The organism is Desulfonispora thiosulfatigenes DSM 11270, from assembly GCF_900176035.1.
GTDB classification, from domain to species: Bacteria; Bacillota; Peptococcia; order Peptococcales; family Desulfonisporaceae; genus Desulfonispora; species Desulfonispora thiosulfatigenes.
Genome location: NZ_FWWT01000022.1, coordinates 57,672 through 115,342 on the forward strand (window position 1 = coordinate 57,672; position 57,671 = coordinate 115,342).

Here is a 57,671-nt window from a genome sequence, read left to right on the forward strand (position 1 = left end):
ATCCCAAAATTGCTCTTATTAATAATGGAACTGAAAAAACAAAGGGAAATGAATTGGTACAACAAACTTACATTGAACTTGAAAATATGCCAGGAATTAATTTTACTGGTAATATTGAAGGTAGAGATATTTTACTAGGTAGTGCTGATGTCATGGTCTGTGATGGGTTTGTTGGTAATATAGTTTTAAAGTTAATTGAAGGTATGGCTAAAGCTGTTACAAGTTTAGCAAAAGAAGAAATAGATAAAAGTATACGGGCTAAAATAGGCGCTGGTTTATTATTACCGGTGGTAAAAGAATTAAAATCTAAATTAGATTATTCAGAATATGGTGGAGCCCCACTATTAGGGATAGATGGAATTAGTATAATTTGTCATGGAAGTTCAAAAGCAAAAGCTATATGTAATTCAATTAATATCGCATATAATTGTCATAAAAGTGATTTAATTAAAATTATGACAAATAATTTAAAAATGGGTGACGTATAAATGGATATAAAACTTTTACCTGTTGGTGTAATTGGAACAGGTTCATATTTACCGGATATGGTAATAACAAACAAAGATTTAGAAAAAATGGTAGATACAAATGATGAATGGATCACTTCTAGAACTGGGATTAAAGAAAGAAGAAAAGCTGATTGTGAAAAATCAACTTCATACATGGCATCAATGGCTGCAAAAAAGGCCTTAGAAAATGCAAATGTAAAAGCTGAAGAAATAGACATGATTATTGTAGCAACAATAACTCCAGACATGTTTTTTCCATCAACGGCTTGTTTAGTACAAGAACAAATAGGAGCGGTAAATGCCGCAGCTGTTGATTTAGGAGCTGCTTGCACAGGCTTTATTTATAGTCTGGCTTTTGCAAGTAATTTAATTTCTACAGGAATGTATAAAAAGATTTTAGTTATAGGTTCAGAAACATTAACTCGTATTTTAGATCCAAAGGATCGTAATACTTTAGTTCTATTTGGGGATGGAGCAGGTGCATGTGTATTGTCCCAAGTAGAAGAAGGAAGTGGGTTTTTATCTTTTGACTTAGGTTCTGATGGTAAAGGAGCAAATCTTTTATACTCTAGTGCTACAATTAATAGTGAAAGCGTAGCAAAAGGTGATCATTATTTAAAAATGGCAGGTAATGAAGTCTTTAAATTTGCTATTCGGATATTAAATGAAACTGCCCAAAAGGCATTAGAAAAAGCTGGTTTAACAAAAGAAGAATTAGACTTTTTAGTACCTCATCAAGCTAATAAAAGAATTATCCAATCAGCGATGAAAAGATTAGATATTTCTGAAGATAAGGTGTACGTAAATTTAGATAAGTATGGTAATATGTCAGGAGCAAGTATTCCTGTAGCGTTAGATGAAGCAGTAAGAAATGGAAAAGTAAAAAAAGGCGACAATATAATTTTAGTAGGGTTTGGAGCAGGGTTAACCTGGGGATCATGTGTAATTAGGTGGGTTTAGTTAAGGAGGATTAAAAATGTTAAAAACAGACTTATGTGATTTATTAGGAGTACAATATCCAATTATTCAAGGTGGTATGGCATGGGTAGCAACAGGTGAATTAGCAGCAGCAGTATCAAATGCAGGTGGCCTGGGTATTATTGGAGCAGGTAGTGCGCCAAAGGAAATTGTGCGCGGACAGATAAAAAAGGCAAAAGAATTAACTAATAAACCTTTTGGTGTAAATATATATTTTATTTCTCCTTTTGTGGATGATATTATAGACCTTGTAATTGAAGAAAATATTAAAATTATAACAACTGGTGCTGGAAATCCAGGTAAATATATTAGTAGGTTTAAAGAAGCAGGAATAAAAGTTTTTCCTTTAGTATCCTCAGTAGCTCTTGCTAGAAGACTTGAGAAAATTGGTGTGGATGGTTTAATAGCAGAAGGCCTTGAATGTGGAGGTCATGTAGGGGAATTAACTACGATGGCTTTAGTTCCTCAAATTGTGGATGCAGTGAATATACCAGTAATCGCAGCTGGCGGAATTTTTGATGCTAGAGGCGTAGTAGCTGCACTCAGCTTTGGAGTACAAGGAGTACAAATGGGAACTAGATTTGTATGTGCTGAAGAATGTACTGTCCATGAAAATTATAAAGAAGCCTTAATTAAAGCAAAAGATCGTGATACAGTTTTAACTGGAACTTCTGGTCATAAAGTACGAGTTGTAAAAAATAAATTAACGAGAACATTTGATGAATTAGTAGAGAATAATGCAACAGAAGAAGAGTTTGAAAAACTAGGTGCAGGCAGATTAAGAATGGCTGTAGTAGATGGAGATATTCAAATGGGATCAATTATGGCAGGTCAAGTAGCATCAATGATTAAAAAAGTTCAACCTGCTAAAGAAATTATTGAAGAAATAGTAACTGAAACAAGCGAAATTATAAATAACTTAAAAAGGTTTTTGTAAGGAGGAAATTATGAGTAAAATAGCCTTTGTTTTTCCAGGGCAAGGTTCACAGTGTATAGGAATGGGAAGAGAAATGGTAAATAATTTTCCTTGTGCAAAAGAAACCTTTGAGTTAGCTGATAAGCGCCTGGGTTATAAACTTTCAGATTTATGTTTTAATGGTCCAGAAGAAAAACTTAAATTAACAGTACATACTCAACCTGCGTTATTAACTACAAGTATTGCATGCTTGAGAGTATTAGAGGAAAATGGGGTAAAGCCTGACTATGTTGCAGGACATAGTTTAGGAGAATACTCAGCTCTTGTAGCAGCTAAAGCAATCGAGTTTTCCGATGCTGTATGGCTAGTAGAACAACGTGGAAAGTATATGCAAGAGGCAGTTGTCCCAGGAGAAGGAAGTATGGCAGCTATCCTTGGTTTAGATGAAGAAAGCGTTTATAAATTATGTGAAAAGTGTCAGGACTTAGGTGTTATTGAGCCAGCTAATTTTAATTGTCCTGGCCAAATAGTGGTTGCTGGAGCTACCCCTGCAATAAATAAGGCTGTTGAAGTGGCTAAAGAACTGGGTGCTAAAAGGGCTATTCCACTTGCAGTAAGTGGCCCATTTCATTCTTCATTACTAGAAGCAGCTGGAAATAATCTTGGCTTAGCGATAGAAAAGATCACTATTAATAATCCGGAAGTTCCTGTTATTGCTAATGTAAGTGCCGGAGAGGTATCTACTAAAGAAGAAATTGAAGAATCTTTAATTAGGCAAGTTAGTAGTTCAGTAAAATGGGAACAGTCCGTTAGATATTTAATAAATAAAGGAGTAACAACATTTATTGAAATTGGTTCTGGTAAAGTTCTTACTGGATTAATTAAAAAAATAGATAAAAGTGTAAATGTACATAATGTTTCAGATCCTACTTCTTTGGAGCAGACCTTAGAAGGTTTAAAGGAGGCTTTATAAATGAGTGGAACAAAAAAGATAGCAGTTGTTACCGGTGCATCCAGAGGAATAGGCAGAGCCATAGCTTTAAAGCTAGCTAAGGAAGGTATTAAAGTCGCTGTAAACTATAATGGTAGTGAAGATAAAGCCAAAGAGGTCTTAAGTGAAATTATCGCAAGTGGTGGAGAAGGAATAATAGTGAAAGCTAATATTTCAAACGCTGAAGATGTAGCTAAAATGTTTGAAACCGTAGAAAATGAACTTGGTAAGGTAGATATTTTAGTTAATAATGCAGGTATAACAAAAGATAATCTCATTATGCGTATGAAAGAAGAAGAATGGGATAGTGTAATAGAAACTAATTTAAAAGGTGCTTTTAATTGTATTAAAGCAATTAGTAGAGGTATGATAAAACAAAAGGCTGGAAAAATAATCAACATAGCTTCTGTAGTAGCTTTAGCAGGTAATGTAGGCCAAAGTAATTACGTAGCAGCAAAGGCAGGTATTATTGGATTAACTAAATCGGTTGCTTTAGAATTTGCAAGTAGAGGAATCCAGGTTAATGCAGTAGCACCAGGGTTTATTTCAACTGACATGACTGATGCTCTTCCTGATAATATCAAAGAACAATTATTAGAGCGCATTCCAGTAAAAAAACTTGGTACCCCTGAAGATGTTGCAAATACAGTTGCTTTCTTAGCTTCACCTGAAAGTGACTATATAACAGGGCAAGTTATTAATGTCAATGGTGGAATGTATGTATAAAAAAGTTATAGATTTGGAAGGGGGTGAACTGGGTGGAGATTTTTGATAAAGTTAAAGATATAGTTATTGATCAACTTAATGTAGATGCTGAAGAAGTATCTTTAGAAACTAGCTTTGAGGAATTAAATGCAGACTCTTTAGATGTTGTTGAAATGGTAATGGCATTAGAGGAAGAGTTTGATATCGAAATACCTGATGAAGATGCTGAGAAAATTAGAAGCATTGGAGCAGCGGTTCAATACATCAAGGCTAAGATTTAATTATGATTAATATTAAAAGTCCCGTGGTTTACTACGGGACTTTATTCAAATAAATAGTTTGGAGGGTATTAACTTGAAACTGCCTAATTTAAAAATTGGAAATTTAATGCCCCGTTATCCCATAATACAAGGTGGAATGGCTGTTCGTATTTCCACTTCGCGCTTAGCTAGTGCTGTTGCTGAAGCTGGTGGTATCGGTCTAATTGCTGCAACTGGTATGGATAAAGATGAATTAAAAAAAGAAATAAGGTTAGCAAGAGAGAAAACTCAAGGTATAATAGGTATAAATATAATGTTTGCAGCTACCAAGTTTAAAGAATTAGTTTTTACAGCTTTAGATGAAGGTATTGATTTAATCGTTCAAGGTGCTGGTTTTTCGAGAGATATTTTCTCTTGGTGTAAAGATGCTGACACTCCTTTTATTCCAATAGTTTCAACTCCCAAATTGGCTGTAATTTCTGAGCGCCTTGGAGCAGCTGCTATAGTGGCTGAAGGAAAGGAAGCTGGAGGACACTTAGGTACAGAAGATTCAATGAGAGATATTTTGCCTAAAGTAAAAAAAGTTGTATCTATACCTGTTATAGCTGCTGGTGGTATAGTTGATGCAAGAGACATGCAAGAAGCATTTAGCTTAGGAGCAAATGGGGTGCAAATGGGAATTAGATTTGCAGCTAGCAAGGAAGCAAATGGATCAGATAATCTTAAAGAATTATATGTAAAATCCACAAAAGAAGATATTGTTTTAGTAGATAGTCCCGTTGGCTTAATGGGAAGAGCACTACGAAATGAATTTACAGATAAATTATTAGCGGGAAATATAAAAGAACCTCAAACTTGTAATGGATGCTTAAAAAAATGCAAACATAATTTTTGCATTATGGAAGCTTTAAATAATGCTCAAAAAGGAAACTTATCTGAAGGGTTAGCCTTTTCAGGTGAGTATATCGATAAAATTACAGAAATCTTATCTGCACAAGAAATTATAAATAGATTAGTACAAGAGTATGAGTCTTTTTAATTTTCTCCGACTTTAGAAATTTTTCAAAAAGAGGTGTTTTTGTTTGCTAAAAAAGAGAGTAGTAATAACCGGATTAGGAATAGTATCCCCAGTAGGAACAGGAAAAGAAAAGTTTTGGACTAATTTAATAAATGGACAATCAGGAATAGGTCCAATAACTAAATTTGATGCTTCAGAAGTGTCTAGTAAAATTGCTGGAGAAGTAGATGATTTTGAAGTTACTGATTTTATCGATAAAAAAGAAGCTCGGAGAATGGACTTATTTACCCAATATGCAGTTGGTGCATCGTTAATGGCTCTTGAGGATAGTAAATTAGATATGAATACTATGGATCCTCATAAGGTTGGTGTAGTTCTAGGTTCAGGTGTAGGTGGTATAGGTACCTTAGAAGAGCAGTGTAATGTTTTAGCTGAAAAAGGTTCAAGAAGAGTAAGCCCATTAATGGTTCCGATGATGATAATTAATATGGCTGCTGGTCAAGTAGGTATATCAATAGGGGCTAAAGGACCAAACCTTAGTGTAGTTAGTGCATGTGCTTCTGGAACTCATGCAGTTGGAGATGCTTTTAAGTTAATTCAAAGAGGCGATGCAGAAGTAGTATTTACAGGTGGGTCAGAAGCTTCAATAACCCCACTTGCAGTTTCAGGATTTTGTTCAATGAAAGCCTTATCAAAACGTAATGATGACCCAACTAAAGCTAGTAGACCTTTTGATAAAGATAGAGATGGGTTTGTAATTGCAGAAGGTTCTGTAGTTTTAGTTTTAGAAAGCTTAGAACATGCTTTAGAAAGAAAAGCAGAAATTTATGCTGAAGTTTTAGGATATGGATTAACCTGTGATGCTCACCATATTACTGCCCCATCCCCAGATGGTGAAGGCGCAGCAAGATCTATGGAAATGGCGATAAAAGATGCAGGATTAACACCAGAACAAATTGATTATATTAATGCTCATGGTACTTCTACAGATTTAAATGATAAATATGAAACTATGTCTATGAAAAAAGTATTTGGAGAAACAATCAAAAATGTAGCAGTTAGCTCAACTAAATCAATGACAGGACATTTACTAGGAGCAGCAGGAGCCCTAGAAGCTGCTGTATTAGCCCTTGCTATTACAAATGGAGAAATTCCACCAACAATTAATTATGAAAATCCTGACCCAGATTGTGATTTAAACTATGTACCTAATAAAGCAATTAAGAAAGATGTAAATTATGCACTTTCAAATTCTTTAGGTTTTGGTGGACATAATGCAACAATTTTATTTGGAAAGTATAATGGTTAAATAAATTGGGGTTAGCATGTGTTTGCTAACCCCAATTTATTTGCCTATATTAATAACTTTCGTGTAAAATAATTCTAACGGAGGTGACTCATGATTAATATAGAAAGAAAAAAACAACTAGATAAATTAATAGGAAAAATAGACTTAAATTTAAATAAATATTATTTATTAAATATAGCTTTAACTCATCCTTCTTATGTTTTTGAAAATGGACAAAAAAGAGATGAACATAATCAAAGGCTCGAATTTTTAGGTGATGCTGTAGTGGGGTTGATTGTAGGAGAATATCTTTATAAAGAATATCCTAATAAAACTGAAGGTGAATTAACAAAAATAAGGGCAGCAGTTGTATGTGAAGCTAGTTTAGCAAGGGCAGCAAATAGGTTAGGACTAGGCCCTTATTTATTAATGGGTAAAGGTGAAAAATTAGCAGGAGGTTCTAAAAGAAATTCAAATTTAGCTGATGCTTATGAATCAGTAGTAGGAGCCCTATATTTAGAACTTGGTTTAGATAAAATTAAGGATTTCACTTTAAAATACATTATGCCCGATATTGAAAAGGTGATTTCTGGAGACTATGGGGATTATAAAACCCAACTTCAAGAACATTTGCAAAAACAACAATCTGTAATGATTGAATATAAAATTATATCTGAAGAAGGACCTGACCATGATAAGGAATTTAAAAGTGGTGTTTTCATAAATGAAAAATTATATGCAACCGGAAAAGGAAAAACAAAAAAAGAAGCAGAACAAAAGGCAGCAGAAGCTTCCCTTAGAAAGATGGATATTTTAAAATGAAAACATTAGTAATACCTATTTTCATTCCACATCTTGGTTGTCCTCATACCTGTGTTTTTTGTAATCAAAGAAAAATAGCAGGTATTTCAGAAATTCCTACTAAAGAAATGATTAGTAAGATTACTACTGAATTTTTAAATACATTAAATAATGAAAAAAAATATTATCTCGAAATTGCCTTTTATGGAGGCAGTTTCACAGGGATAAAAGCTGAATTACAAGAAGAATATTTAAGTGAGGCTAATGCTTTATTAAAACAGGGAATAATAAATGGAATCAGGCTCTCAACTAGGCCTGATTATATTAATGAAAAGGTAATTGAAAGATTAACAAGATATCAGGTAACAACTGTTGAATTAGGAGTTCAATCACTTGATGAGGAAGTTTTATTAAAAAGTGAAAGAGGACATAAAGGACAGGTAGTAGAAAAAGCTGTTTCTCTATTAAAAAAGGCTAAGATAAAGGTAGGCATACAATTAATGCCAGGACTCCCGGGTGATACTCCTCAAAAAGTATTAGATACAACAAAAAGAGTATTAAACTTAAAGCCCGATATGGTGAGAATATATCCAACAGTAGTTATTAAGGATACAAAACTTGCCGAAATGTATCAAGAAAAAGAATATACACCTTGGTCTTTAGATGAAGTGATTGAAGTAGCTGCAGAAATGTTGATTTTATTTAGTCAAAAGAAAATCAATGTTATCCGTATAGGATTACAAGCAACAGAAAATTTGCATACTGATAAAGACTTAATAGCAGGTCCTTTTCATCCAGCTATGGGCGAACTTGTTAAAGCACGCGTATTTCGAAAACAAATTGAGAATATTTTTAGACAAATTGATAATATTTCTCAGGAAATTAATTTATACTGCTATCCTGGAGAGTTATCACAAGTAAAAGGACAAAAAAATCAAAATATTACTTTTTTACAGGAAAAATATATAACAAAGATCAATGTTTTACCCCAAAAGGAATTAGAAAAAGGATCTTTAATGTTAATTGATGAAAAAGAAAAAACTTATTTATCTTTACGAGAAGAATTTCTAGTAAAATATACAGAGGAAGTGCTTTACTAAAGGAGGTGGCCCTATGCATTTAAAACAACTAGAGATACAAGGCTTCAAATCGTTTGCAGAAAAGGTCACCTTAGAATTAACTAAGGGAATAACAGCAGTAGTAGGTCCTAATGGTAGTGGAAAAAGTAATGTTGTAGATGCTATTAGATGGGTATTAGGAGAACAAAGTGCAAAAAGCTTGCGTGGTATAAAAATGGACGACATTATTTTCGCTGGTAGTACTACTAAAAAGGCCATTGGGATGGCAGAGGTTTCGTTGACCTTTACTAATGTTGAAGGAACATTGCCCTTAGATTTTAATGAAATAAATATTACAAGGCGCTTGTTTAGATCAGGAGAAAGTGAATATTTAATTAATAAAGCTTCTTGTCGCTTAAAAGATATTTATGAATTATTTATGGATACGGGAATAGGTAAAGAAGGATTTTCCATTATTGGACAAGGAAAAATTGATGAAGTTTTATCTTTAAAACCTGAAGACAGAAGAAATTTAATAGAAGAATCGGCCGGAATTGTAAAATACAGATATCGTAAAACAGAGGCACAAAAAAAGTTAGAAGATACAGATCAAACTTTAATTAGGGTAAATGACATAATGTTAGAGCTAAAAGAACAATTAGAACCCTTGAATGAACAAGCAAAGGATGCCAAGCAGTATAATATCTGGAAAAACGAGTTAGACCAATTAAAAATAAATATCCTTCTCAAAGAAGTAGATAATAGGCAAAAAACAAAAGAGCATTATCAAAAACAGTTAACTGAAATAGAAAATAGTTTAACCGAGAATAATACTATCTATCATAGATTAGAAGCAAACACGAGCCAATTACGTTTAAAATTACAAGAGGAAAATAAACAGGTAGTTAGTTTACAACAAGATTATTATAATTTAAGTAGTGAGCTTGAAAAAAATGAACATCAAATAGAAATAACTAAGGAAAGAAAACAAAATTACAGCGAGAGAATAAACAGAATTGAAAAAGAAATAGAAACATTAAGTACAAAAGAGCAAGAATTAGGTAAAGTAATTTTGGAATCACAGGTAGAAGCAGACATATTAAAGCAAAAATATCTTGTCTCCCAGGAAAATTTGGAGAGATTAACCAGTGATTTAGCAGAAAAAACTAAAACCTTAGATGAAAGCACTTTAACATTAGAAAAATATCAGGCAAATATTTTAAGTAGTTTTCAAGATAGTGCTAATATTACAAATCAGCTAACTAACATTAGTAATGAACTAGAATATAAACATAGAGAACTAAGGCAAATAGCACATAATGAGGAAGAATCTAATAGCAAAATTACAGAACTTAAAGAAGATTATGCAAAAATCCAAAAAAATCATGAATTAGAAAGTAAAAATAAAGAAAATCTTGAAATTAAACTAACTTTGTTAGAAGAAAGATTAACTAAATTAGAGGCAAACACGAATCAAATTAAAAAGGAAATATTGGATAAACAAATAGAATTACAAAAAGATATTTCAAGTCTACAAGTAAATAAGGATATGGAAGAATCTAAAGAGGGGTATCTCTTTGGGGTTAAGTCTGTATTAGAAAGAAAATTACCAGGGATAATTGGTACAGTAGCAGATATTATAAAAGTTCCTCAAAAACTAGAACTTGCGATTGAAACTGTATTAGGATCATCTTTACAGCATTTAGTAGCAGAAAATAGTAAGGTGGCCGAAGAGGCAATTAATTATTTAAAAAAAGAGAAAAAGGGTAGAGCTACCTTTTTACCACTAGATACAGTTAAAGGTACAGCTAGTAAAGTTAATTTTACTGACCCTAATATATTAGGGCGCGCTATTGAATTAATTGAATTTAATCCAAAATATAAGGAAGTTTTAGAATTTATTCTAGGTAAAGTTTTAGTAGTAACTGATTTAGCAAATGCAGTTAGGCTAGGCAAACAAAAAAACAATTTCTTTAGAATGGTTACTTTAGAAGGAGACTTAATTGCTCCTAGTGGCGCCTTAACAGGGGGGAGCTATCGCACGCAAAAAACAGGTTTAATCAGCAGAAAAAGAATAATAGGTGATTTAACTACGAAAATAGCAAGAGCCAAAAATAGCCTTGAAATGCTTACGGATGAATTAAATAAAAGCGAAAAAGAGTATGAACATCACAGTAAAATAAGTGTAGAGCTTAAAATTGAGGTGCAAAATAAAAGCTTAAAGCTAGTAGAAATTAATAATTATAGAGATAATATAAGTAAAGAAATCGAGACCTTAAATATTCAAAATGCAAAAAACGAAACTAAAAAGGACGTTTTAAATACAGAAATAAAGGTGCTCGAAAATAGGCACAAACAACTCCTTACCCAAAGAGAAAACCTAAAATTAAATTCGGATAATGCGGATAAAAGTGCCCAAGATTTAAAAGAAAAGCTTAAAAAACTAACCTACCTTAAAAATGATTGTATGGAGAACTTAAATAAGGAAAAGGTAAATAATGCGACACTTTTACAAGAAAAAAGGTCTTTAGAATTAAGGTTAAGTGAATTAGAAAAAAATAAAGAGACATTTAATCAGGATAGTAAAGAATTAAAGCTAGAAAAAGTGAATATTAAAGATCAGATAATTAAAATCGAAGAAGAGATTACCAAACAACAGGAAAATAAGATTATGCTAATTAATAAATTAGAATCTGAGAATAATAAAATTATTAGTTTGAAAGATAAAACTCAAAAAATTAGCGGGGAAATAGATACCTTAGAAGAAAGTGCTAAAAAACAGAAAAAAATAAGTGAAAACTTAAATCAAGAAAAACATAAAAATGAAATAAAACTTAATAAAGTTGAAATTAACTTGAAAATCACTATAGATAAATTGTGGGAAGAATTTAATCTTACCCCTCTAGAAGCACAAGAAATAAAGGTAGAAGAATTTGATTATGAAGAAGCAAAACGCAAAATAAATGAGTTAACCAAACAAATAGAAAATTTAGGACTAGTCAATTTCACTGCTATAAATGAATATGAACGAGTTCAGGAAAGACTAAATTTTCTCTCTCAGCAGTATAATGATTTAACCGAAGCCAAAGAGTCACTGCGAAAAGTAATCTCTGAAATGGATGTCATAATGGTTAAAAGATTTAAAGAAGCCTTTGATTTAATTAATACAGCCTTTAATCAAGTTTTTAGTGAACTGTTTGGAGGGGGTACCGCATTTTTACAATTATCAGATGAAAAGGATTTATTAAACACGGGTATAGAAATTATTGCAAAGCCTCCAGGTAAAAAACCACAATCACTTTCTTTATTATCAGGAGGAGAACGAGCTATGACAGCTATTGCTTTATTACTAGGTATTTTAAAAATTAAGCCAAGTCCTTTTTGTGTTTTAGATGAAATAGACTCAGCATTAGATGAAGCAAATGTATATAGATTTGCTGAGTATATCAAAAAGTTTTCCCAAAATACACAATTTATCATTGTTTCTCATCGTAAAGGAACTATGGAAATTGGAGATGTGTTATATGGGGTTACTGTAGAAAATTCGGGAGTATCTAAACTTATTTCTGTAAAATTAAGTGATTATGATAAAGCTCAGTAAATAATTAGGAAGGTTACATGAATTTAAAGAAATTAAAAAAGAGGTGTAATAATATGGGTTTTTTCTCAAAAATAAAAAGTAAAGTTAAAGAAACATTTGGTGGTAATACAAAATTAGAAGATAGTTTAAGTAAAACCAGGAAAGGTTTTGTGGAAAAGGTATTTGAAGTATTTACTAAAAATAGAGCCATTACAGATGATCTTTATGATGAATTAGAAGAAGTTTTGATTCAAGGTGATGTAGGAGTTGAAACTTCTATACAACTAGTTGAGACAATTAGAGCAAGGGTTAAAAAAGAAAAATCAAAGATGTCGTACAATTAAAAGCTATCCTGGGTGAGGAAATAGTTAATATCCTTGGAACTGAGCCTGAAAAATTAAATATAGTTGATGGTAGATTAAATATTATTTTAGTTGTAGGGGTTAATGGTGTTGGTAAAACAACTAGTATCGGGAAAATATCCTATAAATTAAAGAATGAAGGTAAAAAGGTTGTCTTAGCAGCAGCGGATACCTTTAGAGCAGCAGCAACAGAACAATTGAAGATTTGGGGAGAACGAGTAGGAATTGATGTTATCGGTCATAATGAAGGTGCTGACCCAGGGGCGGTAGTATATGATGGTATCCAAGCTGCTAAGGCTAGAAAAGCAGATGTCTTAATTATTGATACAGCGGGTAGATTACATAACAAAACTAATTTAATGGAAGAGCTTAAAAAAATTAGAAGAATTATTGATAGAGAAGCAGCAGACTCTTTAAGTGAAGTTTTATTAGTACTAGATGCAACCACAGGTCAAAATGCAGTTTCCCAGGCTAAGATATTTAGTGAAGTAACAGGACTTACAGGTGCTATTTTAACAAAATTAGATGGAACTGCTAAGGGCGGAGTAGTAATAGGAATAAAAGCAGAGCAAAATTTACCTGTTAAATTAATAGGAGTCGGAGAAAAAATGGAAGACTTACAAGATTTTAATCCAAATGATTTTTCAGCTGCCTTATTTGCTGAGATGGAGGATACAGAAGACAAAGAAAATGCAGAGGATACAGATGATGAAAATTGATTTTGCAGTTATCGGTGGAACAGGTGTATATAATCCTAAAATGTTAACAAATCTTAAAATAGTAGATGAAGATACTCCTTATGGAAAGGTTAGTATTACAATAGGCGAGGTTTTTTCGAAAAAGGTAGCATTTTTAGCCAGGCATGGACAAGGTCACTCTGTCCCTCCACATCTCATAAATTATAGAGCAAATATTTATGCTCTAAAAAATTTAGGAGTAAAAAAGATAATTGCAACTGCTGCCGTAGGATCATTAAGAGAGGACTTAAGGCCAGGAGATTTTGTTCTGTTAGACCAATTTATAGATTTTACAAAAAATCGCGAGCAAACCTTTTATGAAGGTGGAGAAAAAGGCGTCTTACATTTAGATATGACTAATCCTTATTGCCCAGAAACTAGAAATCTTATTGCACAGGTATGTCCTAAAGATATCACCTTACACCCAAAAGGGAATTATATATGTACTGAAGGACCACGTTTTGAAACACCCGCAGAAATAAAAATGTTTTCTTTATGGAATGCTGATGTTGTAGGAATGACAAGCGTCCCAGAAGTAGTATTAGCCAAAGAGCTGGGAATGTGTTATGCAAGTATTGCCATGGTTACAAATTTTGCAGCTGGAATAAGCCAAAATGAGTTAACCCATGCTGAGGTCACAGAAACAATGGCGCAAAATAAGGAAAAATTACAAGATCTCTTAATGGTGGTTTTAGAAAACATTGCGGAAAAACAAAATTGTGTATGTCCTTTAGCTACGAAGGAACTTGGAAACTTAGGTAAGGAGGAGTAAAAATGAAAGTAGTTAAATTTGAGCTAGATAAATTAATGCTTTTAGATCAAACTAAATTACCTCTAGTTTTAGAATATGTAGAATGTAAAGATTATCTTACTGTTTGCGATGCTATCAGAACCATGAAAGTAAGGGGGGCTCCTGCAATTGGAGTAGCCGCAGCTTATGGTGTAGTATTAGCAAGTAAAGAATATGAAAATTTAGAGATAAATAATTTTAAAGAAAATTTATTAAAGGCTTGTGATGAATTAAACCAGACACGTCCTACAGCCGTTAATTTATTTTGGGCAATAGAGAGAATGAAAAAAATTATTAACAAGCATACAGAAGTGTCAGAGGTTATCCAGGAACTAGAAAAGGAAGCTATTTTCATAGAAACAGATGATTTAGAAATGAATCGTAAAATGGGTAGACATGGTAGTGCTCTTATTCCAAATAATGCTCGAATATTAACGCATTGTAATGCAGGAAGTCTTGCAACTGCTGGTTATGGTACAGCCTTAGGCGTAATTAGGGCTAGCTCTCAGCAAGGAAAAGTCTCTATGGTATATGTGGATGAAACTCGTCCTTTATTACAAGGGGCAAGACTAACTGCATATGAATTAATGGAAGATAATATTCCGATAACCTTAATATGTGATAATATGGCAGCTTACTGCATGCAATTAAAATTAATTGATTGTATTATCGTTGGTGCAGATCGAATTGCAGCTAATGGTGATGTTGCTAATAAAATTGGTACTTATGGCTTAGCTGTACTGGCTAAAGCACATAATATTCCTTTTTATGTGGCAGCTCCCGTATCTACCTTTGATTTTAGCTTAGAATCAGGAAAAGAAATACCTATAGAAGAAAGGGCAGCAGATGAAATAAGAAAAATAGGTGATGTTTATATAGCCCCACCTACTGCAAATGTCTTTAATCCTGCTTTTGACCTTACACCAAATGAACTTATTACGGCAATTATTACGGATAAAGGTGTAATAAAACCAAATTACACCCAAAATATTCAGAAGGTGCTGGGAAATGGAAATTAAAAAGCAAATAGTCGAAGTCGGTAAAAGAATGGTTAAACTCGGACTTGTAGCATCAACTTGGGGAAATATTAGTGCAAAGATAAATGAAAAAATATATATAACACCTAGTGGCATGGAATATGAACATTTAACAGAAGAAGATATTGTTTGTTTAGATTTAGATGGAAACTTAAAAGAGGGGCAGAGAAAGCCTTCAAGTGAGCTAAATTTACATATAGAGGTATATAAAAATAGACCTGAAATAACAGGAATTGTGCATACGCATAGCCTTTATGCTAGCGCTTATGCTGTAGTGAGAAAACCAATTTTACCATATATAGAAGATATGGCTCAGGTTGTCGGGGGAGAAGTCTTAGTTGCTGATTATGCTCTCCCAGGAACTAAAGAATTAGCCCAAAATGCCGTAAAGTCTTTAGGAAATAAAGGAGCAGTATTATTAGCAAATCATGGTGTAGTTGGGGTAGGAATAGATTTAGAAGAAGCATTTAAGGCTTGTTTATTAGTCGAAAAAACTGCGCAAATAGCAGCAATTGCAAGTAATATTGGTACACCCCATAGCCTAGAAGATAAAGACGTAGAATTAATGCGTGAGGGTTATTTAAAATATTATGGACAAAAGTTTTAACCTGACTAACTTGGCGTAAGTCTCCCGTCTCTTTAGACGAGAGTCAAACGCCAACTAAGTCATGCATTTGCAGTTCTAGAATTCAGGTAGAGTGGAAGAACCTCCACCTAAATTAAGAAATTGCTTTAAGGAGTGTTTAGATGTCAAAAATATTGATAAAAGATTCGTATATATTAACAATGGCGAGTTCGACAAATGAAAAACCAGTGATAGGTGATATTTTAATTGAAGATAATGTTATTACAAAGATAGGAAAATTCGAATGTACTGAGCAAGTAGAAATTATTGACGGAAAAAATACAATAGCCCTCCCTGGACTCATAAATTGCCACACTCATGCAGCCATGACTCTTTTAAGAGGTTACGCTGATGATATGGAGCTAATGCCATGGCTTGAAAATAAAATTTGGCCAAGAGAAGCAAAGCTCACCGAAGAACATATATATTGGGGTAGTATGTTAGCTTGTTTAGAAATGATTAAATCAGGTACAACTACTTTTGCAGATATGTATGTTTCTATGAATGAAGTAGCAAAAGCTGTTAGTGATAGCGGTATCAGAGCTTCCTTATCACGAGGAATAACTGGAGGTAATGGTAGAGGCGAAGATTCTTTAAAAGAAAGTAAAGAGTTTATAGAAAAATGGAGAAATGAAGAAAGAATTACCTGTATGCTAGGACCCCATGCTCCTTATACCTGTACAGATGATTATTTAGAGAAAATAATTAAACTTGGTAAGGAATTAAATGTAGGGATTCATATTCATCTAGCGGAAACTGAAACGGAGTTTTCTGATATAGAAAAGAGAACAGGCAAAACACCTGTAGAGCATATGAAAGATTTAGGTTTATTTGAACTTCCTGTACTTGCCGCACACTGTGTGCACTTAACCGAGGGGGATATAGGCATCTTAAAAGAGAATAATGTTGCAGTTGCTCATAATCCAGAAAGCAATCTTAAACTAGCTAGCGGTATAGCACCAGTACCTGAGCTTTTAGAAAAGGGAGTAATAGTAGGTCTAGGAACAGATGGAGCAGCAAGTAATAATAATTTAAATATGTTTGAAGAAATGCATATGGCAGCCCTTTTACACAAAGCAAATTCTAAAAACCCTACCGTAATCCCAGCCTATCAGGCATTAGAAATGGGAACAATTTTAGGAGCTAAAGCTCTAGGCTTAGATCAGGAAATTGGTTCTTTAGAAGTAGGTAAAAAGGCAGATATTATTTTACTTGATTTACATAAAGCACATTTGTATCCAAGTCATGATATAGTAGCAAATATTATTTATTCTGCCCAAGGATCAGATGTTAAAACTTCTATAATTAACGGGAATATAGTGATGAAAGATAGAAAAATCTTAGCCTTTGATGAAGAAAAAGTAATTTTGGAAGCAAATAGAGTTGCTAAGGAGTTAATGAAAGATTAAAGAAAAGATTAAATAAAAGATTAAATTAAAGCAATTGGTGACTTAATAATCTTAAAATATTTATCTAAAATAATCAGGAGGAGACAACCTTTGAGTTATTTCCTCCTTTTGTGTGCCTGGTAAAATGGGACCCCTACCCAGACAGTATAGGCGCTTTCGTTACTCTAGTAAAAAGTCTATAATATTTAAAACCTTGATACCTGAAAAGTCGCTATAGATAGTTTGATCCATTGTAAGAATATACTTTGGATAATTGTCAGGAATTGCTTGAAGAGGCCGTAACTCTCTATTTTTAGTTTTTTCATCTAGTATTGTTGCAGAAACCTGATAGTAGATTTTTTCATTGGACTTAGTTGCAACAAAATCAACTTCAAAAGATCCAATTTTCCCTATAGTTACATTATATCCTCGTCTAAGTAGTTCTAAATAAATTATATTCTCTAATATATGACCATAGTCGGTATTTCTAAGTCCTGTTAATTGATTTCGTATTCCTATATCAACGATGTAGTACTTTTCAAGGGTCTTTAGAAACATCTTTCCTTTAAGGTCATATCTATTTGCCTTATAGATGATAAAAGCATTTTCCAGCATTTTGAGATAATTATCAATTGTGTCGCTCGTTGTTTTTCTCCCACTACTTGTTAGATAATCACTGATTTTTTTTGTAGAAATAACGCTTCCAATATTAGCCCCGATAAACCTCAAGACACTTTCTAAGAGAGCAGTATCTCTGATGTTATTTCGCTCTATGACATCCTTTAGTAAAACAGTGTTATAGATACCTTCTAAAAATGGTCCAATTGTATCTGGATGGTCGAGAAGCTTAGTAACAGTTGGTAATCCTCCATATTCCAGATATTTATTAAATTGTTCTTGGACGCTATCTGTAAAATTAAACTCAATAAAATCAAGATATTCTTTAAAAGACAAAGGTTGCATTTTGATTTCAACATATCTTCCTGATAGAAGAGTTGATAACTCTGAGGATAATAAATAAGCATTTGACCCAGTTATATAGATATCTACATTGGCATCAACAAGAAAGGAATTAATGACCTTTTCCCAGGAATCCACTTGCTGAACTTCGTCCAGTAGAATATAGTGTTTATCTTTTTTATTAATTAAATTTTTTTCAATATGAGCGTGTAATTCTTTATAACTTGAAATATTATCAAATTCAAATGATTCAAAGTTCATTCTGATAATGTATTCTTTTAATACACCAGCTTCAATTAAGTAATTTTCAAATAAAGAAAGTAGTGTAGACTTTCCACAACGTCTAATACCTGTAATAACCTTGATTAATGGCTTATCTCTAAAATTAATTAGCTGAGTCAAATATAAGTCACGATTTTTCATTAAAATCACATCCTTATGGAGAGTATACCCTGAAAGTAAGATGTTATCAATTAGTTATTCGAGTATAGTCGAAATAAGTACTAAAAACCAGTATCTTTCCTTTAAAAAAGGAATATCTTTAATTAAGACATGGTTTGGATATTCTTTTTCATCAATTATCACGTAATTCCAATTCAAGACTTAAATAGCGATTTTTTGAACACAGGGTAAAACTCTTCGTAAAAGTGAATTTATCAGATTTCAACTAGCACATAAGAGTGACCCAATTTAGGATCGCTCTTACATTTCATTCCTATGCTAAATAGATTTATTAGGGCTTTTCATAAGTAACGTAAGTTCCAGCGATTAAGTCATGAATTGCTCGTTTATCTTTACGAAATCCCATCATAAAGGCGCTAACAATCAGACCAATACCTAAAGTTACAATATAAATTAGGCTGGCTACTAATATCCTCATAAGCATGGTTTCGATTCCTATTTTCTCACCATTTAATTTAACAATTCGAATACTAAACATTCTTTTTCCAATAGTATACCCATACCAATAAATTGGCAGCAATAAAGAGTATAACAATGAGAGGCCATTAGTTGCATCATCACCCATAAATAATATAATTTCTTGAATACGTTTTATGTGTGCTAATTCATGCGCAATAATAAATGATAATTCATCTTCCTCACCTGATTCAATTAATTCAAAGATAGTAGAGTAAAGAACGACCATGTTACGACCAAAAAAGCGAGTGGCAAAAGCATTAAGGATACCACTTGATTCCAAGACATAAATATCAGGCATTATAGGTATATCCATTGTCTTACATAATTCTGCTACTTTTGAGTATATTTGTGGAAACTGTTGTGGACTTAAGCGTACCCCATTGCTACGAATACTTCCCAACATTAAAGCATGTAAAAATAACGAAAATAAAATACCAATAGATAGAAATATGATACCTATTACTGAAAAAATTAAACTTAGATATGTGATAATACTTACTACAATTGCTAATATAAAAAATATTCTTTCTTTTCTATGGACTAATTCCCTGCATGACAAGTCCTGATTGTCCACTTCGTTAAGTCTCCTCTTTGATGTTTGCTCACTTATTATAACGATTCATTTGTTAGTGGTGAATGCTCCTTATTATGTATTTTTACCCGTTTAATACCACACTAGAAGAAATACTTCTTATTTAAAATAGAGAAATATTACAAAAATGTTTTTGACAAACAAAGCATAAACCAAAAGGATTAATTTACTATTTTATACATAAATGTCACATTGAACAATTTAACGAAAATTCGTAATATTGTTTATAGTGGTGTTCCTTTAGATATTACAAAGACATATAACAGTAGAAAATCTAATGTTGCTGGAATTTTTGGTTATGGATGGACAAGTAATGTAGAAGCACAGATTGTTGATGCAGGAGATGGACCAATTACTTTATCCAGAAGACGATAAGGTACACTCAGGAAAATATTCCTTCAAAGTTACAGGGGAAGCAGGGAAAAATAAATATATAAAGCAGCGTATTTATATCTCAGGGGACGCTAATACAAACCTTACTTTATCCGGATGGTCAAAACAGGAAGGTGCGAGTATAAGTGGTGGAAATTATACACTGCAGGTAGAAGTTAATTACACAGATGGCAGTCAGCAAAGTAGAATTTTTGCCAATGAATTTAATAAAACTACCGGAGATTGGCAGCATATTGCAGCTAAAATTAAACCTGTCAAGGCATTTAATTCTATAGACGTTTTATATATGTACTATAACCAAACCGGAACAGCCTGGTTTGATGCCATGCGTCTTGAAGAAGGAAATGCTGTTACAAGATATGAATATGATGCCAATGAAAACTATGTAACAAAATTAATAGATCCTCTTGGTAGTAGCGTAACTTATGGCTATGATGATAACAGTAACCTAACAGACATGACCATTACAGCATGTGCAGTAACATCAACCCAGGGATATATCTATAACCCGTTAAATCAAGTAACAAGCTTAACTCGAAACGGTGCAAGTCTTGAAAAATTTGTCTATGATGAGCAAGGAAATGTAATTTCGGTAAAGCGTTCAAATGAAACCTATACTTCCTTAGAATATGATGATGCAAAACGCTTAAAAGCAATAAAAAATTACAACGCATCCGGAGAACTCCTGGATAAATATGAATACTCCTATGATGCTAATGGCAACAGAACAAGTGTGGTAACAAAAAATGGAACAATAAATTATCAGTATGATGAATTAAATCAGTTAACCCAAGAGACATTATTAGATGGAACAACAATATCTTACGAATATGATGCCGTAGGAAATAGAACCAAGAAAATTGTAACCAAGGGTAGCTCAACAACTACTAATTACACTTATAACGCTGGCAATGAATTAACAGCAGTAGACGGGCAAACTTACACCTATGATCAAAATGGAAATTTAACAAATAATAGAGATAATACATTTATCTACAATGCAGAAAACAGATTAATTGAAATAAAAGGTTATTTAAATCAAACCCTAGCAACCTTCACTTATGATTATACAGGTAAAAGGAATAGTATGACCACATCCAATGGGATTGTATACTTCCATTACAATCAAGATAATAAAGTAGTTTATGAAACCGATAGCAGTAACAATATCATAGCTGAATACACTTATGATACACAAGATAATCCTGCAACCATGACAAAAAATGGCACGACTTACTATTACCATGTGAATGGTCATGGCGATGTAATGGCTCTAATTGATGGAAGTGGCAATATCGTTGCACAGTATAGCTACGATGCCTGGGGTAATATATTATCTCAAAGTGGTTCGATGGCATCAGAAAACCCTTACAGATATGCTGGATATAGATATGATGAAGCAACAGGGCTTTATTATTTGATGGGAAGGTATTATGATTCTAATACAGCTAGGTTCATTACAAGAGATATTTTTCATGGATTCGAGGATAATGTTTTATCTCAAAATCAATACGCTTATTGTCAAAATAATCCTATAATGGCAATTGATCCGAGTGGAAATATTGCAATTTCCCTTAATAAAAAACTTTACCTTGGATCTGGCGGAACAGCAAATGTATATTTAAGAGGATGGACAGAAAATTGGGGAAGAAAAGGAGCTATAACAGCAATTATTAATATGAGAGTAACGTGGGGAGCAATAGGAATATTTGTTGTTTCAACTCTCACTGTATGGAAAGTCAAAGCAGCCGCAGTAGCATGGCTAGAAAGATATACGTATCTTAAAGAAATAATTTACGATACTATTAAGTTCTCTGCAGTGGCAACAGTTGTGTATTTAGGGGTTAAGGACCGAATTAAGTGGGTGATACAATCAGCCTTTAAAGGAGCAGATAGTGCAATTATGAAAATCCCTGGTGCTACTAAAGTTGCTTTTCAAAGAAGACTTGAAGTAAGAAAAGAGTGGGGTTAAATTAATAAATGAGAAGGCCAGAATTGGCCTTCTCAAATTATTAGATTCTAAAAGTAAAAAAGTATTAACTGATTAAAAGAGTACTTCTTATACTAGAACTCGGAGGAAATGATATGAAGGATACATTATCAGTAATAGTATTTACTATTATAGGTGTATGTTTGATAGTTTTTGGAGTTTGGGATATTATAAAACAAAAAAGAATCTTATACTTAGATAAAGAGTTTAAATTGAGACTATTTATATATGTTTTTGCAGTAAGTTACCCAATATTTATGATTATTGTAGGTATTTTATTTATTTTACTGACTATTCTTGCTTATAGCGGAAATTAACCTGATATTATAATATAAAAAAATACGACTTTTTTATTGAAAACTATATGACATTAATAGTTTACTTTATAAATTTAGTTATTGCTATTAAGGAGGGAAAATGTTTTGGGTAGAATAATATTTCTTATATTTATATTATTATTAGGTTTATTAGGAATTAAATTAGGCTATAAAGAAGTTAGAAAACGAAGCGATAGGGAAAATCTATTAGAAGCATTAATTTCTATATTCCTAGGTGATTTTGACATAACGAATGTAGGTGTAATAATTGTCAGTATGTTAACTGTTATTTTTGCAATATTAGCACTAATTTTGGGATGGGGAAAATAACTTAAAACCTAACAGACAATGGTAATAAGAAATTTATCTATGATGTAGAAAATAAGCTAATAGAAGTAAAAAATTCTGCAAATCAAACTATAGCTTCTTTTACCTATGATCATGAAGGCAAGAGAAATAGCATGACCACTTCAACTGGAACAGTTTATTTCCATTACAGTGGAGATAAAGTAGTTTATGAGACCGATAGTAGTAACAATATCATAGCTGAATATACTTATGATGCCCAAGGTAATCCAGCTACAATGACAAAAAATAGTACAACCTACTATTACCATGTAAATGGACATGGTGATGTAATGGCTATGACTGATGGAAGTGGTACTATTGTTGCTCAGTATAATTATGATGCCTATGGAAACATATTATCTCAATCAGGCTCAATGGCAGAATCTAACCCCTACAGATATGCGGGATACAGATTTAATGAAGTAACAGGACTTTACTATCTAATGGCAAGATATTATGATGCTGAAATTGGTAGGTTTATAACAAGAGATACGTTTCATGGGTTTGAAGATGATCCACAATCTCTAAATCAGTATGCTTATTGTTCGAATAACCCGGTGATATATGTGGATCCGAGCGGTAATTATGCTACACGATATGGTTATTGGAATCTTGTTGATATTGTAGGATTTTTAACTACAGGATATATATTAGTAAAATTAGGTATAGGGATTTTTAGTAAATGGATAGTCCATAAGGTAACTTATATTTTTTATAATATTACAGCAAGAGAGGTAATAGGAAAATACAAAAAAGGGGCAATTAATAGAGAATTTCCTTCTGAATATCTAGATAAAACATTAGATGAAATAGAAAGATTAGCAAAAAAAGGAGTAAAGACAGCTAAGAAAGCCAAGAAACTATTACAGGATAAAAGATTTGATAAGGGGGATAATCGAAAATGAATGAATTGGATAAAATTCTCAAATTTATATATTCGTTTTTTTCAGATATAAATTATGTAGAAAATAATAATTTAATTTATGAATTTAACAATGATAACTTAAATTTAAATAAGAAGGATGATAAGGTAATAGGATTAAATATTCTTAAAAAAATACAAAATCTAATTCCTGAGTTTAAAGTTATTGATTGGACAGATTTAGAAGATACGAGATGCTATGAATTTCGAATTTTGCTAAATAAAGTTGAAAATATCTTAGATGACGATAATGATTTATTAAAGGTATTAGGAGGTAAAAGGCAAGATTTATATCTTTTTATAAGTAGAATAGCAAATTACTATTACATGTATATAGAAGATACAGAATTTAATGAAGATACAGGAGAACTTAAATTTACTAAAAACATTAGTTTTGATAAATATAGTTTAGATATAAAAAATAAATTAGAAATGCTCATGAATGATTTAGGCTATATAAGATTAGATGATGAAGTCGCAAAAACAGTTATTTTAAATGTAGAAACTGAATACTTGGAGAAGAATAAAGTAAAAATTTTTAATTGTCTTTTTACAGAATTTGATGAGTTATATGAAAAAAAGATTGTTCAAAGGGTATTAAATAATAAGTAAGCATACCAAAATCTCCATCTTAAGTTTAGGTAGCTTTGCTGCTGGGTTATAGGATTATGCTTCAGATAGAAGACTTGATGGGAAGATAACTATATAGAATAACTAGAATAATTAGGGGAAAATCAATGTTTGATTTTCCCCTCTTCATAACTTAATGAAGAAATAATAAATAACATATATAAGAGATATACAAGCCTATTATTAAAAGTGGAACTTAATATTAATTGAGGTTTTTGGAGGGAGGCGTATAAAATTATATGACTCAGGAGAAAGAAGTGGAATTTTATTGTTATACAGAAGATACAGATTCCAAAGGATTTGATATTTATATTAATGAAGTTAAAATCAATGACAATTTAAAGTATTATGATAAAAACTTTCAATGTAAATGGTCATGTTTACCAGGAAAATACAACATAAAATTTGTGCAAAAACATTTTCTTAATTCCCGATTATGGTTTCTAAATACCGTATTTTCAATGATTGCTATGTTTTTAGCAGGATATTATGAAGAAATCAATCTAAAGGGACCATTTTATTCAATTCAAGAGGGAGAATTATTAATTAAAGATAATGCTGTCTTAGAAATAAAGCTGAAAAGATCTAATATTTTTTTTAAGCTCCTATTTGATGAAATAACAAATTATGGGTTCTTCATTGAAGCTAAATCTAATTGTTCATATAATTGTAAGAACGAAGAAGTAGTTGTTACATCAAAACTTAGAAGACGTTTTATTATTTCAGTGCTGTTACCTATTAGTATCGCTTTTCTTTTTATAACTATTTTACTTATTATAAGTGGCATTAATTTTTTCCAAAAGGGTGCTTTCGTAGGTGGTACTTTATTTGGACTAGTGATTACATTTCTTTTTATCATGTATATTAGAGTAGCTAAAAATATATTAAATGTTGTCTTTGGTAAACAAAGGTAGAGCATATTAAACACATTACCATATAAGTATAAAATAGCAACACAACTATATATATCTAGGGGACTGGTTGTTGTTTTATCTGGTGATGAAAATACCAAGCTTACCTTATCTGGATGGTCAAAACAGGAAGGTGCGAGTATAAGTGGCGGAAATTATGCTCTGCAAGTAGCAATAAATTACACAGTTGGTAATAGGACAAGTATTACAGATGGAAAAGGAAAACAACCTCCTTTACCTATGACAAGAGAAATCTGTTAACTAAAGTAAAGGATGCAAAACTAAATGAAACCCTATAAGGTTATGATAATGCAGGAAACCGTACAACTGTTACTGATGCCAGAAACAAGGTAACAAGCTATGAATATAATGAATTTAATCAAGTATCAAAAATAACCAATCCATTAAATCAAGTAACTCAATTTGGTTACGATAAAAACGGAAACACCACTAAGATTATTTTCCCTAAGGGAGATACTGTATCTTATAGCTATAACGCTCTTAACCTAATGAATGGTGTATACCATAGTGGTGTAAAAAAATGGGATTTTGGCTATGATGCTAATGGCAATAGGACAAGTGTGGTAACAAAAAATGGAACTGTTAATTACCAGTACGATGAATTAAATCAGTTAACCCAAGAGATATTACTAGATGGAACAACAATTTCCTACGAATATGATGCCGTAGGAAACAGGAAAAAGAAAATCGTAACTAAGGGTAGCTCAACAACTACTAATTATACTTATAACGATGGCAATGAATTAACAGCAGTAGATGGGAAAACTACACTTATGATCAAAACGGAAACTTAACAGACAATGGTAATAAGAAATTTATCTATGATGTAGAAAATAGGTTAATAGAAGTAAAAAATTCTGCAAATCAAACTATAGCTTCTTTTACCTATGATCATGAAGGTAGAAGAAATAGTATGACTACATCCGCAGGAACAGTTTATTTCCACTACAATGGAGATAAAGTAGTTTATGAAACTGATGAAAGTAATAATATCATAGCTGAATACACCTATGATGTTCAAGGTAATCCAGCAACAATGACAAAAAATAGTTGCAGGATTACTACCATATAAATGGACATATGATATAATGGCACTAAATGGATGCAAGGTGTGTTAAAGCTGAACAATTCTGTCATAAAATATTAATAATAGAATTATTTTATGGGCTAAATATAGAGTGTAAAAATCGTGTCAATCGAAATTTAATGCGAAGCTTTTGGCAAAAATAAGGCAGATTTAAAGAGAGCAAAATCCTACGAAATAACTAAAATGTTACGAAGAATAGAAGGATGGGAGCAATCAGATAAATTAGCAAGTGGGGAATTTATGGAAATAGAAGAATATGGGAGCGAAAATCATAACAAGAATTTTTAGTTATGTTTTAGTTATCGTTAAGTTATTCACCTTAAGCCCTTACATACCAAAGCATTAACTAACTACAATAACTAAATAACTATAATCCTATATAGAGATGATATGAATATGGAGAAAACAGCAAATTTCGCATGCATGCATATACGCGTAATGCGTATAGGGAAATTTGGGTTTAGTTAGTTATTTAGTTATTAGTTGACATAGATACCACAAACTACTATGATAAATACATGGAAAAAAATTATAATGATCGCCCCTGCAAAGAAGAAAGTGTTAATTTTGACGAAAGCTTAGACAAATTCACTTCTTTTTATCATGTATATTAGAGTAGCTAAAAAGATAATAAATGAAGATAAAAGGCCAACCATATTCCTATGGTTAGCCTTTTTGGATGTATGGGATTAATTTGTTAACCCATACAAATATGTCGTATTTTATTGTGCTGAATAGAGATCATGATTAGGGTAGTGAAAAGAAATTTAAATAATTTTTTGATTATTTTTAAAAATTAATTTAAAAATTAGCATACTTTAACTGTTTGCAAATATAAATGTATCAAGATAAGAAAAATTTAAATTTATCTATAGTACAAAGCACAAGCATCTTAGCTTTAAATGCATTAAAAGATGTATCTATTCAATTAATTGGAGGGATGTTTTTAAATGACTACAGAGACGAAAGAAATTATAAAGTTTGAAAAAGATTTTACGCGCCAAGAAGCAATTCCAGAGGCAGGGATTAAAAGAGCCTTAGAGATACTAGAGACAGGATGCCTACATAGATATAATACGCCAAAAGGTGAAGTATCAGATGTGGCCCTTTTAGAAAAAGAATATGCTGACTATGTAGGAGCAAAGTATTGTGCTGGACTTTCTTCTTGTGGTAGTGCAATATATGTTGCCTTAAAGAGTGTGGGAGTAAAGCCAGGTGATAAGGTTTTATGTAATGCATTTACATTAGCACCTGTACCAGGGGCAATCGAAAATGCTGGGGGAATACCTGTATTTTTAGAGATTGATGAAAATTTCTTAACTAATCTGGATGATTTAGAGAAAAAAGCGGTTGAATCACAGGCAAAGTTTTTACTTTTATCTCATATGCGTGGAAACATTGTTGATATGGATAGAGTTACAGAAATTTGTAGTCGTCTAGGAATTACCTTAGTTGAAGATTGTGCTCATACAGTAGGTGCTCGTTGGGGCGATAAATATACGGGAACATTTGGTAAGGCGGGTTGTTATTCTACTCAAACTTATAAGCATATGAATTCAGGAGAAGGTGGACTATTAGTTTCAAATGATGAAGACGTTATAGCTAAAGCTATTTTATATTCTGGATCTTATATGTTATTTGATCGACATATTTCTAGACCTTCGGTAGAAGTGTTTGAACGTCATAAAAAGAATATTCCTAATTTTAGCTTAAGAATGTCAAATTTAGTAGCTGCATTACTTAGACCTCAATTAGCGGATCTTGATACACAATTAAAGCGATGGAATGATAGATACTATGTGTTAGCAAAGGGATTAGAAGGAGTAAATCATATTCGTATTCCTAAAAGACCAGAAAAAGAACATTTTGTAGCATCTTCACTGCAATTTACTCTTACTGATATTAATATTGAAATGGTAGAAAAGTTTATAGCTGTATGTGCAGAAAGAGGGGTAGAAATTAAGTGGTTTGGGGCAAAAGAACCTAATGGATTTACAAGCTCTTGGGAAAGTTGGGAATATATCAAAGAGAAACAAAAGCTTCCTCAAACAAGAGAAGTTTTAGATTTCTTATGTGATTTCCGCATACCACTTACCTTTAGTTTAGAAGATTGTGAAGTTATTACAAAAGTAATTCGTCAAGTAGTAGAAGAAATATTTTAAATAAGGTTATAAATTTAAAATATTAAAATATAGATGTAGAAAGCAAAAGATACTAAAGGTTTTAATTTTATTAATGATTTAGCTAGAGTTGCCACAAAATTCAATCAATTTTATGAGAGGTAGATTAATTTGGGATTTACAAAACATTTGCCATTACATATACAGATAAAAATTAAACTTGAAGAAGAAATTTTAAATGAAGTTTATGATGAAAAGATTCCAGGTGAATTAGATTTAATGGAAAGATTCTCTGTAAGTAGATCTACAATTCGTCAAGCAATAGCAGCACTCGTAGAAGAGGGAATTTTAGAAAAAAGACATGGTAAAGGAACCTTTATCTCGTTAAAGCCAGTAGAAGAATGGCTAGGTAGTTTTAGTACTTATGAAAACATTATTGATGACATGGGTATGAAGCCATATATTAAGTTTTTAAGTATGGAAATGACTAGTACTCCTCAAAACGTAGCTAAGACATTAGAAGAGGAAGTTTTCTATAAAGTAAAAAGAATACGTTATGCAGATGAAAACCCAGTATCCATTGAGGAAAACTATTACCCTCTGGAGTTAGGGAAAAAATTAGCTAAATTTAATTGGGATAATGTTGCTTCTTATAGTTTGCTCGATTCCTTAGGCGTAAAACTTTGGGATGCAAAGCAGATAATCACTTGTAGAATGCCTGTAAAGGAAGAATGTAAGTTACTTAATATAGACGAAACTATTCCTGTTTTATTTATAGAGCGCCTTAATTTTGATCGAGAAGGCAATATTGTGGAATATGAGCACAGTGTTTATCGTTCCGATCATTATGCTTTTATCGTAAAGCTGGGGCGAAATGAAAATTGAAAATTAATCATTGTAAGAAGGCTATTTTTTTGGATACAGATGTCCGTACATCTGAACATATGAACATATGAACATTCTAACATTTATATAATATCTGAAATTTATTCTTAAGGGAGTGAACTTATGAAAAGGTATATCAAAGAAAAAAACGTACAAGTGAAGAAAACTGGTGCTGAGGTTCAAGAAACGGTAGCTAAAATTATTGAGGATATTCGCCAAAATGGTGATTTAGCAGTAAGAAAGTACTCAAAGCAATTTGATAACTGGTCACCTGAATCTTTCTTAATGTCAAAGGAAGAACTTGAAAAAGTAAGTAAAACTGTATCTGATATCGACAAACAAACTATTAATTTTGCCCAAGAATCTGTTAGACGTTTTGCTCAAAAGCAATATGAAATGATTAAAGATTTTGAAGTGGAATTATTTCCAGGCGTGGCTTTAGGTCAAAAAACAGTTCCTTTAAATTCTTCTGGTTCTTATGTACCAGGTGGAAGCTATCCAATCGTGGCTTCTGCTAATATGAGTATCACTCCTGCTGTAGTTGCGGGAGTAAAAAGGGTTGTATCTGTAACCCCTCCTTTTAAAGGCGAGGTGCCAAAGAATACAATTTATGCTATGGCATCAGCAGGTGCTACGGAAGTATATTGCTTGGGTGGAGTTCAAGGGGTAGTAGCAATGGCACTTGGTACGGAAACCATTAAACCAGTAGATATGATTGTTGGACCAGGCAATAAATTTGTAGCTGAAGCAAAAAGACAATTATACGGTGAGGTAGGAATAGATCAAATAGCAGGTCCATCTGAAGCTTTAGTAATCGCTGATGATAGTGCTGATCCTGAAATAGTTGCCTCTGACTTAGTAGCTCAAGCTGAGCATGGTGTTGAATCTGAAGTAGTATTAATCTGCTTATCAGAAGATTTTGCAAATAAGGTTATTAGAGAAGTTGAGAAACAAATAAGTGAATTACCAACTGGAGAAATCGCTAAAATTTGTTGGGATAATAATGGTGAGGTAATAGTTGTAGATAGCATTGAAGAAGCTGCAGAGCTTTCAGACTTTTATGCTAGTGAACACGTAGAAATCCAAACCCAGCAGGATGAATGGCTTCTTGAAAACTTAACAAATTATGGTTCATTATTTGTAGGAGAATATTCAACCGTAGCCCTTGGAGATAAAGGTATTGGTACAAATCATATTTTACCAACAAGAAAAGCAGGACGTTATACGGGTGGTTTATGGGTTGGAAAGTTCTTAAAAACCTTAACTTATCAAAAATCAACTGCAGAAGGTCTTAAATATGTAGCACCATATTGTTCTCTTTCTTGTGCTATGGAAGGTATGATGGGACACAAGGCATCTATTGATAAGAGATTAGTAAAATGTAACTATCCAGTTCCAAATTATGAAAAGAAATAATTAAATAAGACGCTTTTACGAGGAAGTGATAGTGTGTCCAGTAAAACTCTGGGGATAATTGGTGGGATGGGACCTGAAGCAACGGTGGATCTTATGATGAAAATTATTAAAAAAACTCCAGCTAAAGTCGAACAAGATCACATCAGAGTAATTGCTGATAATAATCCTCATATACCTTGTAGGATTAAAGCAATTATGGAAAATGCCGAAAGCTCAGGTCCCATGATGGTAGAAATGGCAAAAAATTTAGAAAAAGCAGGAGCAGATTTTTTAGTAATTGCCTGTAATACAGCTCACTATTATTTTAAGGATGTAGAAGCAGCAGTTAATATTCCAGTTTTAAATATAATTGATGAGACGGTAAAGGTATTGCTTCAGGAAAAGGTACAAAAGGTTACTTTACTAGCTACTAAAGCAAATATATATACGGGACTTTATGATAAAGCATTAAATCAAACAGGGATAGAGCTAGTATTACCTTCAGAAGCTTATCAAGAAAAAGTATTAGACGTTATCGCCAAAATCAAGGCTGGTAAATATGAAGAAGCTAGAAGTTATACAGATGAAATTATTAATCATTGCATGGAATTAGGTGCTGAAGCTGTTATTTTAGGCTGTACTGAGCTACCGATGGCCTTTTGTGATCAAGAAAACTTACCAATTTATCTATATGACCCAGCTGATATTATTTCAGAAGTAATTGTAACTAAGGCGTTAAATTAATAAAGTGAAGCTGTTGTTTATATTTGCTTAGTTTTAGGAATATAAAATTTACAATTAAATATTAAATTTAAGTTTTATATTAATATATTACAAATAAAAAGGAGAATAAATATGAATTTAGCTAAATTTCCAAGAAGAAGATATACAGAGGGTTTTACTCCTATCGAAAAACTAGAGAATTTTTCAAAAGCTCTAGGTGGTCCTAATATTTATATGAAAAGAGATGACATGTTAGGCTTAACTTCTGGTGGTAATAAAACAAGAAAATTAGAATTTCTAGTAGCGGATGCGTTAGAACAAGGTGCAGATACCCTTATTACCTGCGGTGCTGTGCAATCTAACCATTGTCGTTTAACACTAGCAGCAGCTGTAAAAGAAGGTATGAAATGTAGATTAGTCTTAGAAGAAAGAGTTGCAGATAGTTATAGTCCGGATGCAAGTGGAAATAACTTCTTATTTAACCTTTTAGGAGTTGAATCTACTAAAGTAGTTGCCGGTGGAACAGATTTAATGAAAGAAATGCAAACAATCGTTGATGAATTAGCTAAAGAAGGTAGAAAAGGTTATATTATCCCTGGTGGTGGATCAAATGAAATCGGTACATTAGGTTATGTTTCATGTGCTGAAGAAATTGCTACTCAATTATTTGAAAAAAGTCTAAAAATTGATCACCTTGTAACTCCAAGTGGTAGTGCAGGAACTCATACTGGTTTAGTAACCGGTTTTATCGGTAATAACATGAATATTCCTATTACAGGTATTGGTGTTAACCGTAAAAAAGACGTTCAAGAAGAAGTAATCTATAATCTTGCAAAGAAAGTAGCAGCTAAATTAGGAATCAATCAAGAAATTCCTCGTGATGCAGTAGTAGTTTATGATGATTACGTTGGACCTGGTTATTCTTTACCAACTGATGAAATGGTTGAGGCTGTTAATTTATTAGCTAAAACTGAAGGTATCCTACTTGACCCTGTATATACAGGTAAGGCTATGTCAGGTTTAATAGGTCTTATTCGTAAGGGCGTATTTAAAAAAGGTGAAAATGTTTTATTCGTACATACTGGTGGATCTCCAGCTTTATATGCATACATTCCTACTATTTTAGGAAAAGACAGTTAATTGTAAGTTTTATTAATTAATTGGCTCTAAGTTCTCTTTATTAGCACCCAAAATACTGTAAAAAGCAATTTGGGTGCTATATTTATATCAATAAAAGGAATATTTTTAAAGAGGAGGGATTAAATGCAAGAAAATAGATCTGAATTAACGAAAAATCTATCACCTGTAGCTATTTGGTCAATTGCGTTAGGTACAATTATTGGGTTTGGTGCTTTTGTTTTACCAGGTGAATGGCTAAAACTAGGGGGTCCAGGAGGTATTTTAATTGGATTTACCCTTGGTGGACTGTTTATGCTTGTTATCAGTCGTAGTTATGGTTTTATGGTTGAAAAGATTCCTATAGCTGGAGGAGCAGCAGCTTATGCATATGGAGTATTAGGTAGACCACATGCTTTTATTGTTGGTTGGGGTCTAGTATTGGCCTATGGATCTATTGTTCCTTTAAATGCAACAGCTTTAGCACTAGTGGGTAAATTTGTGGCACCTGGTTTATTTTCCAAGGTTTATTTATATAATTTTGCAGGATGGGATATATATCTAGGGGAAATTTTATTAGCAAGTGCCTTAATTATTGGATTTGGAATACTTAATTATCGTGGAATAAAAGAAGTTGGTAATATGCAAATGGCGATGATTTTTTTAATGGTGGGCACGATATTAATTATAACAGCAGGAGCTTTAATGTATGATGGGTCAACTATTACCAATTTAAAGCCTTTCTTTGCAGCCAATAAAAGTATCTTTGCAAGTATTGGTGCAGTGTTAGCTATTACACCTTGGGCATTTTGCGGATTTGATACAATTCCACAATCATCAGAAGAATTTAACTTTGATCATAAAGAAACCTTTCGCTTATTAGTGTTTGCGATCCTAGCAGGGCTATTAATGTATCTTGCAATGTGTTTTTCAACAGCAGTAGTTATTCCGTGGCAGGAGTTAATTAATAAGGATGTGCCTTGGTATACAGGATTTACTACAGAAACGAGTTTAGGAATGTTAGGGTTAATTTGCCTAGTTATTGCAGTAACGATGGGAGTGGGAACAGGAATTAATGGTCAATTATTATCTAGTACACGTATTTTATTTAGTATGGGCAGAGCAAAAATTCTTCCAGAATGGTTTGCAAAGGTTAATCCAAAGTTTGGTACTCCAGGTAATGCCATAATATTCATAACTGTTCTTTCTTTATTCTTTCCATGGATCGGACGTCAAGTAGTGCTTTGGATAGTGAATATGGCAGCGGTAGGAAATTCATTGGGATATGGATATACCTGTTTAGCTGCTTGGTTACTTGCTAAAAACTACCCTCATCTTACGACAAAAGCAAATAAGTTTTGGTTTTTCTTAGGCTTTGCATTTTCAGTGATACTTTTAATATTACTAATTGTACCAGGGATGCCAGCCTTTTTAACACCGCTAGAATTCACTTTATTAGGGTTTTGGATATTAATGGGTGCAGTGCTATATATTTACCAATCTAAGAGAGTGAATTTAACAAAAGATGAGCAAGATCAGCTGATGCTCGGTGATATCAGAATCGAAAATTTAAAATAATAAAAGCTAAACAATTATCAGATTAGTCAAAATATTGAGTCTAATTATTAAGTTAAATGGACATCATTAATATTTTGCAAAATAAATTAGTATAAAAGTGATGAATATATTATACATAATATGTTCATCACTTTATTTTTTGTGTCTTTATGAAATTAAGTCTAGATAATTATAAGCACAGGTATTTTATGTAATTAAGTTAGCAGCAATAATTATAATTTGTTAAGTATTTACCCTTGACAAATCTTTTAAATCTTAGTAATATGAAAAAAGCGTTAAGGGAGATCACTTGACGAGGCTACATAATGAATATGATTTTAGAAAGTGTGGCTGAATTAAAATGACGCAGATAATTGAAAAAAGAGCTTTTTTATGTTTATTATTTGATTTTTATGGAGCACTATTAACAGAAAAGCAAAAATTTGTTTTCGATTTATATTACCATAATGATTTATCATTAGTTGAAATAGCGCAGGAAGAAAACATTTCTAGACAAGCAGTATATGATATTTTAAAAAGGTCAGAAAATATTTTATACGATTATGAGGATAGGTTACATTTAGCCAGTAAATTCATTAAAACAAATGACAAACTTGTGAATGCTTTAAATATAATTAATAACATCGAACAAGAAAATAATTCTGATAAATTAGGTAAACTAAAACAAATAATTCATTCAGTATTAAAAGATGGTTAAATATAATTTTAGGGGGTTTTACCTTGGCTTTTGAAGGATTAGGAGAAAAGCTGCAAGGAGTTTTCAAAAAATTAAAAGGCAAAGGCAAAATTTCAGAAACTGATTTAAAAGCTGCCCTAAGAGAAGTAAGGGTTGCCTTATTAGAAGCAGACGTAAACTATAAAGTTGTTAAAAATTTTATTAATAATATTAATGATCGTGCTGTTGGTCAAGAGGTTTTAGAAAGTTTAACTCCAGGACAACAGGTAGTCAAAATAGTTAACGATGAATTAACCTCATTAATGGGGGGAGAAACAAGTAAATTAAATATGTCCTCTAAACCTCCTACAGTAATTATGATGGTGGGTTTACAGGGTTCTGGTAAAACTACTTCTACAGGTAAATTATCGAATTACCTTAAAAAACAAGGCAGAAGACCTTTATTAGTAGCTTGTGACATTTATAGACCAGCAGCTATTAAACAATTACAAGTTTTAGGTGAACAATTAGAAATGCCTGTTTTTAGTATGGGAGATAAAACAAATCCGGTTGAAATAGCAAAATCTGCACTAGATCATGCCATGCACTATGGAAATGATGTAGTACTTATCGATACAGCAGGTAGACTTCATATTGATGAAGAGCTGATGGAAGAATTAGTAAAAGTTAAAAAAATAGTTAATCCTACAGAGATACTATTAGTAGTAGATGCTATGACTGGTCAAGATGCCGTCAATGTAGCTGAAAGATTTAATGAACTTTTAGATATCACAGGAGTAGTGTTAACTAAATTAGATGGTGATACCAGGGGCGGGGCAGCCCTTTCTGTTAAGGCTGTTACTGGTAAACCAATTAAATTTGTAGGTATGGGTGAAAAATTAGATGCTCTAGAACCTTTTCATCCAGATAGAATGTCTTCTCGTATTTTGGGTATGGGAGATGTTTTAACCTTAATTGAAAAGGCTCAAGAAGGTTTTGATGAACAAAAAGCAAAAGAAATGGAATTAAAGCTAAAAAAAGCTGAATTCACTCTGGAAGACTTTTTAGATCAAATGCAAGAAATGAAAAAAATGGGTCCTTTAGATCAAGTAATGGAAATGTTGCCTGGGATGAATAAAGGAAAACTCAAAGGACTTCAGTTAGATGAAAAAGAGTTTGATAGAGCTAGAGCAATTATTCAGTCTATGACTCTAGAAGAAAGAAGAAAACCTTCCTTAATTAATGGGAGTAGACGTAAAAGAATTGCAGCAGGTTCTGGATCAAAGGTACAAGAGGTTAACCGGATTTTAAAACAGTTTGATCAAACTCAAAAATTAATGAAACAATTTTCTGGAATGAGCAAAAGTAAAAAGGCTAAATTTAAATTGCCGTTTATGTAATAATTAATTTTTAAAAGGAGGTGAAGTAAATGTCAACTAAAATTAGACTTAAAAGAATGGGTGCAAAAAAGAATCCTTTTTATCGTATTGTAATCGCTGATTCTCGTTCTCCAAGAGACGGACGTTTCATTGAAGAAATAGGAACATATAACCCTACTAAAGATCCTGCTATTATTAATGTAGATGCAGAAAAAGCTCAAAAGTGGATAAATGAAGGTGCTAAGCCCTCTGATACAGTTAAAGCTTTATTTAAAAAAGCTGGAGTTTTTAATAACTAGCATTTAGTTTGGGGGTATAACGATTGAAAGAGTTAGTAAAACACTTAGCTAAATCTTTAGTTGATTATCCTGAAAATGTAGAAACAAGTGAAAATCAGGGAGCAAAGTCTGTTGTTATCGAACTTAAAGTTGACTCTCGTGATATGGGAAAAGTTATTGGTAAGAATGGACGAATTGCTAAAGCTATTCGTACAGTAGTGAAAGCAGCTGCAGCTAGGGAAGGTAAAAAGGTTGTAGTAGAGATAGTACAATAGGGGCTGATTTCAGCCCCATATTTTTGTTTGTTTGGAGAGTTTCTAATGAAGGAATTAACTGTTATTACCAAAGTAGTGTTAAAACAAATTGTTACTGATAACTATAAAAATAAATTGATTTTGGATTTGCAAAATACAATTAAAAACTTAGATAATGAAATTAATTTACTTAGTTTCAAAATAAAGAATGTGATAAGTGACTTAAGTGAGCAGAACCATCCACGGATTGATATTGTAAAAGAAAAACTTTATAATGAACAAGAAAATAAGAATGTTAAAAGACAAGAATACATAGAAAAATTAAAAGAAATCAGTAATTTAGAAAATAAAACTGAAATAGTGCAAGGAACAATTAATAGTCCAGTAACTCTCCAAGTTGGAGATAATATAGATAAATTACTTACAAGAGAAATTATAATTAAAGATAATGTTATCATAGAAATAAGACAATAATGTAATAATATATATAAATACTAAAAAACAAGGTGAAATGATGATAAAAATAGGACAAATTATTGCAACACATGGTATTGATGGTAAATTGAAAATTTATCCATTAACTGATAATCCTAAGCGTTTTGAAGATTTAGAGTATGTATATTTAGAAAGTAAGGCCGGTTTAGATAAAGTACATATTGAAACTATAAATTATCATAAAAACTGTCTGTTAATTAAATTTAAAGAGATAGATGATGTTGATAAAGCTAAAAATTTGATTAAACTTTATCTAGTTATCTCTGAAGATATGTTAGTATTGCTTCCTGAAGATCAGTTTTTTATTTTTCAAATAATTGGATTAAATGTTTATGAAGATGACAATTTTCTAGGTAGAGTTACTGATGTAATCGAAACCGGTAGCAATGATGTTTATATTGTTAAAAAGGATAAAAAAGAAATTTTAATACCTGCTTTAAAAACAGTTGTAAAGAAAATAGATTTAGAAGAAAAAAGGATGCTGGTAGATTTACCTGAGGGACTCTTAGATTGAAGCAAGTTCTAGAATTCAGGTGGAGATTCTTCTACTCCACCTGAATTCTAGAACTGCAAATGTATGACTTTCGTCAGGTTAAAAGGAGAATTAATTATGGATATAAAGATATTAACAATTTTTCCTGAAATGTTTACAGGTCCTCTGACCACCAGTATAATCAAAAAAGCTAGAGATAAAGAAATTTTAAAGATAAAAGTCATAAATTTTAGAGATTACTCTGAAAACAAGCATAATACAGTAGATGATTATCCTTTTGGTGGTGGAGCAGGAATGCTCCTTAAGCCTGAACCAATAGTTAACGCTTTAGAAAATAATTTAGACTTAGAGAATAATAATCAAGAAATTATCTTGGTAACACCTCAAGGAAAGACATTTAAACAAGAAGATGCAAACCTATTAGCCACAAAGAAGAATTTAACCTTTATTTGTGGCCATTATGAAGGCTTCGATGAACGTATTAGAAGTTATGTTACTAAGGAATATTCATTAGGGGATTTTGTTATGACAGGTGGAGAAATTCCCGCAATGGCGATGGTTGATGCGATTGCCCGTTTAATTCCTGGCGTTATTAAAGAAGAAGATTCTTTTAAAGATGATTCCTTTTTCGGGGGACTCCTAGAATATCCTCAATATACAAGACCTAGGGTTTTTAGAGATATTGAAGTACCTGAAGTTTTGCTTTCTGGTAATCATGAACATATTAGGAAGTGGCGAAGAAAAGAATCTTTAAGAAGAACTTATAAAAGAAGACCTGAACTTTTAATGAATTTTCAATTTACTAAAGAAGATAAAAAATTTTTAGAAGAAATAAAGAAAGAGGAAAAGTAGAATGGGGAGATTGTTTTTAGGATTAGTTCATTATCCTGTACATAATAAAAATAAAGAAGTAATTGTAACCTCTATAACAAACCTAGATATTCATGATATTGCTAGAACTTGTAAAACTTTTAATTTTGAAAAATACTATATTATTCATCCTTTAGAAAATCAACAAAAGATAACAAAGGAAATTATTGATTATTGGCAAACGGGATATGGCGGTGAATATAATCCTGATCGTAAAATGGCTTTAGAAAATGTTACTTTAACGGAAAGCATTGAAAGTGCGAAAGCTGAAATTCTAAATAAATATCCAGGCGAGCTAAAGGTTATTGTAACTGATGCTAAAATATATCACAATTCCATTAATTATAAAGATTTAAGAAATGAAATAGAAAGTACTGATATTAATTATTTAATACTATTTGGGACAGGTTGGGGAATCACAGCAGAAGAAATGGAAAAGGCAGATTTTTGTTTAACTCCTATTTATGGAGTAGGGGAGTATAATCATCTTTCTGTTAGAAGTGCAGTAGCGATAATTATAGATAGACTCTGTGGAGAAAAATGGTGGTAATACTTGTAGCAGCTTTAGTTATATGATATAATTCTCAGTGTTGGAATACAGATGGTCCTCTATCTTAATATAAAAGTAAGGTAAGAACATCTTGTGGGAGGAGGTAGCAAATATGGATATTATTAAAGCAATAGAATCTGAACAGTTAAAGAAAGATGTTCCTGAGTTTAGAGCAGGAGATACTGTTAGAGTAGACGTTAAAGTAGTCGAAGGAACTAGAGAACGTATTCAGGCTTTTGAAGGTGTTGTAATTAAAGTAAAAGGCGCTGGATTAACAGAAACTTTCACTGTACGCCGTGTGGCTTATGGTGTTGCTGTAGAACGTTGTTTCCCTATACACTCTCCACGTGTTGACAAAATAACTGTTTTACGTAGAGGTCGTGTAAGAAGAGCAAAGTTATATTACTTAAGAGAAAGATCTGGTAAAGCAGCTAGAATTAAAGATTTACGTAGATAATCATTAGGGACTGAGTATTCAGTCCCTTTTTGTATAACTTATTTATAGGCGCAAGGAGGAAATATGAAAGCAAAAAAGGAATTGTCATTAAAAGATTTTTTTGAATCAATAGTTATTGCAATTATTTTAGCATTATTAATAAAAACTTTTGTATTTCAATTTTATTACATCCCATCTGGGTCGATGGAACCAACATTACAAATTAATGATAAAATCTTAGTTACCAAATATTCATATAAATTAAGTGAACCAGAGCGAGGAGAAATAATTGTTTTTAAATATCCATACGATAAAAAATTAAGTTATATTAAAAGATTAATAGGACTACCAGGTGAAAAAATAGAGATTAAAGATAGTAAGCTGTATATAAATGATGCTTTAGTAGAAGAATCATATCTACCAGATGGATTATTATTTGAAGACTTTGGACCAACAAATGTACCAAAAGATCAATATTTTATGCTTGGAGATAATCGAAACCATAGTAGCGACAGTAGGGTATGGGGATTTGTCGATAAAGACTTAATAATTGGAAAAGCAAGGTTTACCTATTGGCCTTTAGACAGAATGGGAGGAGTTTACTAATGAACATTCAATGGTTTCCAGGCCATATGGCTAAAACAAGACGCTTAATTACGGAAAACTTAAAATTAGTAGATGTAGTAATTGAAATAGTGGATGCAAGGGTACCGCAAAGTAGTAGAAATCCTTTACTTGAAGAGTTAGTGATAAAAAAACCACGTATAATTATCCTGAATAAGGCAGATTTAGCTGACAATAATATTACAAATGAGTGGGTAAATTACTTTGATCACAAAGGTGAATACAAAGCTTTAAAATGTAATAGTATCGATAGCGGAACTAGTGTTTTAAAAGTACTTCAAAATAATTTATACGATTTGACTCAAGAGAAAAGAGAAAAACAAGCAGCTAAAGGAATTATTAAACAAACTGTACGCACAATGATTGTTGGAATACCAAACGTAGGAAAAAGCACCTTAATAAATAAGATAGCAGGAAGTAAAGTTGCTAAAACAGGTAATAAACCAGGTGTCACAAAAGGAAAACAATGGATAAGAATGGGAAAGGATATTGAATTATTAGATACCCCTGGTATACTATGGCCAAAATTTGAAGATCAAGAAGTTGGCTTTAAATTAGCTATTACAGGAGCAATTAATGATGATGTTTTTGATTTTGAACAGGTAGCTTTAAAATTTATTGGAGAACTGGTTAGTAGATATCCAAGTTTACTTAGTGAACGCTATAAATTATCCCTTGAAGATATAGAAAAGACACCTTTGGAAATCTTAGAAAAAATGGGTAGAAATAGAGGATGTATTAGAAAAGGAAATGAAGTAGATTATTCTAAAATTTGCTCAATCCTGGTTACGGAATTTAGGGATGGTAAAATAGGGAAAATATCATTAGAAAGGCCAGTGAAGGAGTAAATATGGATACAGATAAATTAACTGTACTTGAAATCGAAAAATACATTAATTCTTTCCAGGGGGATATGGAATCTTTATTAAAAGAATTATCCCAAGATAAAAGAAAATCGGTAGGTAAATTAGTGCAAAAACAAAGAAAGAGTTTAGAAAAAGATTTATTAGAAAAAGAAAGATTGAAAAAGTTGTGGAAAATTGAAAAAAGCATATATAGCGGAGATTTCAAAAAAATAGTGGGTATTGATGAAGCAGGTAGGGGTCCTTTAGCTGGTCCGGTAGTAGCTGCTGCAGTCATATTACCTCCTTTTTTTTTGTTAGAAGGGCTAGATGATTCAAAAAAAGTAAGTGAAAAGAAAAGAATCATGTTAGCTGAAGAAATAAAAAATGTAGCAATAGCTTGGTCGGTAGCATTAGTCGATGAAAAAATAATAGATAAACTAAACATTTTAGAAGCTACTAGACATGCTATGAAAACAGCTTTAGATTCCTTAAAGGTTAGTCCAGACTTCGTGTTAGTAGATGGAGAGGCTAATCCTTTAATTACATTACCTCAAAAAGGAATTATTAAAGGTGATCTTAATAGTGCTTCTATTGCAGCAGCATCTATTTTAGCTAAAACATATCGTGATAAATTAATGAAGAATTACGATAAAATATATCCTGAATATGGTTTTAAAGTGCATAAGGGATATGGTACAGCCGTACATTTAGCAGCTTTAAAAAAATATGGACCTTGTCCTATTCATAGAGATTCTTTTGCCCCTGTTATTAAAAGTCTAAAATAACAGGGGTTAATTTTTTTTAATCAGATGAGTATCTTTAATTAATACCCTTGTACTATTGAATATAAACCTAAGTATAAGTTCAGGGTTATAGTAATTATCAAACATAATAATAGCAATAATTAGCTGTTTTTAGTTATAATGTATGTATAGATTTATATAAGTATCATAAGTTTAATTTTTACATAGATAAACTTTAAATCTATATTTGTGTACAATTCAATGGTAGAGAATTAATTTAATTATAAAGTAATTAATATTTTACTCTACTTAGGTAATAACTAATAATAGAAAGGGGGATTAATTGTTAATGGAATATGGAATAGTGGGTATATTATTTATTGGAGGATTAGCTTTTGGAGCTATTGCAGTAGTATTAGCAAGATTGTTACAGAATCATCGACCTTATCCTGATAAATTAACAACGTATGAGTGTGGTATGGAGCCCCAAGGTACAGCATGGGTTGGATTTAGAATTAGTTATTTTTTATACGCTTTAGTTTTTTTAGTATTTGACGTAGAAACTATATTTTTATATCCATGGGCGGTTTCTTTTCAAAAGTTAGGTTTATTTGCAATTGTAGAGATGTGTATTTTCTTGGGTATCTTGATTATTGGTTTTCTATATGCCTGGAAGGAAGGTGCTTTTGAATGGTTGTAAAAAATGATGAATTAATGTCGCAGGAAGAGCTAGAAAAAAAAGGTATTTTGCTTACCACTTTTGATAAGCTTTTTAACTGGGCTAGAGGATGGTCATTATGGCCTTTTCAATTTGGTTTAGCCTGTTGCTCGATAGAAATGATATGTTCGACGCAATCAAGATTTGATATGTCACGGTTTGGTTATGAGGTATTTAGAAACTCACCTCGTCAAGCTGATGTAATGATTGTTGCGGGAACAATTACAAAAAAAATGGCTCCTACAGTTGAAATGCTTTATCATCAAATGCCAGAACCACGTTGGGTAATTGCATTAGGTAATTGTGCAGTAGGAGGAGGTCCTTTTATAGACTCATATGCTACTGTAGCTGGAGCCGATAAAATTATCCCTGTGGATGTATATATTCCAGGCTGTCCTCCAAGGCCAGAGGCTTTGATTGATGGATTACTTAAAATCAAAGAAAAAATAAACAATCCGGATAAAGCAAAGGTGAAAAAAGATGAATAATATTAAAGAATTATTAGAATCATATTCTGAAAAAATTAACTTTCATGAAGAAAAATTAAATGAAATATATTTAAATGAGAGTTCGGATATAACTGAAATAATGAACTATTTAAAAGATAATGGCTATACCTTTTTAGTTGATGTAACAAGTGTTGATTATAAAGAGTATTTTGAAATGATTTATCAATTATTTAGTTTTACTGAAAATATACATTTAACAGTAAAAACTAAATTAAGTCATGAAGATCCACAAATTGATTCAATGACTTCTTTATGGGACACAGCTGATTGGCATGAAAGAGAAGCTTATGACTTAATGGGGATTAAATTTAACAATCATCCTAACTTAGTTAGGATCCTGACTTGGGATGATTTTGAAGGCCACCCTTTAAGAAAAGACTATGAATATGAAAGTAACCGTAAGTAATTAATAAGTTGAGGTGTTATTTGTGAAAACACAAAAATATACGTTAAATCTTGGACCTCAACACCCTAGTACACATGGGGTTTTGAGGGTAGTATTAGAATTAGATGGTGAAATATGTACAGAAGCTACAACTGTTATTGGTTATTTACACAGGGGCATGGAAAAGCTAGCTGAAAAAAGAACTTATGCTCAGTTTATCCCTTATACTGATAGGCTGGATTATCTTGCAGGACTAACTAATGAGCTAGGGTATGTGCAAGCTATTGAAAAGTTAGTAGGAATTGAAGTTCCTGAAAGGGCTGAATATATTAGAGTTATTACTGCAGAATTAATGCGTATGGCTAGCCATCTTCTTGGAGTAGGCGTATTTATTATGGATGTGGGAGCAGTGACGGGAGTATTTTACCCTATGATTGAGCGTGAAAAAATACTAGATCTTTTTAGCATGATTTGCGGAGCAAGGTTAACTTTTAACTATATCCGTATTGGTGGAGTAGCTCAAGATTTGCCAGAAGAATTTTTCCCTGCTGTTAATAAATTTATTGATGAATTTCCAAAGGCTCTTGAACAATATGAGAGATTAGTAAATGATAATGAAATCTTTAAATTAAGAACTAAAAATGTTGGTGTTATTACAGCTGAGGAAGCTATGAGCTATGGATTAAGTGGTCCTTGTTTAAGAGGATCAGGAGTAAATCATGATGTTCGTAAAGTGAACCCATATAGTATTTATGACCGTTTTGACTTTAATATTCCAGTGGGAATTAATGGTGACTGTTATGACCGCTATATAGTAAGAATGGAAGAAGTTAAAGAAAGCTTTAAAATCATCAAGCAAGCATTAAAACAAATGCCAGAAGGACCTACAATGGCAAAGGTACCAAAGATTTTAAAGCCACCAGTAGGGGATGTCTATCATCAAATAGAAAATGCTAAAGGTGTCTACGGTACTTATTTAGTAAGTGATGGAACAGTTAATCCATATAGAACGCATTTTAGAAGACCATCTTATAATAATTTATCTATTTTTGATAAGTTATTTGTAGGTCACAAAATAGCTGATATTGTAGCTATAATTGCCAGCTTTGACTTTGATTTAGGAGAAGTTGACGCCTAAGGTGAAAAGGAGGGGGATAATGTGGATTTTTTTAATAACATATTTGTAATTTTAGCTCAGGGGATCAGAGGATCCTTGGCCACCTTGGGATTTGCACCAAATTGGATTGAAATAAGCATGGGCATAGTTTATACGGGAGTAATAATTGGTATATGTACTGTCGTAGCTTTATTTTATACTGTTTGGGAAAGAAAACTTGCCGGATATATCCAATATAGACCAGGCCCTAACAGACTAGGTCCTAATGGCTGGTTTCAAGGTATAGCAGATGCTATAAAACTATTAACTAAAGAAGATGTTGTACCTTGTAATGCAGATAAAGCTATACATTTATTAGCACCAATCTTAATTTTTGTTCCGACCATATTAGCTTTAGGCGTAATTCCATTTGGTGAAAATATGGCAGCCTTAGATCTTAATTTAGGACTATTTTATTTGATAGCTGTTACTTCATTAACAGTTATACCTATCTTTATGGCTGGCTGGGGATCAAATAATAAATATTCTTTATTAGGGGCTATGCGTGCTGTAGCTCAAATGGTAAGTTATGAAATACCATTAGTTTTTTCGTTATTAGGTGTAATTATTATAACTGGTACTTTGCAAATTTCTGAGATAGTAGAAGCACAATCTAGTATATGGTTTGTTTTTTTACAACCTTTAGGCTTTATTATTTACATAATAGCAGCCACAGCTGAAACGAATCGTGCTCCTTTTGACCTACCAGAAGGTGAAACTGAGTTAACAGCAGGATATCATACTGAGTATTCTGGGATGAAGTTTGCTTTATTCTTTTTAGCTGAGTACTGTAATTTATTTGTAGCTTCATCTTTAGCTGTTTTAGTATTTTTAGGTGGATGGCATGGTCCAATATTACCAGGTTGGATATGGTTTATTATCAAAACTTTCTTAATGATGTCTTTTTTCATTTGGATAAGATGGACTTTTCCAAGAATCAGAATAGACCATTTAATGAATTTAGGTTGGAAAATTTTAGTTCCTCTATCTTTACTTAATATCTTTCTTACTGGAATTGGAATGTATATATATTTAGGAATGGGAGGTTGATAGGGGATGCGTGGTAAAGGACTCTTAAAAGGTTTGGGGGTTACTGGAAAGGCTATTTTTAGTAAACGCGTAACTGAAGAATATCCTGATGTTATGCCAGATATAGCAAGCAGATGGAGAGGTCTTTTTAGATTAGATATAGACAAATGCATTTCTTGTGGTATGTGTGTACGGGCATGTCCAAATGAGGTAATAAAAATTACTACTGAAATGGATGAAAACAAAAAACGCAAACTATCAGGATATGAAATGAATTTAAGTTACTGTTTATGGTGTGGTATGTGTGTAGAAGCCTGCCCTACTCACTGTTTAAGGCATACAAAGGATTTTGAGACAGCAACCTTTTTTAAAGATGAAGTTACTCTAGATTTATTTAACAGGCCGAACCTATCTGCACCTGTTTCTACTTTTGGTCAACCTGATAAGGAGAAAGAAGAAAAGGCAAAAGCAGAAAAGGAGGATGAAAAGTAATGGAATTATTAGTTTTTTGGGCATTATCCTTTGTTATCTTAGGTACAGCAATAGCAGTAGTTTTTCTAGATAATATAATTCACTGTGCTTTATTTTTAATACTTACTTTTATAGGAGTTGCAGGTATTTATTTAACTTTAAGTGCTGATTTTATTGCTATTGTACAAATCTTAGTTTATGCAGGTGCGGTTTCAATTTTGATCGTTTTTAGTATTATGTTAGTTTCTCGAAATGATGGGTCAATGAAAGACACTAATCCTTTAGGAATGTATAAATGGACATCTGGAATTATATCAGCTGCTTTATTTAGTGTTATTTCATTTTTTATTATAAAAACCCCATGGGATATTAACGTGGGTATTGTAACTAATTCAATGGAAAAATTTGCAGAGGTTCTTTTATCTGATTATGTATTATCTTTTGAACTAGCAGCTATTTTACTTTTAGTAGCCTTAGTAGGTGCAATCATTATTGCAAGAGAGGTGAAAGAGTCGTGATTAATTTATATCATTATTTATTATTAAGTGCATTATTATTTTGCATCGGCTTATATGGTGCTTTATCTAAGAAAAATGCCATAGGTATCTTGCTATGTATAGAGCTTATGTTAAATGCTATAAATATTAATCTAGTTGCTTTTACAAAATATCTTACTCCTGGCGATATTACTGGACAGATTTTTGCAATTTTTGTTATTGTTGTAGCAGCTTGTGAGGTAGCAGTTGGTTTAGCATTAATAATTGCAATTTACCGAGATCGTTCTCATATTGAAGTAGAAAAATTAAATTGGCTTAAATGGTAAGGGGTGATATGAAAAATGGTTAATAGTTTTGGGATTGATTATATATGGTTAGTGCCCTTATCTCCTTTAATATCTTTTGTTTTGATTTCATTTTTATTCAAAAGATTAAAAATGCTTAGTGCATTAACATCAGTAATCGGTTTACTTGTTTCTTTTGGTATGACTTTAGACATAATAAGAACTATAGTTACAACGAATTTAATCACTATGAAAAACCCTATTGAAAAGTCTATAACCTGGCTTGATATGAACGGATTATTTATAGAAATGGGAGCTTTAATAGATCCATTAACAGCTGTAATGTTATTTGTAGTAACCTTTATTTCATTATTAGTTGCTATTTACTCTATAGGTTATATGAAAGATGATCCTTATTTTTCAAGATTCTTTGGGTATGTTTCTTTGTTTGTATTTTCAATGTTAGGTTTAGTAATTTCAAATAACTATTTTCAAACATTTGTTTTTTGGGAATTGGTGGGTTTAAGTTCATACCTTTTAATTGGTTTTTATTTTTATAAAGATTCAGCAGCTAAAGCTTGTGATAAAGCCTTTAATACAAATAGGGTAGCAGACTTTGGTTTTATGTTAGGAATTATCCTCTTATTCCTTCATTTTGGTACTTTTAATTTTGGTCAATTAGCAGGTTCTATTGCTTCTTCAACAGATCTTGCGTTTTTAACATTAGCAGCAATTTTAGTTTTTATTGGACCAGTAGGAAAATCTGGACAGTTTCCTTTACATGTATGGCTACCTGATGCAATGGAAGGTCCTACGCCATGTAGTGCTTTAATTCACGCTGCTACTATGGTTGCAGCAGGAGTATATTTATTAGCACGTGGTTTTATCCTTTTTGCTAGTGTAGAACAAGTTATGACTATTATTGCTTATGTAGGTGGATTTACTGCTATTTTTGCGGCAACAATTGCGATAACACAAAGAGATTTAAAAAGAATACTTGCCTATTCAACCTTAAGTCAACTTGGATATATGGTTATGGCCATTGGTATTGGTAGTATGACAGCTGGAATGTTCCACTTAACAACTCATGCTTTCTTTAAAGCTTTAATGTTTTTATGTGCAGGTAGTGTAATTCATGCTATTCACAAACAAGACATTTTTGAAATGGGTGGAATATTTAAAGAAATGAAAATAACCACTATAACTATGGTTATTGGAGGACTTGCAATTGCTGGAATACCGCCTTTTGCTGGTTTTTGGAGTAAAGATGAAATATTATTAGCATGTCAAATTAATGGTTTTCCAGTATTATATGTAGTAGCTTCTTTTACAGCATTTTTAACTGCCTTTTATATGTTTAGAATGATATTTTTAGCATTCTTTGGAGAAAAACGAAGTGAATTTACAGCTCATGAATCTCCACTTTCGATGACTGTTCCTTTAATGATTTTAGCATTTTTCTCTATTGTTGGAGGATTTATAGGAGCTCCTTTTATTGAAAAAGGTTTTGCAAGTTATATCTATGTAAATCATGTACATCACCCTGTACCTAATTATATGATTATGGGTTCATCAACTATTATAGCAACCCTCGGAATTTTGCTAGCATATTTGATGTACATAAAGAAGATTATATCAGCTGATGCAATAGCTACAAGATTTAAACCTATATATAATCTTTTATATAATAAGTACTATATAGATGAGTTTTATGGATGGGTATTTAATAACCTTGTTCTAGGATTTGCAGCATTATGTAATTGGTTAGATAGAAATATTGTGGATGGAACAGCCCATTTTATTGCATGGATTATCCGTACTATAGGTGCAAAAGGACGTTATGTTCATACAGGTAGTTTACAAACTTATGGTTTAGTTATTTTTGCAGCTATAATCGTTATAGTCTTATTTCTGGCAGGTCCAGTAATAGGAGGTGTACAATGAGTTTTCCAATTTTAACAAGCATCTTATTAGCACCTATCATTGGAGTATTATTAATCCTCTTTGTACCAGAAAGAGAAGATAAAATAATAAAAATTATAGCAGCTATTACTACAGGTATATCAGTTATTTTATCTTTAGTTGCTTTTATAGGTTATGATAAAGGATTGGGTGGAATTCAGTTTGTAGAAAATATTCCTTGGGTAGAGGCACTTGGCATTAATTATGCTCTTGGAGTGGATGGGATTAGTTTACCACTGATTCTTTTAACAGCTATTGTAATATTTGCCGGTGTGTTTTCTTCTTGGGATATGCATCATAGAGTAAAAGAATTCTTTGTGTTTTTACTTGCTTTAGTAGCAGGAGTATTTGGTGTGTTTTTAACAACTGATTTATTCTTTTTCTACCTATTTTTTGAAATTGCAGTAATTCCAATGTATATTTTAATTGGAGTTTGGGGTAGTACTCGTAAAGAGTATGCAGCTATGAAATTAACTATTTATTTATTAGTAGGTAGTGCTTTAATGTTAATAGGTATTATTGCTATATACCTCTATAGTGGTTTAATGAGTTTTGATATCTTAACATTAACTAATGTTCAATACGATGCTAGTTTCCAAAAGTTTGCCTTTTTCTTGATGATGATCGGATTTGGATTTTTGGTTCCTATGTGGCCTTTTCATACTTGGTCTCCAGACGGTCACGTTGCAGCACCAACAGCTGTAAGTATGCTGCACGCAGGAGTTTTAATGAAGCTTGGAGGCTATGGATTAATTAGAGTAGGGATTTTCATGTTCCCTGAAGGTGCTCAGTTTTGGTCGCCTGTACTAGCAATGCTTTGTATTATTAACGTAGTTTATGGTGCTTTTGCTGCAATGGCACAAAAAGACTTAAAGTTTGTTATTGGGTATTCAAGCGTTAGTCATATGGGTTATGTTTTATTAGGTATAGCTTCATTAAATACCTTAAGTATTAATGGTGCAGTAGCACAAATGTTTGCTCATGGTATAATGACAGCTTTATTCTTTTCTCTTATCGGTAATATTTATCATAAGGCTCATACTAGAGAAATTAAAGACTTTGGTGGCTTAGCTCATCAAATGCCTAGAGCATCAGTCGCTTTTTTAATTGCGAGTTTAGCTTCATTAGGTTTACCAGGTTTAATTAACTTTATAGCCGAGTATTCAGTATTCGTAGGTACTTATCCAGTTTATAGTGTGTTAGCTGTTTTAGCTATTTCTGGTATAGTTATCACTGCTGTGTATGTATTAAGAGTTTATCGTAATGTATTTAATGGTCCGCGCAATCCAAAATGGGATCATATTAAAGATATTAAGGGTGTAGAGTTATTCCCAGTTGTATTACTTTGTGGAGTATTAATTACTTTAGGTGTCTTTCCATCTTTACTAATGGATTTAATAAACAATGGGGTAGATGCTTTAGTTAAGACTTATTTAGCAGGAATTAAAGTAGGAGGTGGGATACTATAATGGACATTAACTTTTCATTAATTCTACCTGAACTACTTATAGCAGGTTTAGCTTTTTTAATTATGATAATATCACTCTTGGTTCCTAAAGATCAAAAGAAAGGTTTAGGGTATTTATCAGTATTTGGTTTATTAGTTATAACCTTTATTCTTTATAAAATGATCGGAGTAGATGATTCAGTCTTTAATGGGATGCTTATCATTGATCCTTTTGGAACCTATTTTAAAATATTAATAGTGTTGTCATCAGCGCTGACAATTTTACTAGGAACAGAGTATATAACAAAGTTTGTAAATGAAAATTATGGTGAATTTTGCTTTTTAACTTTATTTGCAACTTTAGGCATGATGATCCTAGTATCAGCTGGAGATTTTATAACTCTTTATGTTGCCTTGGAATTAATGACTTTAGCTTTCATTATTTTAGTCGGCTTTGGTAAAAATATTTTTAGGTCTTCAGAGGCGGGTATTAAGTATTTATTATTAAGTGCTTTATCATCAGCTATTCTCTTATATGGGTTAACACTTGTTTATGGTGTAACTAAAACAACTTTTATACACAATATTGTTCATTATGCATTATCTGAAGGAATAAGTAATCCTGCAGTCTTATTAGGTATGGTATTTATTTTAACTGGATTCTTGTTTAAAGTTTCCGCAGTTCCTTTTCATATGTGGACACCAGATGTGTATGAAGGAGCACCAACTCCGATAACCGCTTTATTATCAGTAGCTTCTAAAGGAGCAGCTTTTGGAGTATTTATTAGAGTATTTTTACACGGTTTTACTATTCATGCTCCTTTATGGATGCCAATAATTATAACAATAGCAGTAATTACGATTCTTTTAGGTAACTTTGTGGCAATTCCTCAAACTAATATCAAAAGATTATTAGCTTTTTCAGGGGTTGCACAAGCTGGTTATATTTTACTTGGTTTAGTTGCTTATTCAACCTTTGGGGTAGCTTCTATATTGTTTTATACAATGATGTATGTATTTAGTAATATGGGTGCTTTTGGGGTAATTTTAGCCTTTTCACAAGCTGGTGGTGGAGATGAAATTTCAGATTATAACGGAATGTGGAAAAGGTCTCCTTTTTTAGCAGCAGTTATGCTTATGAGTTTATTATCGCTTGCTGGTATACCACCATTAATTGGTTTTGTAGGTAAGTTTAAATTATTTACAGCTATTATTGCTGCCGGTTATATGTGGCTTGCATTCCTTGCGATAGGAATGAGCATGGTTTCTGTTTATTACTATTTATTAGTAGCAAAGGCTATGTACTTAAATGATCCAAAACCTGAAAATGACACAAAAATCAAGGTACCATTTGGTATGCAGGCTTCACTATTTATTATAATGATCTTAACTTTAGTACTAGGTGTATATCCAACACCTTTAACAAACTTAGCAATCAAAGTTGCTCAAACATTTTTCTAAAAAATAACCCCAGATGGGGTTATTTTTTTATTAAAAAGGAGTATATTTCAAGAATGTAGAATACTAATTATAAATATAATTTATATACCTTTAAGTAGTAATAGTAAAGGGAAAAGGGGGATCTATGTGGATAAAAATTTAAAGTTAGGTGCTTTATCTATCTTAATGGCAGGCTCTTTATGGGGCTTTCTAGGACTTACTTGTAAGACTTTAACTAGCTATGGTTTAACTTCATTTGATGTATCTTTTTTCCGGATATTTGTAGGAGCGTTATTTTTACTTTTGTATATGGTAATAAAAGATATTAAATTACTTAGAATTGATCGCAAAGGATTAATTTTCACTGCTATAGCTGGTCTTGTGAGTCAAAGCCTTGCTAATGGTTTTTATTTTGCTTCCATTGAAAGAACTAGCATTACAACAGCTGTAATTTTACTTTATACAGCCCCTATTTTTACGAATATCATTTCTAAGTTTATATATCAGGAGGTTTTTACTAAATTAAAAGTAGTTGCAGTTATTTTATGTTTTTCAGGAGTGTTTTTAACAGCTACAGGTGGAGACTTAAATACCTTAAAGCTTAATTTTTTAGGATTATTAATCGGTTTAGCTTCTGGTTTAACATTTGGTTTAATGCCAATTTTAAATAAATTTATTTTAGAAAAGTATAATCCTTGGACTATTCTATTTTATAGTTTTTTATGGGGTAGTTTCTTTATATTGTTATTAGCTCGTCCACTTAAAATATTTTCTCTTAATTTAGATTTTAAATTTTGGTTTGCATTAGTATTTTTAGGCTTGGTTTTAGCTGTTATTGGCTATGGATTATATTTAAAAGGTTTAAAGTTTGGCGTAGAACCTTCAAAAGCTACTATTATAAGTACTGTGGAAATTGTAGTATCAGTAATTGTAGCCTACTTTGTATTTAAAGAAAGTATAAATATATATAATATTCTTGGTATTTTAATGGTAGCTGCATCTGTAATTTTAATTCAGGAAAGGAAAATTATAGGGGATAAACAGAAGGTTTTAGCAAAGTAATTAGTAATCCCTCGACTAGGATATACTTATAATAAACACAAAAATAGGATGATTTTATGAAGAAAAGTTTAGGAATGAAAGGTGAGTTAATAGCTATTCAGGAACTTGAAAAAAGAGGTTATAAAATTTTAGCAAGAAACTTTAGTTGTAAAATTGGAGAAATTGACATAATAGCTAAAGAAAATGAAACTTTAGTGTTTATTGAGGTTAGGTCAAGGAATAAGGATGATTTTGGACTACCCCAAGAAACAATTAATTATAAAAAACAATCAAAAGTTAGAAAGGTAGCAGAGTACTTTTTAGTAAAGAATAATCTACAGAATGTAGAGTGTAGATTTGATGCGGTGGGTATAGTTTGGAACACAGAAAAGAAAATAAAGGTTATGTTAAATAAAGATGCATTTTAAATATCTATAAATGATATGCTCTCCTTATAGTAGACAGTTAAAATAATATAACTGTTTTACTATTAGGGAGTTTTATTATTATGGAAATTATTAAATTATATTTACTGGAATTGGTATAACTGTAGCTTAAAGTGGAAATAATTTAAATAAAAACAAAAGGATAATAAAATGAATAATTTATCAAATTGTATTTATTTAAAAAATTCCAGAGTTTATGTTTCGCGCAATAACGATAATTGGTATAGAGTAGTCTTATCATATGATAGTGATCATCCCGAAGCCAATTACTATCTTGCTAAAGAATTAGAAGGTAAGAAAAGGTACAGTAAAGCTTATGAACACTATAAATTAGCTTATGCTGGAGGTTATGCTTCGGCTATATCGGGTTTAAATCGGTTAAAAGAACTTAAGCAACATAAAATTAACCCAGAGCAATCAGATTTAAAACATAACTCTTCCTTAGCCTTGATCTTGTTTTTATTACTACTCTTATTAATTGGAAGCATAATTACTTATTACATATTTAATCCTATTATGCAAAGAGAAAATCTCAAAGTTTTTAATCTTAAAGAAGTAGAACAGGTAGTTAAAGAAAAAGAGGTATTGCTTCATAATATACCGGTGAGAAGGTATTATGCGCCTACGTTATTTGATAATAATGGATATTATGATTTGAAAGTTGCAAATGAAAGTAGTATGCAAGATATTTTAGTAACAGCAGATAAGTTTCTAGAAAGTAAAAAAACAAACCAAGATTTAGAAGAAATATCTGTAGTTTTTTATTATGCGGATACTTTGAGTGAACTAAATAATGAATATGCTATTGCAGAAGTTATTTGGACAAAAGATTATGGAATTAAAGATCTATATCTTTATCCAGACTTTAAAAAAAAACAAATTTAAGTGATCAAAGTAATTATCAAGATTTATATATTATAAAAGAAGACGAAACTAAAGTAGAAAAGATATCAGATCTGATTATGATTGATACCGAAAAGAAAATTTTATCTTATCAAAATGATACTTTAGTAAAATCTTTTCCAGTGGGAGTAGGGCATGAAAAAAGCCAAACTCCTATAGGAACATATAAGATTAAAAACAAAATTTTAAACCCTAAATCATATAGATATAATATTCCAAGTGATTCTTACGGTTCAGCCTGGTTAGGATTAACGATACCGGGTTATGGTATTCATGGAACGAATGAACCTAGTTCAATCGGAAAAAATAAGTCTTTGGGTTGTATAAGAATGCTTAATGAGGATATTTTAGAATTATATAAATATATTAAAACTAATACAAAGGTTATAATATTTACACAGGTTAGATGAACATAAATTAAACCATAATTTCAATCATTTCCCTGGAAATATTTTTAAATTATACATATAAATTGTCAAATTATGCTTTGAATTAAGAGATAAATTAAAAGAAAAATACTCCCTAGGTTAAATTTGTATAAATTAACTTAGGGGGTATTTTAATAAACATTTAATTTAAGAAACATGGAGGTTTTTTTAACTAATCACTTGCCTATCCAAAGCTCTATATTGGATGGCTTCAGCTAAATGCTCGATAGCTATATTTTCTTTATTAGAAAGATCAGAAATAGTACGAGCTACCTTTAAAATACGAATATATGCTCTAGCACTTAAACCGAGATTGTTAAAAGCTTGTTTTAATAATCTTTGCGAACTATCATCTAACTTACAATACATATTAATATCTTCATTAGTCATTTGAGAATTTGTTATAAAATTCTTTTGTTTAAATCTATCTGATTGAATTTCTCTAGCATTTAAAACTCTTTGTTTTATTATTTCTGATGTTTCTTCTTCAGTTTTAGATTGCAAATCATTAAAACTAACTCTTGGAACTTCAATTTGCAAATCTATTCGATCAAGTAAAGGTCCAGATATCTTATTACGGTATTTTTGAACTTGGTAAGGAGTGCATGAGCATTCTTTTAAAGAGTCACCATGATAACCACAAGGGCATGGATTCATAGCTCCAATTAACATAAAGCTAGCGGGATAAGTTAGTTGAGCTGTTGCCCTAGATAAAGTAACTTTTCCTTCTTCTAAGGGTTGTCTTAAAGTTTCTAGAACTTCTTTTGAGTATTCAGGTAATTCATCTAAGAACAGAACCCCATGATGACTTAGACTTATTTCTCCTGGTTTAGGAATTCTACCCCCACCGACAATACTTGATTTAGAAGCTGTATGATGAGGTGCTCTAAAAGATCTTTTGTTAATAATAGGTAAACTTTCGGGTAATAAACCAGAAATACTATATATTTTAGTAACTTCTAGACTTTCATTAATTGAAAGTGAAGGTAAAATACCAGGCAGACAACGAGCTAACATAGTTTTTCCGGATCCCGGGGGACCAGACATAACAATATTATGATTTCCAGCTGCTGCTATTTCAAGGGCTCTTTTAGCTTCTTTTTGGGATTTAATATTTTGAAAATTATACTCACATTCTAAATTTTTATTTAGTATATTTTTTAAATTAAATCCTGATACAGCGCTCATACTTTCTTGATTATTAAGAAACTCCACCACCTCTTTTAGTGATGAAAAACCATATGTGCAGGATCCTCCTATAGAAGCTTCGATACTATTTTCTGTTGGAACTATAAATTTGCAATCTAGCGAAGAAATATGTAAGGACATAGGAAGAATTCCTTTTACTTTTCTTAAATATCCATCAAGGCCTAGTTCACCTACGGCAATTAGCTTCATAGTACTTGAAATACTCAATTGATTTGTTGCTACTAATATTGCTAAAGCAATTGGTAAATCAAAGATTGGCCCTTCTTTTCTAATATGGGCAGGAGCTAAATTAACAACAATTCGTCTAGGTGGAAAGTTAAAACCAGAATTTTTTATAGCTGTTCTAACTCTTTCTTTACTTTCTTTAACAGCAGTATCTGGTAATCCAACAATTTCCCAGGCTGGTAATCCTCCTGAAACATCAACTTCAATCTCAATATTGAAAACCTCTAAGCCTATAAAACTACAACTTTTTATTTTAGCTAGCATAAAAACCTCCTAATAATAGACGTAGTAATAACTAAAAAAATGTTTATCTCTTATTTATTATTAACAACTAAATATTTTAGCTATCATTTTTTTATTAGGAGGCTTCTATTAGTCGAATTGTTAAAGAAAGTTTAAACATGGATTAAATTGCTTAAAGGCTTTTTATTGTTTTTATAGAATGTATTTTTAAACTAAAGTAATAACATAATAACAAAGGAGAGTCTAATTGTGGCGATAAAGCTAATATTTGAAGAAGAACGAGTAAAAACAATAAAAAGGGAAATTAGTAAACTTGATACTAAGCAATTATATTTTTTAGAACATTTTTTAAATAAAGAAAAGAAAGTAAGAAAAGAAAATATTTTCAAAGAATGGATGGATACTTTAGATAACATTTTGGAAAACAAGGAATACCAGAGGAATAATTTAGGATAAAAAATTGCATATTATACATAATATAAGTACTTAAACTTTATATTTATGGCACAAACTAGTAGTAAATAATGTTTGTGTCCTTTTTTTAGCTATTCTCTAAAAACACGAAAAATGATTTAAAGTTGAAAACCATAATTTTCATGTATATAATTATTAAATTAAGGAGTAGTTTAATGAATAAAGATTTTGTGTACTGGTCAATGTTACAAAAAATATGGGGAATTAAAGCTAGCAAGATATTATTGAATATTATGCTACAGGTTAGTGGTTATGATTTTTGGCATTTTGATAATAAAACAATAAAAAACTACCTACCCAATTTAGATTCTAGCATGGTTCAATTATTTATAACGGAAAGAAAGAAGATGTCTTTTCAAGAAGAATATGAAAAGCTGATGAAACTAAACATAAAAATAATTTCTTTTACCTGTGATAATTACCCGAGTAATTTAAAAAACATACATTCACCACCACCTTTGTTATATATACGAGGTAATTTAGTTGAAAAGAATTTATCTATAGCAATGGTTGGTGCAAGAAAAGCAACTGCTTACGGTAGAAAGGTTGCTAAACAAATAGCTAGTGATTTAAGCAGTGAAAATGTACAAATAATTAGTGGTTTAGCCAGAGGGATAGATACATGCTCCCATGAAGGAGCACTTCTAGGTGATGGGGGTACAATTGCAGTGTTAGGAAGTGGACTAGATGTTATTTATCCTAGAGAAAATGAACTTTTATTCAATAATATATTAAAAAGTGGAAATGGTGCTATTATTTCAGAATTTCCACTAGGAACTCAACCTTTAAGGTATCATTTCCCGATGAGAAATAGAATAATTAGTGGAATTTCTCATGGAGTCATTGTTGTCGAAGCCTCAGAAAAAAGTGGTTCTTTGATAACTACTGAATATGGATTAGAACAGGGAAAGGATATCTTTGCTATACCAGGTCCAATAAACAGCTCTGTATCTAAGGGGTGTCATAAATTGTTAAAAGAGGGAGCAAAACTTGTCGACTCCAAATTAGATGTATTAGAAGAATATGGGCAGTTGTGTTTATTTAATTTAAATTCTCAAATGAAAAATGCAGGATTAAGCACTCTCGAAAATGAAATAGTTACATGTATAAAATCATTACCTTTAACTATGGAAGAAATTTCGGAAATTACTAACATACCTTTAAAAAATTTAATTCCAACAATAAGTATTTTAGAGATTAATGGAGTTATACAACAAATAGCTGGTAGAA

63 protein-coding genes and 2 pseudogenes (2 of these 65 cut by a window edge) are annotated in these 57,671 nt (G+C 31.8%); 62 read left to right on the forward strand and 3 right to left on the reverse strand.

Going from position 1 to position 57,671, the window contains the following annotated elements; all coding sequences use genetic code 11:
- The 17 genes from plsX to B8965_RS09200 all read left to right on the forward strand — a co-directional run.
- Positions 1–488, forward strand: the final stretch of a protein-coding gene (gene plsX, locus B8965_RS09125) for a phosphate acyltransferase PlsX (protein ID WP_084053871.1). The gene continues 508 nt to the left of window position 1, outside the view; 488 of the gene's 996 nt are visible here — the last part of the coding sequence; its start codon lies off the left edge, out of view; it ends in the stop codon at positions 486–488.
- Complete coding sequence (locus B8965_RS09130) at positions 489–1,469, forward strand: beta-ketoacyl-ACP synthase III (RefSeq protein ID WP_084053873.1); 981 nt, start codon at positions 489–491, stop codon at positions 1,467–1,469.
- A 16-nt stretch (positions 1,470–1,485) separates the two neighbouring features.
- A complete protein-coding gene (fabK, locus tag B8965_RS09135; protein WP_084053875.1) occupies positions 1,486–2,424 on the forward strand; it encodes an enoyl-[acyl-carrier-protein] reductase FabK in 939 nt (312 codons plus the stop codon).
- 10 nt (positions 2,425–2,434) lie between these two features.
- Positions 2,435–3,376, forward strand: coding sequence for an ACP S-malonyltransferase (fabD, locus tag B8965_RS09140; protein WP_084053876.1), 942 nt, complete (start codon positions 2,435–2,437; stop codon positions 3,374–3,376).
- Entirely contained in the window at positions 3,377–4,120 is a 744-nt protein-coding gene (gene fabG / locus B8965_RS09145; RefSeq protein ID WP_084053878.1) for a 3-oxoacyl-[acyl-carrier-protein] reductase, read from the forward strand. It begins immediately after the preceding gene.
- A gap of 32 nt (positions 4,121–4,152) precedes the next feature.
- Entirely contained in the window at positions 4,153–4,380 is a 228-nt protein-coding gene (gene acpP / locus B8965_RS09150; protein WP_084053880.1) for an acyl carrier protein, read from the forward strand.
- A gap of 73 nt (positions 4,381–4,453) precedes the next feature.
- Positions 4,454–5,398: an NAD(P)H-dependent flavin oxidoreductase gene (locus B8965_RS09155; RefSeq protein ID WP_084053882.1), complete on the forward strand. Its 945-nt coding sequence runs from the start codon at positions 4,454–4,456 to the stop codon at positions 5,396–5,398.
- Positions 5,399–5,441: 43 nt separating this feature from the next.
- On the forward strand, positions 5,442–6,686 hold the full coding sequence (gene fabF, locus B8965_RS09160; protein ID WP_084053884.1) for a beta-ketoacyl-ACP synthase II: 1,245 nt from the start codon (positions 5,442–5,444) through the stop codon (positions 6,684–6,686).
- A gap of 90 nt (positions 6,687–6,776) precedes the next feature.
- Positions 6,777–7,487, forward strand: a complete 711-nt coding sequence (gene rnc, locus B8965_RS09165) for a ribonuclease III (RefSeq protein WP_084053886.1) — start codon at positions 6,777–6,779, stop codon at positions 7,485–7,487.
- Positions 7,484–8,566 carry an elongator complex protein 3 gene (locus B8965_RS09170; RefSeq protein WP_084053888.1) on the forward strand — a complete coding sequence of 361 codons (1,083 nt, stop codon included), beginning with the start codon at positions 7,484–7,486 and terminating at the stop codon, positions 8,564–8,566. Before rnc ends, B8965_RS09170 begins: the two co-directional genes overlap by 4 nt.
- Before the next feature lie 13 nt (positions 8,567–8,579).
- Positions 8,580–12,125, forward strand: coding sequence for a chromosome segregation protein SMC (smc, locus tag B8965_RS09175; RefSeq protein WP_084053890.1), 3,546 nt, complete (start codon positions 8,580–8,582; stop codon positions 12,123–12,125).
- 17 nt (positions 12,126–12,142) lie between these two features.
- On the forward strand, positions 12,143–12,448 hold the full coding sequence (locus B8965_RS13105) for a signal recognition particle receptor subunit alpha (RefSeq protein WP_479723340.1): 306 nt from the start codon (positions 12,143–12,145) through the stop codon (positions 12,446–12,448).
- 59 nt (positions 12,449–12,507) lie between these two features.
- The gene (gene ftsY, locus B8965_RS09180; protein ID WP_479723341.1) at positions 12,508–13,185 is read left to right on the forward strand and encodes a signal recognition particle-docking protein FtsY; all 678 of its coding nucleotides are present in this window, start codon (positions 12,508–12,510) and stop codon (positions 13,183–13,185) included.
- Positions 13,175–13,975 (forward strand): S-methyl-5'-thioadenosine phosphorylase, encoded by an 801-nt coding sequence (gene mtnP, locus B8965_RS09185; protein WP_084054265.1) that lies wholly within the window; start codon positions 13,175–13,177, stop codon positions 13,973–13,975. The genes ftsY and mtnP overlap by 11 nt, the downstream gene beginning before the upstream one ends.
- Positions 13,976–13,977: 2 nt before the next feature.
- A complete protein-coding gene (gene mtnA, locus B8965_RS09190; protein ID WP_084053892.1) occupies positions 13,978–15,012 on the forward strand; it encodes an S-methyl-5-thioribose-1-phosphate isomerase in 1,035 nt (344 codons plus the stop codon).
- The gene (locus tag B8965_RS09195; protein WP_084053894.1) at positions 15,002–15,637 is read left to right on the forward strand and encodes a class II aldolase/adducin family protein; all 636 of its coding nucleotides are present in this window, start codon (positions 15,002–15,004) and stop codon (positions 15,635–15,637) included. The genes mtnA and B8965_RS09195 overlap by 11 nt, the downstream gene beginning before the upstream one ends.
- Before the next feature lie 140 nt (positions 15,638–15,777).
- The gene (locus B8965_RS09200; RefSeq protein ID WP_084053896.1) at positions 15,778–17,064 is read left to right on the forward strand and encodes an amidohydrolase; all 1,287 of its coding nucleotides are present in this window, start codon (positions 15,778–15,780) and stop codon (positions 17,062–17,064) included.
- Positions 17,065–17,223: 159 nt separating this feature from the next.
- On the opposite strand, the gene B8965_RS09205 is transcribed toward B8965_RS09200, so the two are convergent.
- Both B8965_RS09205 and B8965_RS09210 read right to left on the reverse strand, forming a co-directional pair.
- Complete coding sequence (locus tag B8965_RS09205) at positions 17,224–18,426, reverse strand: ATP-binding protein (RefSeq protein ID WP_084053898.1); 1,203 nt, start codon at positions 18,424–18,426, stop codon at positions 17,224–17,226.
- A 310-nt stretch (positions 18,427–18,736) separates the two neighbouring features.
- Positions 18,737–19,498 (reverse strand): RDD family protein, encoded by a 762-nt coding sequence (locus tag B8965_RS09210; RefSeq protein ID WP_200805905.1) that lies wholly within the window; start codon positions 19,496–19,498, stop codon positions 18,737–18,739.
- Between the two features lie 210 nt (positions 19,499–19,708).
- On the opposite strand from B8965_RS09210, the gene B8965_RS12335 reads away from it, so the two are divergent.
- The 43 genes and pseudogenes from B8965_RS12335 (at position 19,709) to B8965_RS09415 (ending at position 54,272) form a co-directional block, all read left to right on the forward strand.
- A complete protein-coding gene (locus tag B8965_RS12335) occupies positions 19,709–19,891 on the forward strand; it encodes a DUF6531 domain-containing protein (protein ID WP_144015894.1) in 183 nt (60 codons plus the stop codon).
- Positions 19,851–21,881 (forward strand): RHS repeat domain-containing protein, encoded by a 2,031-nt coding sequence (locus B8965_RS09215; protein WP_084053900.1) that lies wholly within the window; start codon positions 19,851–19,853, stop codon positions 21,879–21,881. The genes B8965_RS12335 and B8965_RS09215 overlap by 41 nt, the downstream gene beginning before the upstream one ends.
- Before the next feature lie 113 nt (positions 21,882–21,994).
- Positions 21,995–22,216, forward strand: a complete 222-nt coding sequence (locus tag B8965_RS09220; RefSeq protein WP_084053902.1) for a hypothetical protein — start codon at positions 21,995–21,997, stop codon at positions 22,214–22,216.
- A 105-nt stretch (positions 22,217–22,321) separates the two neighbouring features.
- Positions 22,322–22,546, forward strand: a complete 225-nt coding sequence (locus B8965_RS09225; RefSeq protein WP_084053904.1) for a hypothetical protein — start codon at positions 22,322–22,324, stop codon at positions 22,544–22,546.
- A gap of 23 nt (positions 22,547–22,569) precedes the next feature.
- Positions 22,570–23,469 (forward strand): annotated as a pseudogene (locus B8965_RS09230) (RHS repeat-associated core domain-containing protein); the annotation flags it as partial.
- A complete protein-coding gene (locus B8965_RS09235) occupies positions 23,466–24,098 on the forward strand; it encodes a hypothetical protein (protein WP_084053909.1) in 633 nt (210 codons plus the stop codon). The pseudogene B8965_RS09230 and the gene B8965_RS09235, both read left to right, overlap by 4 nt.
- A 257-nt stretch (positions 24,099–24,355) precedes the next feature.
- Positions 24,356–25,030, forward strand: a complete 675-nt coding sequence (locus tag B8965_RS09240) for a hypothetical protein (RefSeq protein ID WP_084053911.1) — start codon at positions 24,356–24,358, stop codon at positions 25,028–25,030.
- Positions 25,031–25,341: 311 nt separating this feature from the next.
- Positions 25,342–25,842, forward strand: a pseudogene (locus tag B8965_RS13110) (hypothetical protein); the annotation flags it as partial.
- A 119-nt stretch (positions 25,843–25,961) separates the two neighbouring features.
- Positions 25,962–26,120 carry a hypothetical protein gene (locus B8965_RS13085; protein WP_242941971.1) on the forward strand — a complete coding sequence of 53 codons (159 nt, stop codon included), beginning with the start codon at positions 25,962–25,964 and terminating at the stop codon, positions 26,118–26,120.
- Between the two features lie 853 nt (positions 26,121–26,973).
- Complete coding sequence (locus tag B8965_RS12475; RefSeq protein ID WP_159446317.1) at positions 26,974–27,120, forward strand: hypothetical protein; 147 nt, start codon at positions 26,974–26,976, stop codon at positions 27,118–27,120.
- Positions 27,086–28,297 (forward strand): DegT/DnrJ/EryC1/StrS family aminotransferase, encoded by a 1,212-nt coding sequence (locus B8965_RS09255; RefSeq protein ID WP_084053913.1) that lies wholly within the window; start codon positions 27,086–27,088, stop codon positions 28,295–28,297. Before B8965_RS12475 ends, B8965_RS09255 begins: the two co-directional genes overlap by 35 nt.
- A 129-nt stretch (positions 28,298–28,426) precedes the next feature.
- Positions 28,427–29,140 (forward strand): GntR family transcriptional regulator, encoded by a 714-nt coding sequence (locus B8965_RS09260; RefSeq protein WP_242941972.1) that lies wholly within the window; start codon positions 28,427–28,429, stop codon positions 29,138–29,140.
- A 123-nt stretch (positions 29,141–29,263) separates the two neighbouring features.
- Positions 29,264–30,556: a histidinol dehydrogenase gene (hisD, locus tag B8965_RS09265; protein WP_084053915.1), complete on the forward strand. Its 1,293-nt coding sequence runs from the start codon at positions 29,264–29,266 to the stop codon at positions 30,554–30,556.
- Between the two features lie 33 nt (positions 30,557–30,589).
- Positions 30,590–31,279 carry a cysteate racemase gene (gene cuyB / locus B8965_RS09270; protein WP_084053916.1) on the forward strand — a complete coding sequence of 230 codons (690 nt, stop codon included), beginning with the start codon at positions 30,590–30,592 and terminating at the stop codon, positions 31,277–31,279.
- A 111-nt stretch (positions 31,280–31,390) separates the two neighbouring features.
- Positions 31,391–32,398 carry a D-cysteate sulfo-lyase gene (gene cuyA, locus B8965_RS09275; RefSeq protein WP_084053917.1) on the forward strand — a complete coding sequence of 336 codons (1,008 nt, stop codon included), beginning with the start codon at positions 31,391–31,393 and terminating at the stop codon, positions 32,396–32,398.
- Positions 32,399–32,521: 123 nt separating this feature from the next.
- Positions 32,522–33,952, forward strand: a complete 1,431-nt coding sequence (locus B8965_RS09280; protein WP_084053918.1) for an APC family permease — start codon at positions 32,522–32,524, stop codon at positions 33,950–33,952.
- 340 nt (positions 33,953–34,292) lie between these two features.
- A complete protein-coding gene (locus tag B8965_RS09285; RefSeq protein ID WP_242941973.1) occupies positions 34,293–34,649 on the forward strand; it encodes a putative DNA-binding protein in 357 nt (118 codons plus the stop codon).
- A 23-nt stretch (positions 34,650–34,672) separates the two neighbouring features.
- A complete protein-coding gene (ffh, locus tag B8965_RS09290; RefSeq protein WP_084053919.1) occupies positions 34,673–36,007 on the forward strand; it encodes a signal recognition particle protein in 1,335 nt (444 codons plus the stop codon).
- A gap of 29 nt (positions 36,008–36,036) precedes the next feature.
- A complete protein-coding gene (gene rpsP, locus B8965_RS09295; protein WP_084053920.1) occupies positions 36,037–36,285 on the forward strand; it encodes a 30S ribosomal protein S16 in 249 nt (82 codons plus the stop codon).
- Between the two features lie 23 nt (positions 36,286–36,308).
- Entirely contained in the window at positions 36,309–36,539 is a 231-nt protein-coding gene (locus B8965_RS09300; RefSeq protein WP_084053921.1) for a KH domain-containing protein, read from the forward strand.
- A gap of 45 nt (positions 36,540–36,584) precedes the next feature.
- Entirely contained in the window at positions 36,585–36,992 is a 408-nt protein-coding gene (locus B8965_RS09305) for a YlqD family protein (protein WP_084053922.1), read from the forward strand.
- Positions 36,993–37,029: 37 nt separating this feature from the next.
- Positions 37,030–37,527, forward strand: a complete 498-nt coding sequence (gene rimM / locus B8965_RS09310; protein ID WP_084053923.1) for a ribosome maturation factor RimM — start codon at positions 37,030–37,032, stop codon at positions 37,525–37,527.
- Between the two features lie 96 nt (positions 37,528–37,623).
- Positions 37,624–38,358, forward strand: a complete 735-nt coding sequence (gene trmD, locus B8965_RS09315; RefSeq protein WP_084053924.1) for a tRNA (guanosine(37)-N1)-methyltransferase TrmD — start codon at positions 37,624–37,626, stop codon at positions 38,356–38,358.
- Position 38,359: 1 nt separating this feature from the next.
- Positions 38,360–38,926, forward strand: coding sequence for an RNA methyltransferase (locus tag B8965_RS09320; RefSeq protein WP_084053925.1), 567 nt, complete (start codon positions 38,360–38,362; stop codon positions 38,924–38,926).
- 112 nt (positions 38,927–39,038) lie between these two features.
- Complete coding sequence (gene rplS / locus B8965_RS09325; protein ID WP_084053926.1) at positions 39,039–39,383, forward strand: 50S ribosomal protein L19; 345 nt, start codon at positions 39,039–39,041, stop codon at positions 39,381–39,383.
- Positions 39,384–39,446: 63 nt separating this feature from the next.
- Positions 39,447–39,968, forward strand: a complete 522-nt coding sequence (gene lepB, locus B8965_RS09330) for a signal peptidase I (protein WP_084053927.1) — start codon at positions 39,447–39,449, stop codon at positions 39,966–39,968.
- On the forward strand, positions 39,968–40,834 hold the full coding sequence (gene ylqF, locus B8965_RS09335; RefSeq protein WP_084053928.1) for a ribosome biogenesis GTPase YlqF: 867 nt from the start codon (positions 39,968–39,970) through the stop codon (positions 40,832–40,834). Before lepB ends, ylqF begins: the two co-directional genes overlap by 1 nt.
- 2 nt (positions 40,835–40,836) lie before the next feature.
- Positions 40,837–41,616: a ribonuclease HII gene (locus B8965_RS09340; protein WP_084053929.1), complete on the forward strand. Its 780-nt coding sequence runs from the start codon at positions 40,837–40,839 to the stop codon at positions 41,614–41,616.
- 301 nt (positions 41,617–41,917) lie between these two features.
- A complete protein-coding gene (locus tag B8965_RS09345) occupies positions 41,918–42,274 on the forward strand; it encodes an NADH-quinone oxidoreductase subunit A (protein WP_084053930.1) in 357 nt (118 codons plus the stop codon).
- Positions 42,265–42,780 (forward strand): NADH-quinone oxidoreductase subunit B, encoded by a 516-nt coding sequence (locus B8965_RS09350; protein ID WP_084053931.1) that lies wholly within the window; start codon positions 42,265–42,267, stop codon positions 42,778–42,780. The genes B8965_RS09345 and B8965_RS09350 overlap by 10 nt, the downstream gene beginning before the upstream one ends.
- On the forward strand, positions 42,773–43,207 hold the full coding sequence (locus B8965_RS09355; RefSeq protein WP_084053932.1) for an NADH-quinone oxidoreductase subunit C: 435 nt from the start codon (positions 42,773–42,775) through the stop codon (positions 43,205–43,207). The genes B8965_RS09350 and B8965_RS09355 overlap by 8 nt, the downstream gene beginning before the upstream one ends.
- A 22-nt stretch (positions 43,208–43,229) precedes the next feature.
- Complete coding sequence (locus B8965_RS09360; RefSeq protein WP_084053933.1) at positions 43,230–44,324, forward strand: NADH-quinone oxidoreductase subunit D; 1,095 nt, start codon at positions 43,230–43,232, stop codon at positions 44,322–44,324.
- Between the two features lie 21 nt (positions 44,325–44,345).
- Entirely contained in the window at positions 44,346–45,392 is a 1,047-nt protein-coding gene (gene nuoH, locus B8965_RS09365; RefSeq protein ID WP_242941974.1) for an NADH-quinone oxidoreductase subunit NuoH, read from the forward strand.
- A 6-nt stretch (positions 45,393–45,398) separates the two neighbouring features.
- Positions 45,399–45,863 (forward strand): NuoI/complex I 23 kDa subunit family protein, encoded by a 465-nt coding sequence (locus B8965_RS09370; RefSeq protein WP_084053934.1) that lies wholly within the window; start codon positions 45,399–45,401, stop codon positions 45,861–45,863.
- Positions 45,863–46,360 (forward strand): NADH-quinone oxidoreductase subunit J family protein, encoded by a 498-nt coding sequence (locus tag B8965_RS09375; protein ID WP_084053935.1) that lies wholly within the window; start codon positions 45,863–45,865, stop codon positions 46,358–46,360. Before B8965_RS09370 ends, B8965_RS09375 begins: the two co-directional genes overlap by 1 nt.
- Positions 46,357–46,665 (forward strand): NADH-quinone oxidoreductase subunit NuoK, encoded by a 309-nt coding sequence (gene nuoK / locus B8965_RS09380; RefSeq protein ID WP_084053936.1) that lies wholly within the window; start codon positions 46,357–46,359, stop codon positions 46,663–46,665. Before B8965_RS09375 ends, nuoK begins: the two co-directional genes overlap by 4 nt.
- Positions 46,666–46,680: 15 nt before the next feature.
- Positions 46,681–48,567, forward strand: a complete 1,887-nt coding sequence (gene nuoL / locus B8965_RS09385; protein WP_084053937.1) for an NADH-quinone oxidoreductase subunit L — start codon at positions 46,681–46,683, stop codon at positions 48,565–48,567.
- Entirely contained in the window at positions 48,564–50,054 is a 1,491-nt protein-coding gene (locus B8965_RS09390) for a complex I subunit 4 family protein (protein ID WP_084053938.1), read from the forward strand. The genes nuoL and B8965_RS09390 overlap by 4 nt, the downstream gene beginning before the upstream one ends.
- Entirely contained in the window at positions 50,054–51,493 is a 1,440-nt protein-coding gene (locus tag B8965_RS09395; protein WP_084053939.1) for an NADH-quinone oxidoreductase subunit N, read from the forward strand. The genes B8965_RS09390 and B8965_RS09395 overlap by 1 nt, the downstream gene beginning before the upstream one ends.
- Positions 51,494–51,619: 126 nt before the next feature.
- Complete coding sequence (locus B8965_RS09400; RefSeq protein ID WP_084053940.1) at positions 51,620–52,534, forward strand: DMT family transporter; 915 nt, start codon at positions 51,620–51,622, stop codon at positions 52,532–52,534.
- Positions 52,535–52,590: 56 nt separating this feature from the next.
- Entirely contained in the window at positions 52,591–52,941 is a 351-nt protein-coding gene (locus tag B8965_RS09405) for a YraN family protein (protein WP_084053941.1), read from the forward strand.
- A gap of 168 nt (positions 52,942–53,109) precedes the next feature.
- On the forward strand, positions 53,110–53,844 hold the full coding sequence (locus tag B8965_RS09410; RefSeq protein WP_084053942.1) for a hypothetical protein: 735 nt from the start codon (positions 53,110–53,112) through the stop codon (positions 53,842–53,844).
- Positions 53,845–53,921: 77 nt separating this feature from the next.
- Complete coding sequence (locus tag B8965_RS09415) at positions 53,922–54,272, forward strand: L,D-transpeptidase (protein ID WP_144015897.1); 351 nt, start codon at positions 53,922–53,924, stop codon at positions 54,270–54,272.
- 186 nt (positions 54,273–54,458) lie between these two features.
- On the opposite strand, the gene B8965_RS09420 is transcribed toward B8965_RS09415, so the two are convergent.
- On the reverse strand, positions 54,459–55,988 hold the full coding sequence (locus B8965_RS09420; RefSeq protein ID WP_084053944.1) for a YifB family Mg chelatase-like AAA ATPase: 1,530 nt from the start codon (positions 55,986–55,988) through the stop codon (positions 54,459–54,461).
- Between the two features lie 228 nt (positions 55,989–56,216).
- Between B8965_RS09420 and B8965_RS09425 the strand changes: the two genes are divergently transcribed.
- Both B8965_RS09425 and dprA read left to right on the forward strand, forming a co-directional pair.
- Positions 56,217–56,423 (forward strand): hypothetical protein, encoded by a 207-nt coding sequence (locus B8965_RS09425; RefSeq protein WP_084053945.1) that lies wholly within the window; start codon positions 56,217–56,219, stop codon positions 56,421–56,423.
- A gap of 173 nt (positions 56,424–56,596) precedes the next feature.
- Positions 56,597–57,671: the 5' portion of a DNA-processing protein DprA gene (dprA, locus tag B8965_RS09430; protein WP_159446318.1), read on the forward strand. The gene runs 20 nt beyond the window's last position; the window shows 1,075 of its 1,095 coding nt (coding positions 1–1,075); it begins with the start codon at positions 56,597–56,599; its stop codon lies off the right edge, out of view.

Bases quoted from the DNA above. Each gene is read 5' to 3' on its own strand.
- cuyA (WP_084053917.1), top strand. From the start codon at position 31,391: ATGAATTTAGCTAAATTTCCAAGAAGAAGATATACAGAGGGTTTTACT.
- B8965_RS09405 (WP_084053941.1), top strand. From the start codon at position 52,591: ATGAAGAAAAGTTTAGGAATGAAAGGTGAGTTAATAGCTATTCAGGAA.
- B8965_RS09195 (WP_084053894.1), top strand. From the start codon at position 15,002: ATGGAAATTAAAAAGCAAATAGTCGAAGTCGGTAAAAGAATGGTTAAA.
- B8965_RS09375 (WP_084053935.1), top strand. From the start codon at position 45,863: ATGGAATTATTAGTTTTTTGGGCATTATCCTTTGTTATCTTAGGTACA.
- B8965_RS09170 (WP_084053888.1), top strand. From the start codon at position 7,484: ATGAAAACATTAGTAATACCTATTTTCATTCCACATCTTGGTTGTCCT.
- rimM (WP_084053923.1), top strand. From the start codon at position 37,030: ATGATGATAAAAATAGGACAAATTATTGCAACACATGGTATTGATGGT.
- B8965_RS09220 (WP_084053902.1), top strand. From the start codon at position 21,995: ATGAAGGATACATTATCAGTAATAGTATTTACTATTATAGGTGTATGT.
- B8965_RS09130 (WP_084053873.1), top strand. From the start codon at position 489: ATGGATATAAAACTTTTACCTGTTGGTGTAATTGGAACAGGTTCATAT.
- rplS (WP_084053926.1), top strand. From the start codon at position 39,039: ATGGATATTATTAAAGCAATAGAATCTGAACAGTTAAAGAAAGATGTT.
- B8965_RS09370 (WP_084053934.1), top strand. From the start codon at position 45,399: ATGCGTGGTAAAGGACTCTTAAAAGGTTTGGGGGTTACTGGAAAGGCT.
- B8965_RS12475 (WP_159446317.1), top strand. From the start codon at position 26,974: ATGTATCAAGATAAGAAAAATTTAAATTTATCTATAGTACAAAGCACA.
- mtnP (WP_084054265.1), top strand. From the start codon at position 13,175: ATGAAAATTGATTTTGCAGTTATCGGTGGAACAGGTGTATATAATCCT.
- B8965_RS13085 (WP_242941971.1), top strand. From the start codon at position 25,962: ATGACTACATCCGCAGGAACAGTTTATTTCCACTACAATGGAGATAAA.
- nuoL (WP_084053937.1), top strand. From the start codon at position 46,681: ATGGTTAATAGTTTTGGGATTGATTATATATGGTTAGTGCCCTTATCT.
- lepB (WP_084053927.1), top strand. From the start codon at position 39,447: ATGAAAGCAAAAAAGGAATTGTCATTAAAAGATTTTTTTGAATCAATA.
- B8965_RS09320 (WP_084053925.1), top strand. From the start codon at position 38,360: ATGGGGAGATTGTTTTTAGGATTAGTTCATTATCCTGTACATAATAAA.
- B8965_RS09285 (WP_242941973.1), top strand. From the start codon at position 34,293: ATGACGCAGATAATTGAAAAAAGAGCTTTTTTATGTTTATTATTTGAT.
- B8965_RS09205 (WP_084053898.1), bottom strand. From the start codon at position 18,426: ATGAAAAATCGTGACTTATATTTGACTCAGCTAATTAATTTTAGAGAT.
- rpsP (WP_084053920.1), top strand. From the start codon at position 36,037: ATGTCAACTAAAATTAGACTTAAAAGAATGGGTGCAAAAAAGAATCCT.
- B8965_RS09420 (WP_084053944.1), bottom strand. From the start codon at position 55,988: ATGCTAGCTAAAATAAAAAGTTGTAGTTTTATAGGCTTAGAGGTTTTC.
- mtnA (WP_084053892.1), top strand. From the start codon at position 13,978: ATGAAAGTAGTTAAATTTGAGCTAGATAAATTAATGCTTTTAGATCAA.
- rnc (WP_084053886.1), top strand. From the start codon at position 6,777: ATGATTAATATAGAAAGAAAAAAACAACTAGATAAATTAATAGGAAAA.
- B8965_RS09390 (WP_084053938.1), top strand. From the start codon at position 48,564: ATGAGTTTTCCAATTTTAACAAGCATCTTATTAGCACCTATCATTGGA.
- trmD (WP_084053924.1), top strand. From the start codon at position 37,624: ATGGATATAAAGATATTAACAATTTTTCCTGAAATGTTTACAGGTCCT.
- B8965_RS09350 (WP_084053931.1), top strand. From the start codon at position 42,265: ATGGTTGTAAAAAATGATGAATTAATGTCGCAGGAAGAGCTAGAAAAA.
- hisD (WP_084053915.1), top strand. From the start codon at position 29,264: ATGAAAAGGTATATCAAAGAAAAAAACGTACAAGTGAAGAAAACTGGT.
- B8965_RS09255 (WP_084053913.1), top strand. From the start codon at position 27,086: ATGACTACAGAGACGAAAGAAATTATAAAGTTTGAAAAAGATTTTACG.
- B8965_RS09340 (WP_084053929.1), top strand. From the start codon at position 40,837: ATGGATACAGATAAATTAACTGTACTTGAAATCGAAAAATACATTAAT.
- fabK (WP_084053875.1), top strand. From the start codon at position 1,486: ATGTTAAAAACAGACTTATGTGATTTATTAGGAGTACAATATCCAATT.
- B8965_RS09410 (WP_084053942.1), top strand. From the start codon at position 53,110: ATGAATAATTTATCAAATTGTATTTATTTAAAAAATTCCAGAGTTTAT.
- B8965_RS09215 (WP_084053900.1), top strand. From the start codon at position 19,851: ATGCAGGAGATGGACCAATTACTTTATCCAGAAGACGATAAGGTACAC.
- B8965_RS09395 (WP_084053939.1), top strand. From the start codon at position 50,054: ATGGACATTAACTTTTCATTAATTCTACCTGAACTACTTATAGCAGGT.
- B8965_RS09200 (WP_084053896.1), top strand. From the start codon at position 15,778: ATGTCAAAAATATTGATAAAAGATTCGTATATATTAACAATGGCGAGT.
- B8965_RS09305 (WP_084053922.1), top strand. From the start codon at position 36,585: ATGAAGGAATTAACTGTTATTACCAAAGTAGTGTTAAAACAAATTGTT.
- B8965_RS09355 (WP_084053932.1), top strand. From the start codon at position 42,773: ATGAATAATATTAAAGAATTATTAGAATCATATTCTGAAAAAATTAAC.
- smc (WP_084053890.1), top strand. From the start codon at position 8,580: ATGCATTTAAAACAACTAGAGATACAAGGCTTCAAATCGTTTGCAGAA.
- B8965_RS09280 (WP_084053918.1), top strand. From the start codon at position 32,522: ATGCAAGAAAATAGATCTGAATTAACGAAAAATCTATCACCTGTAGCT.
- B8965_RS09235 (WP_084053909.1), top strand. From the start codon at position 23,466: ATGAATGAATTGGATAAAATTCTCAAATTTATATATTCGTTTTTTTCA.
- B8965_RS13105 (WP_479723340.1), top strand. From the start codon at position 12,143: ATGAATTTAAAGAAATTAAAAAAGAGGTGTAATAATATGGGTTTTTTC.
- B8965_RS09240 (WP_084053911.1), top strand. From the start codon at position 24,356: ATGACTCAGGAGAAAGAAGTGGAATTTTATTGTTATACAGAAGATACA.
- fabD (WP_084053876.1), top strand. From the start codon at position 2,435: ATGAGTAAAATAGCCTTTGTTTTTCCAGGGCAAGGTTCACAGTGTATA.
- fabG (WP_084053878.1), top strand. From the start codon at position 3,377: ATGAGTGGAACAAAAAAGATAGCAGTTGTTACCGGTGCATCCAGAGGA.
- ylqF (WP_084053928.1), top strand. From the start codon at position 39,968: ATGAACATTCAATGGTTTCCAGGCCATATGGCTAAAACAAGACGCTTA.
- B8965_RS09415 (WP_144015897.1), top strand. From the start codon at position 53,922: ATGATTGATACCGAAAAGAAAATTTTATCTTATCAAAATGATACTTTA.